Source organism: Streptomyces sp. NPDC104367 (genome assembly GCF_055583825.1).
This window is the reverse complement of sequence record NZ_JBVJND010000002.1, coordinates 219,284-275,736: the sequence shown is the minus strand read 5'-3', so window position 1 is coordinate 275,736 and position 56,453 is coordinate 219,284. Positions and strand designations below refer to the sequence as shown.

At 72.1% G+C, this 56,453-nt stretch carries 53 protein-coding genes and 1 pseudogene (1 of these 54 cut by a window edge); 31 read left to right on the top strand and 23 right to left on the bottom strand.

Features of this window, described 5'->3' with window-relative positions:
• Positions 1-150 precede the first annotated feature (150 nt).
• The 3 genes from ACZ619_RS04080 to pgfA all read left to right on the top strand — a co-directional run bounded on the left by ACZ619_RS04080 (position 151) and on the right by pgfA (position 3,247).
• Positions 151-1,944, top strand: a complete 1,794-nt coding sequence (locus ACZ619_RS04080; protein WP_469593799.1) for a lytic transglycosylase domain-containing protein — start codon at positions 151-153, stop codon at positions 1,942-1,944.
• 154 nt (positions 1,945-2,098) lie between these two features.
• Positions 2,099-2,233: an SPW_0924 family protein gene (locus ACZ619_RS04075; protein ID WP_469593797.1), complete on the top strand. Its 135-nt coding sequence runs from the start codon at positions 2,099-2,101 to the stop codon at positions 2,231-2,233.
• 21 nt (positions 2,234-2,254) lie between these two features.
• Complete coding sequence (gene pgfA, locus ACZ619_RS04070; RefSeq protein WP_469593795.1) at positions 2,255-3,247, top strand: cell envelope lipid trafficking protein PgfA; 993 nt, start codon at positions 2,255-2,257, stop codon at positions 3,245-3,247.
• Here pgfA and hrpB read toward each other — a convergent pair.
• Both hrpB and ACZ619_RS04060 read right to left on the bottom strand, forming a co-directional pair.
• Positions 3,237-5,840, bottom strand: coding sequence for an ATP-dependent helicase HrpB (gene hrpB, locus ACZ619_RS04065; RefSeq protein WP_469593792.1), 2,604 nt, complete (start codon positions 5,838-5,840; stop codon positions 3,237-3,239). The genes pgfA and hrpB overlap by 11 nt on opposite strands.
• 132 nt (positions 5,841-5,972) lie before the next feature.
• Positions 5,973-6,821, bottom strand: coding sequence for a class I SAM-dependent methyltransferase (locus ACZ619_RS04060; RefSeq protein ID WP_469594490.1), 849 nt, complete (start codon positions 6,819-6,821; stop codon positions 5,973-5,975).
• 366 nt (positions 6,822-7,187) lie between these two features.
• On the opposite strand from ACZ619_RS04060, the gene rpsA reads away from it, so the two are divergent.
• The 4 genes from rpsA to ACZ619_RS04040 all read left to right on the top strand — a co-directional run bounded on the left by rpsA (position 7,188) and on the right by ACZ619_RS04040 (position 11,259).
• Complete coding sequence (gene rpsA / locus ACZ619_RS04055; RefSeq protein WP_055514157.1) at positions 7,188-8,684, top strand: 30S ribosomal protein S1; 1,497 nt, start codon at positions 7,188-7,190, stop codon at positions 8,682-8,684.
• A 190-nt stretch (positions 8,685-8,874) separates the two neighbouring features.
• Positions 8,875-9,813 carry a PAC2 family protein gene (locus ACZ619_RS04050; protein ID WP_469593789.1) on the top strand — a complete coding sequence of 313 codons (939 nt, stop codon included), beginning with the start codon at positions 8,875-8,877 and terminating at the stop codon, positions 9,811-9,813.
• 375 nt (positions 9,814-10,188) lie between these two features.
• Positions 10,189-10,800 carry a dephospho-CoA kinase gene (gene coaE / locus ACZ619_RS04045; protein WP_469593787.1) on the top strand — a complete coding sequence of 204 codons (612 nt, stop codon included), beginning with the start codon at positions 10,189-10,191 and terminating at the stop codon, positions 10,798-10,800.
• 72 nt (positions 10,801-10,872) lie between these two features.
• Entirely contained in the window at positions 10,873-11,259 is a 387-nt protein-coding gene (locus ACZ619_RS04040) for a tetratricopeptide repeat protein (protein ID WP_469593786.1), read from the top strand.
• A 12-nt stretch (positions 11,260-11,271) separates the two neighbouring features.
• Here the strand turns inward: ACZ619_RS04040 and ACZ619_RS04035 are convergent, their stop codons facing one another.
• Entirely contained in the window at positions 11,272-11,568 is a 297-nt protein-coding gene (locus tag ACZ619_RS04035; protein WP_469593784.1) for a DUF6343 family protein, read from the bottom strand.
• A gap of 104 nt (positions 11,569-11,672) precedes the next feature.
• Between ACZ619_RS04035 and ACZ619_RS04030 the strand changes: the two genes are divergently transcribed.
• Together ACZ619_RS04030 and ACZ619_RS04025 are read left to right on the top strand one after the other, a co-directional pair.
• The gene (locus tag ACZ619_RS04030) at positions 11,673-12,701 is read left to right on the top strand and encodes an acyltransferase domain-containing protein (RefSeq protein ID WP_469593781.1); all 1,029 of its coding nucleotides are present in this window, start codon (positions 11,673-11,675) and stop codon (positions 12,699-12,701) included.
• Between the two features lie 126 nt (positions 12,702-12,827).
• On the top strand, positions 12,828-13,520 hold the full coding sequence (locus ACZ619_RS04025; RefSeq protein WP_469593779.1) for a class I SAM-dependent methyltransferase: 693 nt from the start codon (positions 12,828-12,830) through the stop codon (positions 13,518-13,520).
• Positions 13,521-13,633: 113 nt separating this feature from the next.
• On the opposite strand, the gene ACZ619_RS04020 is transcribed toward ACZ619_RS04025, so the two are convergent.
• Positions 13,634-14,266 carry an RNA-binding S4 domain-containing protein gene (locus ACZ619_RS04020; RefSeq protein ID WP_469593776.1) on the bottom strand — a complete coding sequence of 211 codons (633 nt, stop codon included), beginning with the start codon at positions 14,264-14,266 and terminating at the stop codon, positions 13,634-13,636.
• Positions 14,267-14,537: 271 nt separating this feature from the next.
• Here ACZ619_RS04020 and ACZ619_RS04015 point away from each other — a divergent pair, with 271 nt between their 5' ends.
• On the top strand, positions 14,538-15,233 hold the full coding sequence (locus ACZ619_RS04015) for a uracil-DNA glycosylase (protein WP_469593774.1): 696 nt from the start codon (positions 14,538-14,540) through the stop codon (positions 15,231-15,233).
• A gap of 149 nt (positions 15,234-15,382) precedes the next feature.
• Here the strand turns inward: ACZ619_RS04015 and ACZ619_RS04010 are convergent, their stop codons facing one another.
• Positions 15,383-16,051, bottom strand: coding sequence for a GntR family transcriptional regulator (locus tag ACZ619_RS04010; RefSeq protein WP_469593772.1), 669 nt, complete (start codon positions 16,049-16,051; stop codon positions 15,383-15,385).
• A gap of 170 nt (positions 16,052-16,221) precedes the next feature.
• On the opposite strand from ACZ619_RS04010, the gene ACZ619_RS04005 reads away from it, so the two are divergent.
• The 4 genes from ACZ619_RS04005 (at position 16,222) to acs (ending at position 21,329) form a co-directional block, all read left to right on the top strand.
• Positions 16,222-17,679 carry an NCS1 family nucleobase:cation symporter-1 gene (locus tag ACZ619_RS04005; protein ID WP_469593770.1) on the top strand — a complete coding sequence of 486 codons (1,458 nt, stop codon included), beginning with the start codon at positions 16,222-16,224 and terminating at the stop codon, positions 17,677-17,679.
• Positions 17,680-17,684: 5 nt separating this feature from the next.
• On the top strand, positions 17,685-18,437 hold the full coding sequence (locus tag ACZ619_RS04000; protein ID WP_469593768.1) for an aspartate/glutamate racemase family protein: 753 nt from the start codon (positions 17,685-17,687) through the stop codon (positions 18,435-18,437).
• A 113-nt stretch (positions 18,438-18,550) separates the two neighbouring features.
• Positions 18,551-19,213 (top strand): acetate uptake transporter, encoded by a 663-nt coding sequence (locus ACZ619_RS03995; RefSeq protein WP_469593765.1) that lies wholly within the window; start codon positions 18,551-18,553, stop codon positions 19,211-19,213.
• Between the two features lie 19 nt (positions 19,214-19,232).
• Positions 19,233-21,329 (top strand): acetate--CoA ligase, encoded by a 2,097-nt coding sequence (gene acs / locus ACZ619_RS03990; protein ID WP_469593763.1) that lies wholly within the window; start codon positions 19,233-19,235, stop codon positions 21,327-21,329.
• A gap of 9 nt (positions 21,330-21,338) precedes the next feature.
• On the opposite strand, the gene ACZ619_RS03985 is transcribed toward acs, so the two are convergent.
• Complete coding sequence (locus ACZ619_RS03985; protein WP_469594487.1) at positions 21,339-21,815, bottom strand: GNAT family N-acetyltransferase; 477 nt, start codon at positions 21,813-21,815, stop codon at positions 21,339-21,341.
• A 39-nt stretch (positions 21,816-21,854) separates the two neighbouring features.
• A pseudogene (locus tag ACZ619_RS03980) lies at positions 21,855-22,253 on the bottom strand (RidA family protein); the annotation flags it as partial.
• Positions 22,254-22,575: 322 nt separating this feature from the next.
• On the opposite strand from ACZ619_RS03980, the gene ACZ619_RS03975 reads away from it, so the two are divergent.
• The 4 genes from ACZ619_RS03975 (at position 22,576) to ACZ619_RS03960 (ending at position 26,844) form a co-directional block, all read left to right on the top strand.
• On the top strand, positions 22,576-23,307 hold the full coding sequence (locus ACZ619_RS03975; protein ID WP_469593761.1) for a DUF7873 family protein: 732 nt from the start codon (positions 22,576-22,578) through the stop codon (positions 23,305-23,307).
• A gap of 544 nt (positions 23,308-23,851) precedes the next feature.
• A complete protein-coding gene (locus ACZ619_RS03970) occupies positions 23,852-25,708 on the top strand; it encodes an FUSC family protein (RefSeq protein ID WP_469593759.1) in 1,857 nt (618 codons plus the stop codon).
• Between the two features lie 160 nt (positions 25,709-25,868).
• Positions 25,869-26,513: a DUF899 domain-containing protein gene (locus ACZ619_RS03965; protein WP_469593756.1), complete on the top strand. Its 645-nt coding sequence runs from the start codon at positions 25,869-25,871 to the stop codon at positions 26,511-26,513.
• 154 nt (positions 26,514-26,667) lie between these two features.
• Positions 26,668-26,844, top strand: a complete 177-nt coding sequence (locus ACZ619_RS03960) for a hypothetical protein (RefSeq protein ID WP_469593754.1) — start codon at positions 26,668-26,670, stop codon at positions 26,842-26,844.
• Between the two features lie 65 nt (positions 26,845-26,909).
• On the opposite strand, the gene ACZ619_RS03955 is transcribed toward ACZ619_RS03960, so the two are convergent.
• The 3 genes from ACZ619_RS03955 to ACZ619_RS03945 form a co-directional block, all read right to left on the bottom strand.
• Positions 26,910-28,865 (bottom strand): ABC transporter ATP-binding protein, encoded by a 1,956-nt coding sequence (locus tag ACZ619_RS03955; RefSeq protein WP_469593752.1) that lies wholly within the window; start codon positions 28,863-28,865, stop codon positions 26,910-26,912.
• 378 nt (positions 28,866-29,243) lie between these two features.
• On the bottom strand, positions 29,244-29,678 hold the full coding sequence (locus ACZ619_RS03950; RefSeq protein ID WP_469593750.1) for a hypothetical protein: 435 nt from the start codon (positions 29,676-29,678) through the stop codon (positions 29,244-29,246).
• Positions 29,675-30,337, bottom strand: a complete 663-nt coding sequence (locus tag ACZ619_RS03945) for an ATP-binding protein (RefSeq protein ID WP_469593747.1) — start codon at positions 30,335-30,337, stop codon at positions 29,675-29,677. The genes ACZ619_RS03950 and ACZ619_RS03945 overlap by 4 nt, the downstream gene beginning before the upstream one ends.
• Before the next feature lie 429 nt (positions 30,338-30,766).
• Between ACZ619_RS03945 and ACZ619_RS03940 the strand changes: the two genes are divergently transcribed.
• Together ACZ619_RS03940 and ACZ619_RS03935 are read left to right on the top strand one after the other, a co-directional pair.
• Entirely contained in the window at positions 30,767-31,627 is an 861-nt protein-coding gene (locus tag ACZ619_RS03940; protein WP_469593744.1) for a helix-turn-helix domain-containing protein, read from the top strand.
• Positions 31,628-31,903: a DUF397 domain-containing protein gene (locus ACZ619_RS03935; RefSeq protein ID WP_123978005.1), complete on the top strand. Its 276-nt coding sequence runs from the start codon at positions 31,628-31,630 to the stop codon at positions 31,901-31,903. It begins immediately after the preceding gene.
• Positions 31,904-32,291: 388 nt separating this feature from the next.
• Here the strand turns inward: ACZ619_RS03935 and ACZ619_RS03930 are convergent, their stop codons facing one another.
• The 3 genes from ACZ619_RS03930 to ACZ619_RS03920 form a co-directional block, all read right to left on the bottom strand.
• Positions 32,292-33,779, bottom strand: a complete 1,488-nt coding sequence (locus ACZ619_RS03930; RefSeq protein ID WP_469593742.1) for a glutamate synthase subunit beta — start codon at positions 33,777-33,779, stop codon at positions 32,292-32,294.
• A 189-nt stretch (positions 33,780-33,968) separates the two neighbouring features.
• Positions 33,969-34,448 carry an anthrone oxygenase family protein gene (locus ACZ619_RS03925; RefSeq protein ID WP_469593740.1) on the bottom strand — a complete coding sequence of 160 codons (480 nt, stop codon included), beginning with the start codon at positions 34,446-34,448 and terminating at the stop codon, positions 33,969-33,971.
• Between the two features lie 168 nt (positions 34,449-34,616).
• On the bottom strand, positions 34,617-35,321 hold the full coding sequence (locus ACZ619_RS03920; protein ID WP_469593739.1) for a DUF2293 domain-containing protein: 705 nt from the start codon (positions 35,319-35,321) through the stop codon (positions 34,617-34,619).
• A gap of 124 nt (positions 35,322-35,445) precedes the next feature.
• Between ACZ619_RS03920 and ACZ619_RS03915 the strand changes: the two genes are divergently transcribed.
• Positions 35,446-36,078, top strand: coding sequence for a nucleoside/nucleotide kinase family protein (locus ACZ619_RS03915; protein WP_469593737.1), 633 nt, complete (start codon positions 35,446-35,448; stop codon positions 36,076-36,078).
• A 33-nt stretch (positions 36,079-36,111) separates the two neighbouring features.
• Here the strand turns inward: ACZ619_RS03915 and ACZ619_RS03910 are convergent, their stop codons facing one another.
• A complete protein-coding gene (locus ACZ619_RS03910; protein WP_469593735.1) occupies positions 36,112-37,239 on the bottom strand; it encodes a magnesium and cobalt transport protein CorA in 1,128 nt (375 codons plus the stop codon).
• Positions 37,240-37,489: 250 nt separating this feature from the next.
• Here ACZ619_RS03910 and ACZ619_RS03905 point away from each other — a divergent pair, with 250 nt between their 5' ends.
• A complete protein-coding gene (locus ACZ619_RS03905; protein ID WP_469593733.1) occupies positions 37,490-38,284 on the top strand; it encodes a methyltransferase domain-containing protein in 795 nt (264 codons plus the stop codon).
• Positions 38,285-38,407: 123 nt separating this feature from the next.
• On the opposite strand, the gene ACZ619_RS03900 is transcribed toward ACZ619_RS03905, so the two are convergent.
• Positions 38,408-39,319 (bottom strand): carbohydrate kinase family protein, encoded by a 912-nt coding sequence (locus ACZ619_RS03900; RefSeq protein WP_469594484.1) that lies wholly within the window; start codon positions 39,317-39,319, stop codon positions 38,408-38,410.
• Between the two features lie 74 nt (positions 39,320-39,393).
• Positions 39,394-40,302 (bottom strand): pseudouridine-5'-phosphate glycosidase, encoded by a 909-nt coding sequence (locus ACZ619_RS03895; RefSeq protein ID WP_469593731.1) that lies wholly within the window; start codon positions 40,300-40,302, stop codon positions 39,394-39,396.
• A 98-nt stretch (positions 40,303-40,400) separates the two neighbouring features.
• Between ACZ619_RS03895 and ACZ619_RS03890 the strand changes: the two genes are divergently transcribed.
• Positions 40,401-40,820, top strand: a complete 420-nt coding sequence (locus ACZ619_RS03890) for a VOC family protein (RefSeq protein ID WP_469593729.1) — start codon at positions 40,401-40,403, stop codon at positions 40,818-40,820.
• A gap of 19 nt (positions 40,821-40,839) precedes the next feature.
• Here the strand turns inward: ACZ619_RS03890 and ACZ619_RS03885 are convergent, their stop codons facing one another.
• Positions 40,840-41,394 (bottom strand): methylated-DNA--[protein]-cysteine S-methyltransferase, encoded by a 555-nt coding sequence (locus ACZ619_RS03885; RefSeq protein WP_469593727.1) that lies wholly within the window; start codon positions 41,392-41,394, stop codon positions 40,840-40,842.
• Between the two features lie 48 nt (positions 41,395-41,442).
• Positions 41,443-42,312 (bottom strand): glycerophosphodiester phosphodiesterase, encoded by an 870-nt coding sequence (locus ACZ619_RS03880; protein ID WP_469593725.1) that lies wholly within the window; start codon positions 42,310-42,312, stop codon positions 41,443-41,445.
• Positions 42,313-42,589: 277 nt separating this feature from the next.
• Here ACZ619_RS03880 and ACZ619_RS03875 point away from each other — a divergent pair, with 277 nt between their 5' ends.
• The 7 genes from ACZ619_RS03875 to ACZ619_RS03845 all read left to right on the top strand — a co-directional run bounded on the left by ACZ619_RS03875 (position 42,590) and on the right by ACZ619_RS03845 (position 51,321).
• Entirely contained in the window at positions 42,590-43,456 is an 867-nt protein-coding gene (locus ACZ619_RS03875; protein WP_469593724.1) for an MHYT domain-containing protein, read from the top strand.
• A 40-nt stretch (positions 43,457-43,496) separates the two neighbouring features.
• Entirely contained in the window at positions 43,497-45,644 is a 2,148-nt protein-coding gene (gene uvrB, locus ACZ619_RS03870; protein ID WP_469593722.1) for an excinuclease ABC subunit UvrB, read from the top strand.
• 158 nt (positions 45,645-45,802) lie between these two features.
• The gene (locus ACZ619_RS03865) at positions 45,803-46,381 is read left to right on the top strand and encodes a TerD family protein (protein ID WP_469593720.1); all 579 of its coding nucleotides are present in this window, start codon (positions 45,803-45,805) and stop codon (positions 46,379-46,381) included.
• Between the two features lie 49 nt (positions 46,382-46,430).
• Positions 46,431-48,455, top strand: a complete 2,025-nt coding sequence (locus tag ACZ619_RS03860) for a TerD family protein (protein ID WP_469593718.1) — start codon at positions 46,431-46,433, stop codon at positions 48,453-48,455.
• 222 nt (positions 48,456-48,677) lie between these two features.
• Positions 48,678-49,679 carry a TerC family protein gene (locus ACZ619_RS03855; protein ID WP_469593716.1) on the top strand — a complete coding sequence of 334 codons (1,002 nt, stop codon included), beginning with the start codon at positions 48,678-48,680 and terminating at the stop codon, positions 49,677-49,679.
• Positions 49,680-49,807: 128 nt separating this feature from the next.
• A complete protein-coding gene (locus tag ACZ619_RS03850) occupies positions 49,808-50,110 on the top strand; it encodes a hypothetical protein (RefSeq protein ID WP_469593714.1) in 303 nt (100 codons plus the stop codon).
• A 110-nt stretch (positions 50,111-50,220) separates the two neighbouring features.
• Positions 50,221-51,321: a calcium:cation antiporter gene (locus ACZ619_RS03845; RefSeq protein ID WP_469593712.1), complete on the top strand. Its 1,101-nt coding sequence runs from the start codon at positions 50,221-50,223 to the stop codon at positions 51,319-51,321.
• 15 nt (positions 51,322-51,336) lie between these two features.
• Here ACZ619_RS03845 and ACZ619_RS03840 read toward each other — a convergent pair whose 3' ends face one another.
• Positions 51,337-52,608 carry an MFS transporter gene (locus ACZ619_RS03840; protein WP_469594481.1) on the bottom strand — a complete coding sequence of 424 codons (1,272 nt, stop codon included), beginning with the start codon at positions 52,606-52,608 and terminating at the stop codon, positions 51,337-51,339.
• Positions 52,609-52,780: 172 nt separating this feature from the next.
• Here ACZ619_RS03840 and aroQ point away from each other — a divergent pair, with 172 nt between their 5' ends.
• The gene (gene aroQ, locus ACZ619_RS03835; protein ID WP_469593710.1) at positions 52,781-53,254 is read left to right on the top strand and encodes a type II 3-dehydroquinate dehydratase; all 474 of its coding nucleotides are present in this window, start codon (positions 52,781-52,783) and stop codon (positions 53,252-53,254) included.
• A 24-nt stretch (positions 53,255-53,278) separates the two neighbouring features.
• Here the strand turns inward: aroQ and ACZ619_RS03830 are convergent, their stop codons facing one another.
• The 4 genes from ACZ619_RS03830 to ACZ619_RS03815 all read right to left on the bottom strand — a co-directional run.
• On the bottom strand, positions 53,279-54,031 hold the full coding sequence (locus ACZ619_RS03830; protein WP_469593708.1) for an amino acid ABC transporter ATP-binding protein: 753 nt from the start codon (positions 54,029-54,031) through the stop codon (positions 53,279-53,281).
• On the bottom strand, positions 54,028-54,957 hold the full coding sequence (locus ACZ619_RS03825; protein WP_469593707.1) for an amino acid ABC transporter permease: 930 nt from the start codon (positions 54,955-54,957) through the stop codon (positions 54,028-54,030). Before ACZ619_RS03825 ends, ACZ619_RS03830 begins: the two co-directional genes overlap by 4 nt.
• Positions 54,954-55,838, bottom strand: a complete 885-nt coding sequence (locus ACZ619_RS03820) for an ABC transporter substrate-binding protein (protein ID WP_469593705.1) — start codon at positions 55,836-55,838, stop codon at positions 54,954-54,956. Before ACZ619_RS03820 ends, ACZ619_RS03825 begins: the two co-directional genes overlap by 4 nt.
• Positions 55,839-56,256: 418 nt before the next feature.
• Positions 56,257-56,453, bottom strand: partial view of an MBL fold metallo-hydrolase gene (locus ACZ619_RS03815; protein WP_469593703.1) — the end only. 460 nt of this gene lie beyond the right edge of the window; 197 of the gene's 657 nt are visible here — the last part of the coding sequence; its start codon lies off the right edge, out of view; its stop codon occupies positions 56,257-56,259.

Genomic DNA, 56,453 nt, shown 5'->3' with positions numbered 1-56,453 from the left:
CGCCGCCCCGGCGCGTTCGGCCGGGTGCGCGACCTCACCACTCGAAAGAGGCAACGGGGGCAACCACAGCACCGGGTCGACCGTCACACAAGGGCGAGCGGACAGACGGAGACGGACGCCCAGAAGGCGTTCATGGGGAGGGGTTCACCTATGGCGGCGCAATTCGGCAGGCGGCTGCGCAAGGGAGCGGCGACCACCGCCGCGGCCGCGTTGGCGGTGGCGGCTCTCTCCGCCTCCCAGGCACCGGGCGTCACCGCCGACACGGGCAGGCAGGCCAACGCCGGCGCCAGCGCCTCCGCGCCCGACGAGGCCGGCGCCACCGGCAACTCGCCGTACTACACGGACCTGCCGCCGCTCGACAGCCCGAACCCCAGCAGCAGCCCCACTGCCTCCTCGTCGAGCATCGGCACCGCGGTCTCCCGGGGCGCGGCCGAGTCGGGCATACCGGCCACCGTTCTCGACGCCTACCAGAAGGCCGAGGCGGAGCTGAGCGCCTCCAAGCCGGGCTGCAACCTGCCCTGGCAACTGCTCGCCGCCATCGGCAAGGTGGAGTCCGGCCAGGCCCGCGGAGGTGACGTCGACGCCGAGGGCACCACCCTCCACCGGATCCTCGGCCCCGAGCTCGACGGCAACGGCTTCGCGCTCATCAAGGACACCGACGGCGGCCAGTACGACGGCAACAGCCGCTACGACCAGGCCGTCGGCCCCATGCAGTTCATCCCCTCGACGTGGGCGTGGGCGGGCCGCGACGGCAACGGCGACGGCGTCAAGGACCCCAACAACATCTACGACGCGGCGCTCGCCGCCGGCCACTACCTGTGCCGCTACGGCTGGGACCTGTCCGTCCAGGCCGACATGAACAAGGCGATCCTCAGCTACAACAACTCGCAGGACTACCTCGACCTGGTGCTGTCCTGGTACGAGTTCTACCGCAAGGGCACCCACTCGGTCCCGGACGGCACCGGCACCGTGCCCCAGCACCGCAGCGACGGCTCGACCGGCTCCGGCTCCGGTGGTTCCGGCAGCTCCGGTTCCGACGGCTCCCCGGGCACGCCCGCCACGAGCACGCCCAAGCCCGACGAGCCCTCGCCGGACACCCCGAGCGAGTCCCCGAGCCTGCCGCCCACGGCCACCGACACGGTGGACCACCTGGAGGACGCGGGCACCGCCAAGCTCACGGCGATGGCCGGCGACGCGTTCACCAAGAAGATCAGCACACGCGCGCAGACCAAGGCCGGCCGGATCGTCGCCAAGGTCCGCGTCCGCTTCACCATCGTCGGTGACACGGACACGACCTTCACCGGCGGCGAGAGCGTCGCCACCGTCACCACCGACAGCAAGGGTGTCGCCGTCGCGCCGACCCTCCAGGCGGGCGAGGACACCGGTGACTTCACGGTCCGGGCCACCGTGGTCGGCCGTACGGTCACCCCGGTGGACTACTCCGCGACCGTCACCGCCCGCGCCGCCGACACCCTCGCCCTCGTCAACACCACCGCGCTGACCTCCGCCCCGGGCGGCGAGTTCGCCGACCAGGTCCAGACGAAGGCCACCTACCAGGGAGCCGTCGCCGACAAGGTCGCCGCCACCGCCACGCTGATCAAGTCGGCGGACGACACCGGCGAGAACGACTCGGGCCCGTACTTCAAGGACGCGGACGGCAACGCCGTACGCACCCTCACGGACCTCAGTACGGACGCGGACGGCCTGCTCACACTGCCCAAGCTGTACGCGGACGACACCACCGGCACGTTCCTGCTGCGCATCACCACCACCGGCGGCGCGGTGCTCACCGTCGAGCTGACGGTCGCCGCGGCGGACAGCTCGGAGAGCCCGTCTCCGACCGCCTCGGCGAGTGCGTCGGCGTCGGCGTCTGCTTCGGCGTCCGCGTCCGCTTCGGCGTCCGCCTCGGCGAGCGAGAGCGCCTCGGCCTCCGCCGGCTCCTGACACCTCCCGGTCCACGGCCTTACGGCCACCAGGGCGCCCTCCCGCAGCCGCGGGAGGGCGCCCTGGTGTGTGAGACCTGTTCTCATCTCGCCCTCCCGTTGCTACCGTGCCCGGACCTGACGATCCATCAGGAACCGACCGCAGGGAGGCCCGCATGCGTGCCCTGATCGCCGCCGCGACCGGTCTCGCCCTCGCGCTCGCCCTGGTCGTGACCATCAGCGCCCTGGGGTCGCCGACCGGAAAGACGTCCCCCAAGCCGCTGCTCACGACGGTGCCGTCACACCCGTAACCGCCGCCCCGGGAGGCCGAGATGCGCCGCAAGGCCAGTCTGGTCCTGCTCGCCTTCGCCGTGTTCTTCGCGGCGCTGTCCCCGCTGCTGCGCTGGTACGCCTTCCCACGGCTCGCCAAGATCCCCGCGAACCAGTACCAGGACATGGTCCTGGAGGCGAAGGACGCCACCCTCCTCGACTACGGCACCATGCAGGCGAAGACGGTCCCCGAGGTCACCATCGTGCAGACCCTCAAGGGCAACGTGGAGGCCGCCCGGAAGATCGAGAAGACGGCGGGGCGGGACGTCGTCGTCTGGGACGGGCTGTCCTACGTCCAGGGCCCCGACGGCAAGATGGTCTCCGAGATCCCCGAGCGCTACATCTTCGACGCCCACAGCCAGGAACCCGTTCACGCCACCGGCGAGTCGGTCGACGGCGACCCCGTGAAACGGGACGGCATCGAGTTCAAGTGGCCCTTCCTCACCGAGAAACGGGACTACGAGTACTTCGACGCGCAGACCCGCACCACCAACCCCATCCACTACAAGGGGACGCGGACCTTCCGGGGCGTCGAGGTCTACTACTTCGAGCAGACCATCCCGTGGACCAAGGTCCCCATGCCCAAGAAGATGCCGGTCCAGGGCATCACCGCCGCATCGGTCGCCAAGACCGGCACCACCCGCTGGTACACCACCGTCCGCAGGTTCTGGGTCGAACCCGTCACCGGGGCGCCCGTGTACGGCGAGGAACTCCACAAGGAGGAACTGCGCGGCGGCACCCTCCTCGGCGACCGCGCCAAGGTCACGGCGTTCTCCGGCGACGTGAAGATGCGCGAGGACTACATCGAGCACACGGTCGCCCTGGTGAAGCACAACCGCACCCTCGTCCTGATGCTGACCTCCTACCTCCCCTGGGGCTTCCTCTCCGCCGGTCTCGTCCTGCTCGCGCTCTCCCTCTGGCTGGAGGCCCGCGGCCGCCGCCCGGCCGACCCGGCCCCGGCCGACTCCGCGGTCCCCGAACCGGTCAGCGCCTGAGCCGCGCGTTGGTGTGCCGGGTCGGCTCGGCGCCGGCCGGGTCCTCGGGCCACGGATGCTTCGGATACCGCCCGCGCAGCTCGGCCCGCACGCCCTTGTAGCCGTCCTTCCAGAAGGACGCCAGGTCGGCGGTGACGGCGGCGGGCCGCCCGGCCGGCGACAGCAGATGCACCAGCACCGGCACCCCGGCCACCGACGGCGACTCCTGCAGCCCGAACATCTCCTGCAACTTCACCGCGAGCACGGGCTGTTCGGGGTTCCCGTAGTCGACCCGGATCCGCGACCCGCTCGGTACGGCGATCCGCTCCGGGGCCAGGTCGTCCAGCCGCCCCGCCTCCCCGCTCGCCCACGGCAGCAGCCGCCGCAGCGCCTCACCGGCGTCCACGCGCGCGAGATCGGCCCGCCGCCGGGCCCGGCTCAGCTCCGGCTCCAGCCATTCGTCCACGCGCGCGTGCAGCGCGTCGTCACCCACGTCCGGCCAGGGCTCCCCGAGGCGCAGCCGCAGGAACGCGAGCCGCTGGCGCAGCACGACGGCGTCGGGCGTCCACCGCAGCAGGCCGAGCCCTTCCTGCCGCAGCCCTTCGAGCAGCGCCCCGCGTACGAGGACGGGATCGGCGTCCCGCAGCGGCCGCACCGCCAGCTCGACCGCCCCGAGCCGCTCCACGCGCCGCGCGACGACGTCCCCGTCGGCCCAGCGCACCTCGTCCCGCTCGTCGAGCAGCGCCCCGGCCGCCGCCCGCGCGGTCTCCTCGTCCACCACCGCCGCGAGCTGCACACGCGCGTGCCCCTTCCCGAGCGGCCGGTCGGCCACGGCGACGGCGAGCCAGGGCGCGGACCGCAACGGCGACCCCTCACGCAGCTCGGCACGGGTCCCGGAAACCATGAGATGAGACCCCCCGTCCCCCCGCGCGACCCGCTCCGGAAAAGCCAGAGCGACGACAACCCCGACCCCCGCCCCGACACCGACGCCCCCAACCCCGACCCCGGCTCCAGCCACCGCCCGGGCCACCGCTCGGGCCCCGGCCCCGGCCCCGGCTTCGGTCTCGGTCTCGGTCTCCGGTGGAGCCCCGTGGGCAGGCGCGCGGGAGGCGTCCGTGAGGACGGACCGCAGGCGGCGGACCTCCGCGCGCCATCTCGTGGCGTAGGCGTCGCCCGCGCGGCGTGCGTCTCGGAGGGCGGCTCCCAGGTCGTCCCCGTAATCCCGGGGGACCTCCTCGCTCAACAACGCGACCACCTCGGCGGCCCGCTCCGGTCCCACCGCCGCGGCCCCGTCCAGCAGGGCCCGCCCCAGCCGGGGGTGCAACCCCAGCCGGGCCAGCCGCAGCCCCCTCTCCGTGGCCCGGCCGGCGGAGTCGACCGCCCCGATCGCCGCCAGCAGATCCCGCGCCGCCGCCATCGCCCCGCCCGGCGGCGGATCCAGCAGCGCCAGCCCGGCTGCCTCCGGATCGCCCCAGCAGGCCGCCTGGAGAGCGAACGCGGTCAGATCCGCCACCCTGATCTCCGGCGCCGGAAAAGCCGTCAGGCGCCCGTCCTCGGCCTCCGACCAACAGCGGTACACCGCCCCCGGCGCCTCCCGCCCGGCCCGCCCCGCCCGCTGCCGCCCGGCCGCGCGCGACGCCCGTACCGTGGTCAGCGCGCTCAGCCCGCGCGCGTGGTCGACACGCGGCTCCCGCGCCAGCCCCGAGTCGACGACCACCCGGACCCCGGGAACGGTGAGCGACGACTCCGCGACCGCCGTGGCCAGCACCACCCGGCGCCGCGCCCCCGGCGCCAGCACCGCGTCCTGGACGGCCGCCGGTGCCCGCCCGTGCACCTGGAGCACCTCGACGTCCCCCAGGCCCCCCAGCTGACCGGCCACGCGCGCGATCTCCCCGACGCCCGGCAGGAAGCACAGCACGTCCCCGTCCCGCTCGGCCAGCGCCCGCCGCACCAGCGACGCCACGTGCGACAGCAGCGCCGGGTCGACACGCATCCCGTGCGGCGGCCGTACCGGACGGGCCGGCGGCGCCCACACCACCTCCACCGGGTACGCGACGCCGTCCGCCGCCACCACCGGCGCCCCGCCCAGCAGCCGCGCCCAGCCCTGAGCGTCCGTCGTCGCCGACGCGGCCACCAGCCGCAGCTCCGGCCGCAGCGTCTCCCGCACGTCCCAGAGGAAGGCCGCCGCCGTGTCGGCGTCCAGATGCCGTTCGTGGCACTCGTCGAGAACGACCACGTCCACGCCGGACAGCTCCTGGTCGCGCTGGAGACGCTGGAGCAGCACACCCGTGGTGACGACCTCCACGCGCGCGCGTGGACCGACGACACGCTCGCCGCGCACCGTGTAGCCGACGCTCCGCCCGACCTGCTCGCCGAGCAGCCAGGCCATCCGGCGGGCCGCCGCGCGGGCGGCGATCCGGCGCGGCTCGGCCACCACCACCCGCCGCGCGGGCCCCTCGCCCAGCAGCCCGGCCAGCGCCAGCGGCACCAGCGTCGTCTTGCCGGTGCCGGGCGGCGCCACCAGGACGGCGGTGCCGTGCCCGGCCAGGGCGTCGGTCAGACCGGGCAGGGCCTGTCGTACGGGCAGCGCGTCCAGGGCGTCGTAACGGATCACGCCCCCAGTGTCGTACGGCTCAGGAAACCGCCCTCACGGGCGCGTGGGCGTGAGTGTGCCCGGAGTCGTTCTCGGCGCCGATCAGGCACCGCCCCCACGCGCGCGTGGGCGTGAGGAAGGGGGAGAGGGGTTTCAGTCCCGGTCGCACACGAAGATCGCCGTGCCGGGGATGAGGTTGCCCCGCAGCGGGGACCAGCCGCCCCATTCGGAGGTGTTCCAGGCCGGCCACTCCGGCTCGACCAGGTCCACCAGCCGGAAACCGGAGCGCGCGATGTCACGGACCCGGTCACCGAGCGTGCGGTGGTGCTCGACGTACACCGCACGGCCCTCCTCGTCCTGCTCGACGTACGGCGTGCGGTCGAAGTAGGAGGCCGACACCGACAGGCCCTCGGGGCCCGGCTCGTCCGGGAACGCCCAGCGGATCGGATGCGTCACCGAGAAGACGAAACGGCCGCCGGGGCGCAGGACGCGGCGCACCTCGCGCAGCACCAGGCCCGGGTCGGCGACGAAGGGGAGCGCGCCGTACGCCGAGCACACCAGGTCGAAGGAGGCGTCCGCGAAGGGCAGCGCGCCGGCGTCCGCACAGACAAGGGGAAACGATCCGCCGATACGCAGCGAATGCTGGAGCTGGCGGTGCGAGAGGTCCAGGGCGACCGGCCGGGCCCCCTGCGCGGCCAGCCAGCGCGAGCACTGGGCCGCGCCGGCGCCGATCTCCAGGACGTCCCTGCCCTTGAGCTCCTCCGGCGGGCCGAGCAGCTCCGCCTCCACCTCGTCCAGGCCCTCGGGACCCCACACGAAGCGGTCGTCGCCCAGGAAGGTGCCGTGCTCGACCTGGTACTCGTCGGCGTTGCGGTCCCACCAGCCCCGGTTGGCCCGGCTGCTCTCGGCGGTCCCGGCGTCCCGGCGGGTGGCTTCCGGCTCGGCCTCTGCTCCGGTGTCTGTCCCGGCCTCGGCGAGGTCGAACGAATCGGGCTCTTGGATGATCGGCTCCCTCGTCGTACTCTTCCGTCCAACCCGTTCGCGGGGGTGTCACGGAGGAGGTCTGTCAGGCCTGCGTGGCCTCGTGGGACGGTTCTTGTGCCGGGAATGCGGCGATCCGCCCCGGGTGTGCGCCTTCGCGCATTGACCCTGCCTGGCTGCCCCCGTATGCTACAAGTTGCGCTGCGGGCCTGCGCACCTCAGACGTAGCAGGCTGCGCTCGCATCTGTTGTATGTCCCCTCGGTTGTCGAGGCGTCACCAGTCTTTCGGTGGCGCTTCCTAGGCTGTCCGGCTTCTTCAGAGCGAAACAGGCTCCCGGCGTGAGCAGTACCTACGACTTCAATGTCCGTACCGGAGCCCTTTCTCACATGACGAGCAGCACCGAGACCACCGCCACCACCCCGCAGGTAGCGGTCAACGACATCGGTAACGAGGAAGCCTTCCTCGCCGCGATCGACGAGACGATCAAGTACTTCAACGACGGCGACATCGTCGACGGCGTCATCGTGAAGGTCGACCGGGACGAGGTCCTGCTCGACATCGGTTACAAGACCGAAGGTGTCATCCCGAGCCGCGAGCTCTCGATCAAGCACGATGTCGACCCCAACGAGGTCGTCGCCGTCGGTGACGAGATCGAAGCCCTTGTTCTCCAGAAGGAGGACAAGGAAGGCCGCCTGATCCTCTCGAAGAAGCGCGCCCAGTACGAGCGTGCCTGGGGCACCATCGAGAAGATCAAGGAAGAGGACGGCATCGTCACCGGTACCGTCATCGAGGTCGTCAAGGGTGGTCTCATCCTCGACATCGGCCTCCGCGGCTTCCTCCCGGCCTCCCTGGTCGAGATGCGCCGTGTCCGCGACCTCCAGCCCTACGTGGGCAAGGAGCTCGAGGCGAAGATCATCGAGCTGGACAAGAACCGCAACAACGTGGTCCTGTCCCGCCGCGCCTGGCTGGAGCAGACCCAGTCCGAGGTCCGCCAGACGTTCCTCACGACCCTCCAGAAGGGTCAGGTCCGCTCCGGTGTGGTCTCCTCGATCGTCAACTTCGGTGCCTTCGTGGACCTGGGTGGCGTCGACGGTCTGGTCCACGTCTCCGAGCTGTCCTGGAAGCACATCGACCACCCGTCCGAGGTTGTCGAGGTCGGCCAGGAAGTCACCGTCGAGGTCCTCGACGTCGACATGGACCGCGAGCGCGTCTCCCTGTCGCTGAAGGCGACCCAGGAAGACCCGTGGCAGCAGTTCGCCCGTACGCACCAGATCGGTCAGGTCGTCCCGGGTAAGGTCACCAAGCTCGTTCCGTTCGGTGCGTTCGTCCGCGTGGACGAGGGCATCGAGGGTCTGGTCCACATCTCCGAGCTGGCCGAGCGCCACGTGGAGATCCCGGAGCAGGTCGTCCAGGTCAACGACGAGATCTTCGTCAAGGTCATCGACATCGACCTCGAGCGCCGCCGCATCAGCCTCTCGCTGAAGCAGGCCAACGAGGCCTTCGGTGCCGACCCGGCCACGGTCGAGTTCGACCCGACCCTGTACGGCATGGCCGCGTCCTACGACGACCAGGGCAACTACATCTACCCCGAGGGCTTCGACCCCGAGACCAACGACTGGCTCGAGGGCTACGAGACCCAGCGCGAGGCGTGGGAGCACCAGTACGCCGAGGCGCAGACCCGCTTCGAGCAGCACCAGCAGCAGGTCATCAAGAGCCGCGAGGCCGACGCCGCTGCCGCTGCCGAGGGTGGCGACGCCGCCGGTGCGGCTCCGGCCGCGGGTGGCGGTTCGTACTCCTCCGAGGGCGCCGACACCTCCGGTGCGCTGGCCTCGGACGAGGCGCTGGCCGCGCTCCGCGAGAAGCTCGCGGGCGGCCAGAGCTGAACGCTCACTGAGCACTAGCTCCTGACCGAGGGGCCGCACCTTCCGAGGTGCGGTCCCTCGGTTCTTTTGTGCCGTGCCCCTCGGGACACTCGTGAAAAGGCGGTGAGAGCCCGGCTGATCAAGACGCCCGTGGGAATGCCCATGTCCTGTGGCACGTTGTCACGTACGAACACGAGGAGGAGCGGTCACAGTGCTTGATCCGCAGGGTTTGTACGCATGGGAGCCGAAGGGCCTGAGCGTCGTCGACATGGCGCTCGCCCAGGAGTCGGCCGGTCTTGTCATGCTCTACCACTTCGACGGATACATCGACGCGGGAGAGACCGGCGACCAGATCGTCGACCGGCTCCTCGACTCGCTGCCCCACCAGGTCGTCGCCCGCTTCGACCACGACCGGCTCGTGGACTACCGGGCCCGCCGCCCGCTGCTCACCTTCAAGCGGGACCGCTGGACCGAGTACGAGGAGCCCAGCATCGAGGTCCGCCTGGTCCAGGACGCCACCGGCGCCCCCTTCCTGCTGCTGTCGGGACCCGAGCCGGACGTCGAGTGGGAGCGCTTCGCCGCGGCCGTCCGACAGATCGTGGAGCGCCTGGGCGTACGCCTGTCCGTGAACTTCCACGGCATCCCCATGGGCGTCCCGCACACCCGCCCCGTCGGCCTCACCCCGCACGGCAACCGCACCGACCTGGTCCCCGGCCACCGCAGCCCCTTCGACGAGGCCCAGGTGCCCGGCAGCGCCGAGTCACTGCTCGAATACCGCCTCATGGAGGCCGGCCACGACGTCCTGGGCGTCGCCGCGCACGTCCCGCACTACATCGCCCGCTCGCCCTATCCGGACGCCGCCCTGACCGTCCTGGAGGCCATCACGGGCGCCACCGGCCTCGTCCTCCCGGGCATCGCGCACGCCCTGCGCACGGACGCGCACCGCACCCAGACCGAGATCGACCGCCAGGTCCAGGAGGGCGACGAGGAACTCACCGCCCTCGTCCAGGGCCTGGAGCACCAGTACGACGCGGCCGCCGGCGCCGAGACCCGGGGCAACATGCTCGCCGAGCCGGTGGAGATCCCCTCCGCGGACGAGATCGGCCTCGAATTCGAACGCTTCCTCGCAGAGCGCGAGGGCGACAACTGACCTCGACGCCCGACCGGGGCGTGGGCCCTGGGCCGAGCATGGGCCCCGACCTGATATCGGCTCCTGGGCGGGCATCGGCTCTCGGGCGGGCATCGGCCCCGGCTGTGCGTCGGCCTGCCACGACCGTTCCTGCGTCGGCGGTCGTGCCTGTGCCTGCGACCGTGCGTCGGCCCGCAGCCGGGGAAGCGTCCGCAGCCGGGCGACTGGCTTGGACCGGGCGACTGGCTTGGACCGGGCGACTGGCCTGGACCGGGCGACTGCCTTGGTCGGCCGCCGGACCACCAGCACGACGTCGTCCCAGCGGCCTCGTCCCGGAGTCTCGGTGTTCGAGCCTCGTACGGGTCGGTGTCGGTCACAGGCCCTAAGCTTCGGGGCATGCTGAAAGTTGGCCTCACCGGTGGCATCGGCGCCGGCAAGAGCGAGGTGTCGCGGCTGCTCGTCGGGCACGGCGCCGTGCTGATCGACGCGGACCGCATCGCACGTGAGGTGGTCGCACCCGGAACTCCCGGGCTCACGGCCGTCGTCGACGCCTTCGGCCCGGATGTACTGACCGCCGACGGCAGCCTGGACCGGCCGAAGCTCGGCTCGATCGTCTTCGCCGACCCCGAGAGACTCGCCGTACTCAACGCGATCGTGCACCCCCTCGTCGGCGCCCGCTCCCGCGAACTGGAGAGCGCCGCCGCCGACGACACCGTGGTGATCCACGACGTCCCGCTCCTCGCGGAGAACAGCCTCGCGCCGCTCTACGACGTCGTGGTCGTCGTGGACGCCGCCCCCGGGACCCAGCTCGACCGGCTGACCCGGCTGCGCGGAATGACCGAGGAGGACGCCCGGGCGCGCATGGCCGCACAGGCGACGCGCGAGGAACGCCTGGAGATCGCCGACATCGTCATCGACAACGACGTACCTCTCGACGCGCTCCGACAGCGCGTCGAGGAGGTGTGGACCGACCTCGTGCGGCGGGCGCGGGAGTCGGGCTCGAACTAGCGGGAAGGCATCTTCGAAATAGCGGGCACCCGTCCGGGCGTTGAACCGCTTCAGCGAGGGAAGGACTCTGCCGTGCCCGAGACCAGCGGTTCGACCGGACGTACTCCGGAGACGCATGTCATCGACTTCCGTGCCGCCGAGCAACTGCTCAACGCACGGGATCCGCGAGGCGCGGTGAAACTGCTCGACGGAGTGATCGCCGCGCACCCCGAGAACACCGCCGCCCGGCTGCTGCGCGCGCGTGCCTTCTTCGCCGCCGCACAACTGCGTCCGGCCGAGCTGGAGTTCACCATCGTCCTGGAGCGCGAGCCGGACAACGCCTTCGCCCACTTCGCGCTCGCCCGCACCTACGAACGGCAGAGCCGCGCCGACCTCGCGATACGCCACTTCCGTCTCGCGGCCGCGCTGGACCCGAACCCCGAGTACCTGAAGGCGGCCCGCTTCGACAGCGGCGCGTGACCGGCCGTCCCCTCACGGGTGACGGTGCTGCGGCGGACGCCGGTACGGCGGCGGGCTGTCCACGGGCCGGTACGGCGGCACATCTCGGCCCGGCTGGTAGTGCGGGCCCTGCCTGATGTGCCTGATGATCACGGTCATGTCGACGGTGGCCACCAGCCACAGCACACCACAGGCGGCCGCCCAGCCGGGGCGCCCCACGAGGGCGAACACCGCCGTGCCGAAGATCGCCCAGGCGACTCCCCACAGACTCAGCCACAACCGCGCCCGCAGCGCACTGCGCGCGGTCACCGGCTCACTTCCCGTACGCATCCCGGATCACTACTCCTCCTTGCAACGTACTCTTCGTCCAGGACGTTCACCAAGGGCGCCGTTCACCGAGCGGTGACGGTCGCCGAGGCAAGGGGGACCGCACCGTGCTGCCGGACGCCGACGACCTGCCCGCCCTGCTCCTCGACCTCGCCGTGCCGCACGAGGACATCAACGCGGTGGCCGCCCTGAGCCGGACCGTGACCGCCGACCCCGGGGTACGGCGGCTGCTGGAGGAGTGCGTCGGGGACGTGACCGGCGCCGTCCGCGAGGTCGACGACGCGGCCGGTCTCGGTGACCGGGCCGCGCAGGCGCCGGCCGCACTGCGCGATTACTTCCTCGTCCTCGTCTTCCTCGCGGCCGTGCCGTACGTCCGCGACGCGCACCGGGCACGCGGCATCCCCGAGGACGTCACCCGGTACACCCTCACCGACCTCGGCCGTGGCATGACAGTGCACCGCAGGCGCCACAACCGGGGAGGCCTGTCCGCGCACCAGGCCCACTGGCTCACCCGCCACTTCCGCGGACGGCTCTACCAGCTCGGACGGCTCCAGTACGAGCGATCGGAACTCGGCGAACGCACGGCACGAGCGATCACGACCACCGGAACCGAGGCCTCCACCGGAACCGACACATCTACCGGCACCGATGCCTCAACCGATGCCTCCACCGAATCCGGAACCGAATCCGGAACGGGAACCGGCACCGACAGCCCCGCCGGAGTCTCCGTGGCCGTCGGTGAACCCATCCTGGACCTGCACATCCCCGACTTCCTCGGACCGCTCACCCCGGCCGCCTACGACCGTTCCCTCGCCCGCGCCCGGGAGTTCTTCGCCCGGTACTTCCCCGAGGAGTCCCACACCGTCGCGACCTGCCACTCCTGGCTGCTCGATCCCCAGCTGCGGCGACACCTCCCGCCCGGCTCCAACATCGTCCGCTTCCAGGAGCGGTTCCGGCCGGGATGGCAGGACCCGGAACCGGCCGACACCACACCGGTCGCCTTCGTCTTCGGCAACCCCGACCTGCCCGTCCGCGACCTTCCCCGACGGACCTCGTTGGAACGGGCGGTCGGCGACCACCTGCGAGCGGGCGGCCACTGGTACACCGGGCACGGCTGGATCCCGTGGAATCAATGACGGGTGATCAACTCCACCAGTGCAGACAGAAGTTCCCGCCTCCCCTCCCCAACGCCTCGAACTACTCGAACGAGTGAACTGTCGTCGCACGGGAACGGCCGGGCGACGGCCGGCCGTTCTTCGGGCATGACGGTTGAAATGCGTGAGGGGTACGAGGGGACAGGGCCCGGTGCGATCACCCCGGACGGCTGCGCGGTCGAGCTCTACTCGCGGCTGGCCGTGGCGGGCGAGCCGGACATCATCGAGGCAGCGGTGCCGGCCGGCGCCCACATCCTGGAACTGGGCTGCGGCGTGGGGCGGATGACCCACCCGCTGCTGGAGCGAGGCTTCACGGTCACGGCCGTGGACGAGTCGGCCGAGATGCTGGAGCGGGTGCGCGGGGCACGCACGATACGCGGCTCCATCGAGGAGCTGGACCTGGGCGAGCGGTTCGACGTGGTGATGCTCGCGTCGTTCCTGGTGCACGCCGGAGACGCGGAGGTACGGCGGGCCATGCTCCGCACCTGCGTGGCGCACGTGGCGGACGGCGGCTGTGTACTCATCCAGCGGGAGGGCGCGGACTACCACACCAACGTGCCGAGAGAGCGGGTCGACCCCAGCGGCTACACCGTACGGATAGTGGCGGTGGAGCCGGTCGGCGACGGGGTGAACTCGGTCCGTGCGGAGTACGACTTCCCCGACGCGTCCTGGACCCAGACCTTCCGCGCCCGGCCGCTCACCAGGGAGCAGTTCGAGGAGGCACTGACAGAAGCGGGCCTGGAGGTGGCCGCGTACCTGACCGACGACGGGACATGGGTGAAGGCCGTACCGACCGCGTAAGGAGAAGCACCACCTGGAGAAGCCGAACGGCTGCCGATGAGCTCCCGAGGAACGGCGGCTCCACCTCACGGCAGCGACAGCGACAGCGACAGCGCCAGTGCCAGCTCCCTGGATCACCGGCCGCCGGAGCGCCCACCACCACGCCGCCCCGGTCCGCTCCCGCCCGCGCCGGTGGCTCCGTCCGGGCCGTCCAGCCCGCCTGGGCCGCCCAGTCCGCCGAGCCCACGGAGGCGTTCCAGTTCGCGGCGGTCGCGCTTGGTGGGACGGCCGGTGCCGCGGTCGCGCAGGCCGATCGGGGCGACGGCCTCGCGGGGCGGGGGCGGCGGGGAGTTGTCGATGTAGCACTGGGCGGCGACGGGCGCGCCGACGCGCTTGCGGATGAGGCGCTTCACGATGACGACCCGTTCGCGTCCCTCGTGGCGCAGCCGTACCTCGTCGCCGACACGCAGGGAGTGGGCGGGCTTGACGCGATCGCCGTTCACCTGGACGTGGCCGCCCCGGCAGGCGGTGGCGCCCATGGAGCGGGTCTTGATGAGGCGTACGGCCCAGATCCAGCTGTCGATCCGCACGTTCTCGCCCGGGGCAGGCCCCGCGGCCTCGGCGGCGGCGATGGCAGCGGCGACGGCGGCGGGATCGGGGGCCTCTGCGGCAGGGGTCCCGGTGCCCTCGGTGGGCTCGGCCGGGGCGGGGGCGCCGTCCCCACCGTTCGCCCGCTCCCTGCTCTCGTCCGCGTCCTCAGAAGCCATGCCCCGACCTTAGCCCGCCGAGCCGAAGGACACGGACCCGATTTCCGCGGCACCCGCACCACCTCCCGCCACGCACAGGACCACCCGAAACGACGCGACCGACGCCCCCGGAGACCCGCCCCCACCGCCCAGGCGCAGCCACGAACCGCGCCCCGCTCACCCACCCCTACCGCCCCACTGACCCACCTCCTACCACCCCCACCCACTCACCTCACTCATCCCGCGCACCTCACACCCCACGCACCCCCGTCTCCCGCCCTACCGTGGAGCCATGACCAGCAGTGCGTCGCTAGCCCGTCTCGATCAGCGTGTCGGTGGCTGCCGGACCTGTCCTCGGCTGGTCGCCTGGCGGGAGGACGTGGCGCGCACCAAGCGGGCCGCGTTCGCCGACTGGACGTACTGGGGCCGCCCGGTGCCGGGCTTCGGACCCGCCGACGCCCGCCTGTTGATCATCGGCCTCGCCCCGGCCGCGCACGGTGGCAACCGCACGGGCCGGATATTCACCGGTGACCGTTCCGGGGACGTGCTGTACCAGGCGCTGTACGACGTCGGGCTCGCCTCGCAGCCGACGTCGGTGAGCGCCGACGACGGCCTGGAGCTGCACGGCGTGCGGATCACCGCGCCGGTGCACTGCGCCCCGCCCGGCAACAAGCCGACCCCCGGGGAGCGTGACGCCTGCCGGCACTGGCTGGTCGAGGAGCTGGGGCTGCTGCGGCCGACGCTGCGGGCCGTCGTCGTGCTCGGCGCGTTCGGCTGGCAGGCCGCGCTGCCGGCGTTCGCGGAGGCGGGCTGGAGCGTGCCCAGGCCCCGCCCCGCCTTCGCCCACGGTGCCCGGGTCGCCCTCGACGGCGTGGAACTCTTCGGCTGCTTCCACGTCAGCCAGCGCAACACCTTCACCGGCCGCCTCACCCCCGTGATGCTCCGCGAGGTGCTGCGAACGGCGGCGGAGGCGGCCGGGCTGCCGTGAGGGGGGGGGCGGAGGGCGCCCGGACCATCCCGGCCTGTCCCCGCCCGACGGACGGTCCCGGTCGGACGGTCCGGGTCGGACGGTCCCGGTCGGACAGTGCGCTGCGACCGGTGCCCTGCGATCCGTGCGCTGCAACTCGTTCCCGGCGGTCAGTGCGGGGCGTCCTCGCCGAACAGGTGCCGCACCGTGGAGCGGTAGTTGGCCTGGACGTGGCCGAGGGCGCGGGCGCGGGCGCGGTCCGGGTCGCCGGAGGCGATCGCGTCGTACAGCTCGCGGTGTTCGGTGAGGAGCTGGGGCCATTCCTCGTTGCGCCGGGTGAGCCAGCGCAGACGGCCGTCGACGGGTTCCATGACCGAGATCAGCAGGCTGTTGCCGGCCAGGGCCAGGATCCGGTCGTGGAAGCGGGTGTTGATGTCGGTGATGGTCTCGGCGTCGTCCGTCCCGGTCGCCGTGGCCGCCTGGTCGAGGAGCCCGCGCAGTTCGGCCAGTGCCTCGGGGGTCGCGCGTGCCGCCGCGAGCCCGGCCGCGTACACCTCCAAGGCCTCGCGCAGCTCGAAGAGTTCCTTGACGTCGGTCGGGGTGAGCCGGCGGACGACGGTGCGCCGGGCCGACTCGAAGAGGACGAAGCCCTCGGCGACCAGGGCCCGGATCGCCTCCCGGACCGGTACCCGGGACACCCCGAACCGCTCGGCCAGTTCGCGTTCGACGAGCCGGTCGCCCGGGCCGAGGCGTCCCTCGATGATGTCCTGCCGCAGCGTCGCCAGGACGCGCTCGCGTACCGCGCCCAGGGGTTCGATCTTCGTCGTGGGGGAGCCCATGAGGTCATTTTCGCCGACCCGAGGGGGCTTTTACGGAGCCGTAACGGGACGGACATCGGTCGGAACGCTTGACGGGAGGACCATGACGGCAGTTTGGTATACCAAACGCGCGCAGCAGTCCGCACACAGCCGTCCTCCTTCCCCGCCGTCCCGTAGTCCCTGGAGGCCTCGTGTCCCTGGCCGACCGCGCCGAAGCCACCGGCGCTCCCGCGTTCGTCCCCGACCCCCGGCTCACCAACGAAGACCTCGCGCCCGCCGAGAAGCGGAACTGGAAGGTCTTCGACCTCTTCGCCATGTGGATGTCCGACGTCCACAACCTCGGCAACTACACCTTCGCCGCGGGCCTGCTGGTCCTCGGCATGAACGTCTGGCAGGTCTTCACCTCCCTCCTCGTCGGCTTCGTGCTGATCTACGTCGGCATGAACTGGATGGGGCGCATCGGCCAGCGCCACGGCGTGCCGTTCCCGGTGGTCAGCCGGATCAGCTTCGGCGTCTGGGGTGCCAACATCCCGGCGCTGATCAGGGCCGTGATCGCCATCATGTGGTACGGCATCCAGACCTATCTGGCGTCCGTCGCCGTCAACGTGATGCTGCTGGCGGCCTGGCCGGACCTGAAGTCGCTCACCGAGAGCTCCTTCCTGGGCCTGGACGCGCTGGGCTGGATCTCCTTCGTCTCGCTCTGGCTGATCCAGGCGGCGATCATCAGCCGGGGCATGGAGTCGGTCCGCAAGTTCCAGGACTTCTGCGGCCCGGCGATCTGGCTGGTCATGATCGCGCTGGCGGTCTGGATCCTCGCCAGGGCCCACTGGACGATCTCGCTCACCTCCACCCCGCATCCGGTCTCCTTCGGCGAGCAGTGGCGGCAGTGGTTCGGCGCGATCGGCCTGATCCTCGCCACCTACGGCACCCTGATGCTCAACTTCTGCGACTTCTCCCGCTTCGCGCCGGACTACCGGACCGTGCGCCGCGGCAACTTCTGGGGCCTGCCGATCAACTCGACCGCGTTCGTGGTCGTCTCGGTGATCGTCACGGCGGGCTCGCTGGAGGTGTTCGGCGAGGCCATCACCGACCCGGCCGAACTGGTCGCCAAGGTCGGCAACACCTGGGTCCTGGTCGTGGCCGCGCTGACCTTCGCGGTCGCCACCATGGGCGTCAACATCGTCGCCAACTTCGTCTCACCGGCGTACGACCTGGCCAACGTCTGGCCGCAGAAGATCAGTTTCAGGGTGGGCGGCATGATCAGCACGGTCGCGGCGCTGGTCGTCACCCCGTGGAACCTCTTCTCCAACCCCACCGTCGTCAACTACTTCCTGGGCGGCCTCGGCGCCTTCCTGGGGCCGCTGTTCGGCGTGATCATGGTCGACTACTACGCGATCAAGCGCGGCAGGGTGGACGTGGACCGGCTGTTCGACGCGTCGCCCGGATCGCCGTACCACTACCGCAAGGGTGTCAACCCCAAGGCGCTGTGGGCGTTCCTGCCCTCGGCGGGGGTGGCGGCCGTGCTCGCACTGGTGAAGACGTTCAGCGACGTGGCGCCGTACTCCTGGTTCATCGGCACGGCGCTGGGGGCCGGCCTCTACCTGGCGCTGTGCCGCCGCGACCGCGCTCCCGTGGCCGAGGAGGTCTGACGGACGTGCGGATCGTCGTCACCAACTGCAACACCACGCAGGAGATGACCGAGGAGATCGTACGAGGTGCCCGGGCCGCGGCAGGCCCGGGCACCACCGTGACCGGGCTGACCCCGGCCTGGGGACCCGAGTCGGCCGAGGGCTGGCTCGACAGCTACCTGTCCGCGGCGGCCGTCCTCGACGCGCTGCGGACGTACGGCGGACCGCCCTACGACGCCGTCGTGATGGCCGGGTTCGGGGAGCACGGGCGGGAGGGGGCGAGGGAGTTGGTGGACGTGCCCGTCGTCGACATCACCGAGGCCGCCGCCCACCTGGCCTGCCTGCTGGGCCGCCGCTACGGCGTCGTCACCACCCTGGACCGGTCGCGCGGGCAGATCGAGGACAGCCTGGAGACGGCGGGCGTGGCCCGCAACTGCGCCGCGGTGGTGGGCACGGGGCTGGGGGTGCTCGACCTCGCGGACGACCCGGAGCGCACGGAGGCCGCGTTCCTGGCGGCGGCCGAGCGGGCCCGGGACGCGGGCGCCGAGGTCCTGGTGCTCGGGTGCGCGGGGATGACGGGGCTGCAGCGCGCGGTGGGGGAGAAGCTGGGGGTTCCGGTGGTCGACGGGGTCGGCGCGGCGGTGAAGCTGGCGGAGTCACTGGTGGCGCTGGGGCTGACGACCAGCCGGGCGGGAAGCTACGCGCGGCCGCTGCCGAAGGGACGCTCCTGGGGGACCGGGACCGGGACCGGGACCGGCGCCAGGGCCGGGAGCGTGTAGCGAGGGCGGCGTGGGGAATCCGGGGCCCGTGGGACACGGGGCGCCACCGGGTCCTCGGTGGTGCCTACAATGGTCTCACGTTCTTGTGATGCAGATCACAGGAGGGGGCGTCGATGAGTACCCCGACCACCGAAACCGGAATCGGAACCGGAGCAGTCGCGGACCCCGGCCCGCTCGGTCTCGCCGCCTTCGCGGCGACGACCTTCGTCCTCAGCGTCTTCAACGCCGGACTCATCACCGACCCGACCCTGGCCGCCGTCGTACTGCCGCTCGCCCTCTTCTACGGCGGGGTGGTCCAAGTCCTCGCCGCCATGTGGGAGTTCCGCAAGGGCAACACCTTCGGAGCCACCGCCTTCGGCTCGTACGGCGCCTTCTGGCTGGCGTACGCCTGGTACGCGCGGTTCGTCGCGGGCGGCCTGCCCCCGGCCGGAGTGCACCAGGCGACCGGGCTGTTCCTGCTGGTGTGGGCGGTCTTCACGCTCTACATGACCGTCGCCGCGACCCGGACCACGGGCGCCCTGCTGGCCGTGTTCGTCACCCTGTCGGCCACCTTCGTCGTCCTGTGCGTCGGCGAGTTCGCGCAGTCCGCCGGCGCGGTCCGGGCGGGCGGCTGGCTCGGCCTGGTCACCGCCCTCTGTGCCTGGTACGCCTCGTTCGCGGGCGTCACCAACTCCACGTACCACCGCGCCGTCCTGCCGGTGTTCCCGAACATCGGGGACCATCTGCGACCGCACCACGGGCACCGCGGCGGCCCCGTCGCCGGAGTCCACGCATGACCACCGGCAGAGTCCACCCATGACCGGCGCCGACGGCGAGACGCTCTCCAGCCTCCTCCACGAGGAGCGGCGGTTCCCGCCGCCGCCCGGACTGGCCGCGGCCGCCAACGCCACCGCCGCGGAGTACACGCGTGCCGACGCCGACCGGCTCGCCTTCTGGGCCGCGGCGGCCGCCCGGCTCGACTGGGCCCGCCCGTGGGACGAGGTGCTGGACTGGAGCCGCGCCCCGTTCGCCCGCTGGTTCACCGGCGGCCGGCTCAACGCGGCGTACAACTGCCTCGACCGGCATGTCGCCGCCGGGCTCGGCGACCGGGTCGCCTTCCACTGGGAGGGCGAGCCGGGCGACACCCGCACCCTCACCTACGCCCGGCTGACGGCCGACGTCTGCCGGGCCGCCAACGCCCTGGAGTCGCTCGGCGTCGCCGCCGGCGACCGGGTGGCGATCTACATGCCGATGATCCCGGAGACGGTGGTGGCGATGCTGGCCTGCGCCCGCGTCGGCGCCCCGCACACCGTGGTCTTCGGCGGCTTCTCCGCCGAGGCGCTGCGCGGCCGCATCCTCGACTGCGACGCCCACGTCGTGATCACCGCGGACGGCGGCTACCGCAAGGGCCGCCCCGCCGCCCTGAAACCCGCCGTCGACGAGGCGGTCCGCGAGTGCCCCGGCGTACGCGCCGTGCTCGTGGTCCGGCGCACCGGACAGGAGGTGGCCTGGACCCCGGGCCGGGACCTGTGGTGGCACGACCTGGTCGACGCCCAGCCGGCCGAGCACACCGCGCAGGCGTTCGACAGCGAACACCCGCTCTACATCATGTACACCTCCGGTACGACCGCCCGCCCGAAGGGCATCCTGCACACCACCGGCGGCTATCTCACGCAGGTCGCCTGGTCGCACTGGGCGGTGTTCGACGTCAAGCCCGAGCGCGACGTCTTCTGGACGGCCGCGGACATCGGCTGGGTCACCGGCCACTCGTACATCGTCTACGGCCCGCTCGCCAACGGCGTCACCTCGCTCCTCTACGAGGGCACGCCCGACACCCCGCACCAGGGCCGCTGGTGGGAACTGGTCGAGAAGTACCGGGTGTCGATCCTCTACTGCGCCCCGACCGCCATCCGCACCTTCATGAAGTGGGGCGCCGGCATCCCGGACGAGTTCGACCTGACGTCCCTGCGCCTGCTCGGCTCGGTCGGCGAGCCGATCAACCCGGAGGCGTGGATCTGGTACCGCAGGAACATCGGCTCCGACAACTGCCCGGTCGTGGACACCTGGTGGCAGACGGAGACCGGAGCCCAGATGATCAGCCCGCTGCCCGGGGTGAGCGTCTGCAAGCCGGGCTCGGCGCTGCGCCCGCTGCCCGGCATCGCGGCCGACGTCGTCGACGACTCCGGCGAACCCGTACCCGACGGCTCCGGCGGCTACCTGGTCCTCACCGAACCGTGGCCGGCGATGCTGCGCACCGTCTGGGGCGACGAGCAGCGGTACGTCGACACGTACTGGTCGCGCTTCCCCGGCCGCTACTTCGCCGGGGACGGCGCCAAGAAGGACGAGGACGGCGACATCTGGCTGCTCGGCCGGGTCGACGACGTCATGAACGTCTCCGGGCACCGCATCTCCACCACGGAGGTCGAGTCGGCGCTGGTCTCGCACCCGAGGGTCGCGGAGGCCGCGGTGGTCGGCGCGGCCGACCCGACGACCGGCCAGGGAGTGGTGGCCTTCGTCATCCTGCGCACCGACACGGAAACGGCGACGGACACGGCGACGGAAACGGCGACGGACACGGCGACGGAAACGGCGACGGACACGGCGACGGAAACGGCGACGGGAACGGAAGCGGTGACGGACACGGCGACGGACTGGGCGGATCCGGAAGAGACCGCGGCGGAGCTGCGCGCCCACGTCGCCCGGGAGATCGGCCCGATCGCCCGCCCCCGTCAGATCCTGGTCGTCGCCGAACTCCCCAAGACCCGCTCCGGCAAGATCATGCGCCGCCTGCTCCGGGACGTCGCGGAGAACCGCGCGCTCGGCGACGTGACGACGCTGACGGACTCGTCGGTCATGGACGAGATCCGGGACCGGCTGCCCACGGGCGGTCCGGCCGGCGGCGAGGAGAGCTGAGCGGCCCGCTCACGGCCGCCACACGTACCGCACGTCGGGCTCCCGCTCCTCGTTCCCGCTTCCGTCCGTGCGCTCGACGGCGACGAAGCCGTGCCGCTCGTAGAACCGGTGCGCGGGCCTGTTGACCTGGAACGTCCAGAGCCCGAGCCCGAGCGGCGAACGCTCCTTGGCCAGCGCGACGAACCGGTCGCCGACACCCCGGCCGCGCCACCCGGGGTCCAGGTACAGCTGGGACACCTCGTCCCCCGCCAGCACCATCATCCCCACGACGCGCCCGCCCGCCTCCGCCACCCAGGTCTCCCGCTCCGGCACCACCACGTCCCGGAAGTAGGCCCGCACCTCGTCGTCGGAGCGCGGCCGGACGACCGTCGGCAGCGCCGCGCCGTACGACCGCAGCCAGACGTCGGCGACCGCGGCGGCGTCCGCGTCGCCCGCGGCCCGCCGCAGCGCGACCTCCGCCTCCGGTACGACGGCCGTGGCCGTGATCTCCACCAACTGCCCGGTGTACCCGAGGCAGGCGACCCCGAGCAGCGTCGACGAGTGCGGGCCGGCACTGAGCCCCGACGCCTCGACCACCTCCCACACCGCGGACAGCACGGCCGGATCAGCGCTCACGACGTACACGTCCGTGGCCACGACATGCCCCCAGTCGCTCCCCACCGACCGCAACTGCTCCCCGAGATTGGCCACGACCCGCTCGGCCTGCCGCACCGGGTCCCCGACCCCCACCACCTCCCCCGCCTCGTCGAGCGGCACGGCCCCCGCCAGGAACGCGAGCCTCGTGCCGGCCTCGACGACGGACACGTGCGAGTACGTGGGCGGTGGGAAGAGACCGGGTGCGGTGACACGTCGGATCACGGGACGGCTCCTTGGAAGGGCACGGGCCAACCCACCGATGATCCGGCCCGCCGACCCGCGACGCATCCGGTTTTCGGCCGACGCCCGGCAACCACGCACCGAGCTGCGCGGGCAGCGACCGCGCCCGGCACCGTGCCAGACACCGCGCCCGGCACCGTGCCCGGGAGCCAGGCCAGGCACCGCGCCCGGTGGCCACCGCCACGCCCGGCATCCGCGTCCGCCGTCCCGGTCCGCTTTCCCCGCCGCCTTTCCCGCTCGCTTTCGCGCCTGATTCCCGGCCCGTATCCCGGCCCGTATCCCAGCCTGTTTCCCGGCTCGTTTCCCCGCCCTTTCTCCCGCTCGGAAAATGCCTGGGAACAAGGAGGTTGCCGCTGCTACGGTCCTTCTCGTGGCGAAACTCAATCAGATCATCGCAGTCGAGAAGGGCATCAAGTCCAAGGCGCACCAGGACCTGACCGCGGCTCACCACGGGCTGCAGAAGCCCGCGTTGCTGGCCGGAATCTCGCGGACGTACCAGCCGAAGGACGAGGAGGGCGAGCAGTTGCCGCCCGAGTCCACGCGGGTCCAGGTCAAGGCCGAGGACGTGCTCCGGGACACCTCGGACACGCTGACCCGGCTCTTCGACGTGACCGCCACCAAGGACTGGGCGAACTGCGAGGCGAGGGCCGACGTCAAGGTCGACGGGCGGGTGCTGCTCGCCGGCGCGCCCGTGGCCTATCTGCTGTTCCTGGAGAAGCAGCTCGTCGACCTCAACACGTTCGTACGGAAGCTGCCCGTCCTGGACGCCTCCGAGTCGTGGGTGCAGGACCCCTCCACCGACGCGTGGAAGACCGAGCCGGTACGGACGCTGCGGACCAGGAAGGTGCCGCGCAACCACGTGAAGGCCGAGGCCACCGAGAAGCATCCGGCGCAGGTCGAGGTGTACTACGAGGACGTTCCGGTGGGGTACTGGACCACCGTGAAGTTCTCCGGCGCCCTGCCCGCCCGCCGCATCAACGAACTGCTCGACCGCGTCGAGAAGTTGCAGCAGGCCGTCAAGTTCGCCCGCGAGGAGGCGAACGGCGCCGAGGTCGTCGACCAGCGGGTCGGTGACGCCGTGTTCGGTTACCTCTTCGGGTAACCACCCATACCCCCCGGCCCGTCGGGGCCGGGGTGCGCGAGGAGCGCAAGCTGAAGCTGAGGCTTGTCGTGACGAGCGGCCGTACCCCACGGAACACGGGGCGGACCGCGTTGAATCTCAGACTCTCGCTCCAGACTCAGCATTCGCCGCCGATCGCCGGATCGACCGGGCCCGGGCCCCAGCACGTCGAAATGCAGGTTCAAGTCCTGCCCGCGCAGCTCGATGCGTGGTGGTCCAAAGGAAGGACGCGGCGACCTCATGACTGACCCGGGTTCTCAAGCGTGCCGGCGTGTGAAGATGGGCGGCATTCCGGGGCCCGGGGGCAGGCTACGCCCCCGGGCCCGCTCCTGTTCCCGTTCCCGTTCCGGTATCGGGCGCGCGTAGAATTGCGTTCACGAAGAACACCGCTTTCCGCGGCACTTGTCACACCCGCGCAATACGAACGAACCTTTTCGTACGGGAACACGATCTACCGTGGGTACCGAACCCGCAGCCCGGCCACCGTCGCCCGAAGGCACCACCGCCCTCGTCCGTCAGGAGCCCCGTGACCCGTCGCCCCGCCCCGCCGCCCTGGCTCGCCCACGCCCTGCGCGCCCAGCGCGGGCCCGTGCCCTGGAACGCGGTGACGCGAGGCGCGCTGGCCGCCGGGCCGCTGCTGCTCGCCGCCCTCGTGCTGCACCGCACCTCGCTCGGTGTCGTCGCCGCCATCGCCGCCATGCTCGCCGGGATCAACGACCGGCCGGGCAGCCGCCGCGCCGCCGTACGCCGGCTCGGAGCGCCCGCCGCGGCCGGCTCGATCGGGCTGCTCGCCGGGACCTACGGCGGGGAACACCTCACCGCACTGCCGCTGACCCTGCTGCTCACCGGGCTCGGACTGGCCGCCGGCGGCATGAGCGCCGTCGGGCCCGTCGCCTCCGGGGCCGGGACCCAGCTGCTGGTCGCCTCCGCCATCGGCGCCGGCATGCCGGTCCCCGAGGCCGGCTGGCAGCGGGCCCTCGCCTTCCTCGCCGGCGCCGGCTGGCTGCTGGCGCTGCGCCTCGCCCTGCCCACCCCCGGCGCGCTCGCCGGCGACTACCGGTTCGACGGCGAGCGGGCCGCCGTCGCCGCCGTCTACGACGCCATCGCCGACCTGCTCGACGCCGTCGGCGGCACGGCCGCCCCGGCCCGGCGCACGGCACTGAGCACCGCCCTCGACCACGCCCAGGACGCGCTCACCGGCCCCCGGCTGCGGCGGTACGCCAGTTCCGCCGCCGAACGCCGGCTGCACGCGCAGTACGCCGCCGCGCTGCCCCTCGCCGAGGCGGCCACCGCCCTCGCCTGGGCGGGGGAGCCGCTGTCCGGGCGGGCCGCCGAAGGACCCCGGCGGCTCGCCGTCGCCGTCCGCGGCAACGGCGGCACCGGGCCGCTGCCCGCCCCCGCACGCTCCGCGCCCGCGCTGCGCGCCCTCGACGACGCCCTGCTGCGCGCCGCCGAGGCCTTCGACCGGACCGAGGGCGCCGGACCGCGCCCGCCCGCCCGGCGCCGCGGCCCCGGGGACGTGCTGCGGGCCGTGCTGGGCAGCGGCGGACGCGAGTACGGACTGCGGGTCGCCCTCTGCTTCGGGGCCAGCGCCGCCATCGCCCAGGCCCTGCACCACGCCCGCTGGTACGGCGAGCACCAGCACTGGTACTGGCTGCCCGCCACCGCCGTCTTCCTCGTCAAGCCCGACCTCGGGCCGCTCGCCTCCCGGGTGCTGTGCCGGGCCGCCGGCACGGTCCTCGGCGCCCTTCTCTTCGCGGGCCTCGCCGCCGTACTGCCCCGGCCCGAGGGGCTCGTCGCGCTGGTCGCCGTCTGCGGCGCGCTCATCCCCGTCGCCACCCGGCACTTCGCCGCGCAGACCGCCGTCGCCACCGTCCTCGTGCTCGCCCTGGTCATGGTCGGCGGCGAACCGCAGGCCTCCGTCAGCCGGATCGGCGAGACCCTGCTGGCCTGCGCGCTCGTGCTGATCGTCGGCCACCTGCCGATGCCGGGCAGGCGCGGCGGCGGGGTCCGGGCCCGGCTCGCCGCGGCCGGGCGGGCCGCGCACGCCTACCTCGACCACGTGCTGAGCGAGTCCGGCGACCGCGGCGACCGCTGGGCACTGCGCCGCGAGGCCTACCGGACCCTCGCCGAGGCCCGCACCGCCATCGCCCTCGCCGCCGCCGAACTCCCCGCCCTCGCCCGGCACACCGAGGGCGCCGACGCGGTGGCCGCCGTACTCGAACGGCTCGTGGACACCACCACGGCGTGCGCCGTGCACCTCGACGAGACCGGGCGGCTCACCGCCCGCCACACCCGGCAACTCCGAGCCCTGGCCGAGGAACTGGAGCACGGCGGGCGGCGGCTCGGGGTTGTGGTGCCGCGGATGCCGGTCGCGGCCTGAAGGAGGAACCCGGCGGAGGAACCCGGCGGAAGAACCCTGCGGGAGAACCCGGCGGAAATGAACCGGCGGAAGAACCCGGCAGAAAAATCCCGGCGCCACCGATGAGTTCTCCCCGCGCCGGCGGTCACCACCCGGAACCGACCGTCGGACAGGAGGGCCCATGTCGCTTCCGGACATCGTCTCGCGTGAGCGGTGGCGTGCCGCGCGTGAGGAGTTTCTGCTCAAGGAGGAGGCGCTCACCCGCGCGCGCGACGTGCTCAACGCCGAACGGCGCCGGCTGCCCATGGTGGAGGTCGACCCCGAGTACGTCTTCGAGGGCGGCGACGGCAAGGCGAGCCTGCTCGACCTCTTCGAGGGGCGGACCCAGCTGATCGTCCACCACTTCATGTTCGCGCCGGAGTGGCGGGCGGGCTGCCCCAACTGCTCCGCGTTCCTGGACCAGGTCGGCCATCTGGCCCATCTGCGGGCGCGCGGCACCTCGTTCGCGGCCGTGTCCCGGGCGCCGTTCACCAGAATCCTGCCGTTCAAGGCGCGGATGGGCTGGACGCTGCCCTGGTACTCCTCGTACCACAGCGACTTCAACCGCGACTTCGGGGCGACCCTCGTGGTGGACGACGAACTCGTCGAGCGGCCCGGGGTCAGCTGCTTCCTGCGGGAGCACGACCGGGTCTTCCACACCTACTCCGTCCACGACCGCGGACTCGACGGTCTGGGCTCCACCACCTCCCTGCTCGACCTCACGGCCCTGGGACGGGTACCCGACGGCAGCGACCGGGTGCGCTATCACGACGAGTACGAGGACTGACACCGAAGGTCACGGACCTGGCCGAAAGTCAACGGACCCTCACACTCCGCGCCGGTGGCGTGTCGGCTATGTCTCAGTACCGTCACCGGGCGAGCCATTCCTGTTCTCCGGAGCGTTGACTCCTACAAGTACGACGCTCATCAGGAGGTGCAGGATGGTGAACGGGCGAACGGTGCTCGAACGCTTTCCCGCAGGCGGACCGCGAGGATCATGGCCTGCGGAGGAGTTCGCACGGGCCCGGCGGCTGGAAGGGCTGCCCGCGGAGGTCGTCATGGACCTGGCCACGGACACGTTCCTGGTCATCGTGCGCGGGGACGCGGCGGAGGTCTGACGCGCGGGTCCCGCCCTTCGCACGAGGTGCGGACCCGCTCACGCCGCACGTCCCGCTCAACTCGCTCAGCCCGCCTTCGGGGCCGGGATCCGGACCGTGAACTGGTCCGCCTGGAGCGCGTACAGCTCCGCGTAGACCCCGCCGGCCGCCAGTAGCTCGTCGGGGGTGCCCGACTCCACGACCCGGCCCTGGTCGAGGACGTGCACCAGGTCGGCGTGGCGCACCGACGCCAGCCGGTGCGTGATCAGTACGACCGTCTGCCCGCCGCCCGCCAGCGCGCGGATCTTCTCGAAGACCTCCAGCTCGGCCCGGGCGTCCAGGGCGGCCGTCGGCTCGTCCACGATCAGGATGCGGCCGCGCCGGTAGGCGGCCCGCGCGATGCCCAGCCGCTGCCACTGACCGCCGGACAGCTCGTGCCCGCCGCTGAAGTTGCGGGCCAGCAGCGTGTCCAGGCCGCGCGGCAGATCCTCGACCACGTCCCCGGCGCCCGCCTCCTCGACGGACCTCTCCAGCCGTTCCTCGGTGAGCGGCGCCGACGAGCGGCCGACGGCCACGTTCACCTTGGCGGTGAACGGCCACCGCTTGAAGTCCTGGGCGACCATCGCGATGCGCTCGGCGAGCCGGTGCCGGTCGGCCTTCGCCGCGTCGACGCCGTCCCACAGGACGCGGCCCCGGTCCGGCTGGTACAGCCCGGCCAGCAGCTTGACCAGGGTGGTCTTGCCCGAGCCGTTCTCGCCGACCAGGGCGACGATCCGGCCCAGGGGGAGGGAGAGCGTCACGTCGTCGAGCGCGGGACGGGGGGCACCCTCCGGATCGTCACTCGGATAGGTGAAGGTGACGTTCTCGAAGCGGATCTCCCGCGGGTCCTCGGGCAGCGGGTCGCCGCCGACCGGGATCGCCCGTTCGGCCGCCTCGACGTACAGCCGCTCCAGATCGCCGACGAACAGCGCCTCCTCGTGCAGCGTGTTGATCTCCAGCACGAGCGTGTCCAGGCTCGCCGAACCGGTACGGATCGCGATCACCGCCGTACCCGCCACCGACAGGGCCATCGCCCCGCTCAGCAGCAGCCCGCCCAGCGTGGCGTACGTGGCGACCGTCGCCAGGCCGGTCCAGGCGGCCGCGATCAGCCCCGTGCGGGCGGCGAGCCGGGCCAGCCGGGCCTGCTCCGCCTCCGCCGTCTCCGACATCGCCCGGAAGTGCCGCAGCAGGAACGGGCCGACCCCGTGCACCCGGATCTCCGGCGCCGCCTCCGGCTCGGTGAGCAGGGCGCTGATCAGATGGCCGGCCCGGGCGTGCTGGATCCAGGTGTGGAACGACTCGTAGCGGCGCCGGGCGTTGGTCAGCGCGCCCCAGGCGCTCGGGATGGTCATCGTGATCAGCAGCGGGAGCAGCGCCGGGTGCAGCACGGTCAACACACCGGCTGCCGCGATCAGCGAGATCATCGCGTTCACCACACGGGTGCCGTAGCTGATCATGCGGCGGGCCGAGGAGGCGCCGTACTGCGCGGTGTCCAGCAGCTTGTGGAAGGCGTGGTCCTCGATCGCGGCGAGCTCGACGGCCGCCGCCCGCTCCAGGTACATCTCGGTGGCGACCCGTTCGACCTTGGGTTCCAGGCGGCCGGTGGCGTACGTCGAGGCGGCGCGCAGCAGGGCGGCGAGCAGCAGCACCGACGCCATGATCACCAGGGCGGGGGCGGCGCCGCGCAGCCGCTGGTCGATGGTGCCGGTGCCGATCAGGCGGCCCAGCACGCTGTTCACGGTCAGCAGGCTCACGGCCTGGGCGATGCCGACGCCGACCTGCGCGGCCAGCACGATCCGGGCGGCCCGGGGGTCGGCCTGCCGGGCCAGCCGCAGACTGGACGTGAGCATGCCGGGCAGCCTGGTCACCATGGCGCGGAAGTCCAGTTCCAGGAACGCGTCCCGGTGCTGGTTCCAGCCCATGTCGTAGCGCAGGGGGCCGCCGAACAGCAGCCGTTCCGACTCCGACACCTCGGGCGCCGCCGCATCCCGCCTCTTCGCCACCGCGTTCCTCCCCGGAGCCGTCGACGTACGGCCACTGACGAACGGCCACTATCGCGGTCCCGGCGCCCGCCCGGCAGGGCGCGCACCGAGTCACCCGAGGCGCGACGGAGCGCGCCGGGAGCGGGGCCAGGGGCGGCGGGAGGAAAGGGGGCTCAGGCGTCCGGCGGGCGTCCGCCGACGGGGCTCGGGCCGGTGCGGTCGACCGACGGAGGGTCGGCCTCTCGCCGGTTGCCGTTGTCGCGCCCTGGCGCGGGCTGGCTCGACTCGGCCCGGCCCCCTACGGCCCGGTCGCACAGCGGCCATGCGGCCCTGCGGCCATGCGATCCGCGGTCACGCAGTCACCCGATCGCGAGGTCGCGAGACCGCTCGGTCACGCGGTCACGCGGTCAGCGGGCGGGACCACTCCGGGGTCGTGCCGGTGGCGCGGCACAGGGCGAGGTAGAGGGGGATCGGCGGGGTGTACGGCACCGTGCCCTCGGGGCGGTGGATGAGCCGGGCGGCGGCGGGAAGCGGGGCACCCGGGCTGTACTGCACCGGGGCCGGCCAGGTCAGGGCGTAGTCGGAGTCCGACGGAACGATCCACCACCAGCGCGTGCCATCGGCGTACACGCATCCCAGTCGTGGCAGCCGCGGTACGACCACCGGCCCGAGGCCCGCCGGTACGGCGACCGCGTCGCAGCCCAGGGGCGCCGTCATACCCTCGGGCACCGGCGACCTGAGGGCGCCGCCCGAGACCGGCGACCGCTGCCCCCGCCCCAGCCGGACCAGGGTGTCCAGACCCAGCGGCCGGCCCGAGCCGGGAGCACCGGTCATGCCTGCCTCCGCTGCGGCACCGGGCCCAGCGCCTTCGACTGCCCCTCCTCGCCGGAACCCGGAGAGGGGCGGTGTGCGGGACTGCGCGACGAGCCGCGCGACGGCCCCGGCTCGGGACGCGCGCCCCAGCCCAGGTCGTTGCGGGGTTCCGCCGTCTCGCGGGCGGTGTCGGCGGAGCCGTGTGGCAGCTCGGCCCACACCAGCAGGCCGGGCCCGTGCTCCTGAGCCCCCCAGGCCTGACAGAGCGCGTCGACGAGAAGCAATCCCCTCCCGTGCTCCTCGTCCGGACGCTGAGGGGACGGGTGGGGCTCGTCGGGCGCGCACCCCTCGTCGTGCACGGCTATGCGCACCGTGCCGTCGTGGTCGTGCAGCTCGCACACGACGCGACTGCTCGCGGTGTGCACGATCGCGTTGGTGACCAGCTCGGATATGACGAGGACGGCGGTGTCACAGGTGTCCGCGCAGACGGACCAACCGGTCAGCCGGGCACGCGTCAGGCGTCTCGCCTGGGCGACGGAACCCGGATGGGCGGCCAGCTCGAAGCGGAACCGGCGCTCGGCAGCGCCCCTGGCAGGGACGACTCCCGCAGCGGCGCCGAGACCGGAACGGTCTGCGACGGCGTCTGTTCCTAAAGGCGCGGACGGAATCACGCTTGCCACTATCTCCCCGCCGTGAACACTTGGCAAGTGTCACTCTGAAAAATGCAGAGTGCTGTGTGACGCGGTGAAAGGGCGTGGCACACTGCTGACAACAGCATGTCGAGCGGCGCCAGTTGGGATCAGTGGGGATCCGACGGACCGATCCGGCCCATACGACCGAAACGACCTATCCGGCCTACGCGACCGATGTGACTGACTGTGAACGAACCGGCCGAGCCGGTCGTTCCGGTCAATCCGGTCGCCCGGCCGTACTCGTCGCCCCGGCCGTCGCGGATCGATCCGACCGGTCTTCGAATGAGTCTTCGAATGGCGCCGCAGGGCTGTCGGCGCGCCGGGTGACACCTGTAGGTGACACCTGTACATGCGGACAGTTGCGACACCGGCCGGCCGAACGGACGGCCCGGTCAGAAAACTTCGTGGAGGTGGAGCGTGAGCGAGCCGCGGTCCGCGCCGACCGTGGGACAGGTGGTGCTCGGTCGGCGCCTCCTCGACCTGCGAGAACGCGCCGGGCTCAAGCGCGAGGAGGCCGCCCGCGTCCTCCGCGTGGCGCCCGCCACCGTCCGCCGTATGGAGATGGCGGAGGTCGCGCTCAAGATCCCGTACCTCCAGCTCCTGCTCAAGGCGTACGGGGTGACGGACGAGGAGGCCGACCTCTTCGTCCGTCTCGCCGAGGAGGCCAACAAGCCCGGCTGGTGGCAACGGTTCCACGACATCCTGCCGGGCTGGTTCTCCATGTACGTCAGCCTGGAGGGCGCGGCGAGCCTGATCCGCTCCTACGAGCCGCACTTCGTCCCCGGCCTGCTGCAGACCGAGGACTACGCGCGCGGGGTGCTGCGCTCCGGTGCCATCGGCCAGACCCGGCCGGAGGACATCGAGGGCCATGTCGCCCTGCGCATGCAACGCCAGGAACTGCTCACCCGTACCGACGCCCCCCGCTTCTGGGCGGTGATGGACGAGACCGCCCTGCGCCGCCCGGTGGGCGGCCCGGAGGTGATGCGCGCCCAGATCGACCGACTGCTCGACATCACGAAGCTGCCCAATGTGACGCTCCAGGTCGCCCCGTTCTCCAGCGGGCCGCACCCGGGGACCTACGGGCCCTTCGTGCTGTTCCGATTCGCCATGCCCGAACTGCCGGACATGGTCTACAGCGAGTACCTGACCGGCGCCGTCTACCTGGACGGCCGCACCGAGGTGGCCACCCACCTGGAGGTCATGGACCGCATGGCGGCGCAGGCCGCTACGGCACAACGCACGAAGGAGATCCTCCGGGATCTCCGCAAGGAGCTGTGAATGGATCGCATCAAGCCCCAGTCCGGGCCGCGGAACCGCACCGAGCGGATCTACAACGGCATGCCCGCCCGGGACCTGGGCAGCGAGGGCTGGCACAAGCCATGGAGCGGCGGCAACGGAGGCAACTGCCTGGAGGCCATGAAGCTGGCCGACGGCCGTATCGCCGTCCGGCAGTCGACCGACCCCGACGGACCGGCGCTGATCTACACCACGGACGAGATGACCGCCTTCATAGAGGGCGCCAAGGCCGGGGAGGCGGACTTCCTGCTCTCCTGAACCTCCTTTTCCGCCGTCTTTTCCTTCGGCTTTCCTTTTCCCTTGTTCCCCTTGTACGACTTCGTTGCGCTGGTACTAACTTGAACACTGACCACGTCAGACGCTTATGGAGTGCCCCATGACCGGGCAGGAACCCACGACCACCCTCGTCGACACCGGCAAGCCCCGTCCCGCGCGGATGCACGACCGGTATCCCGGCGGCAAGGACAACTGACCGGTCGACGAGGAGACGGGCAGGATCGCCCAGGGCGTCGTGCCCGGGTCCCGGGGCGTGTACTGCGGCACGGGGCGCACGAGCCGGCCGGCTGCTCTCCGAGCTGCCGGCCGGCAGCCACCTGATGATGACCCACGCCACCGCCCCCGCCACACGGCAGTCGGCCTCCGGCTGTTACACGACCATCGGCCGGTCGTACGGTGATATCGGCGACGGCAACTGCGAACTGCCCGTCAGATAACAGTCGACGGCCGCCGCCACCGCCCGCCCCTCCGCGATCGCCCACACGATCAGCGACTGCCCGCGCGCCGCGTCCCCGGCGGCGAACACCCCCGGCACATTGGTCGCGAAACCGCCGTCCCTGCGGAGCGTGCCGCGCTCCTCCGTCACCAGCCCCAACTGGTCGATCAGCCCGTCCTCCCGGTCGGATCCCGTGAAACCGAGCGCGAGCAGGACGAAGTCCGTGTGCAACGTCCGCTCCGTCCCCGGCACCGGCCGGCGCGCCGCGTCCACCTCCACCAGATGCAGCGCCCCCACATGCCCGGCCTCGTCACCGGTGAACCGGAGCGTCGACGCCGCGAAGAGCCGCGCGTCCGCGTCCGCCGCCGGCGCCGTCTCCAGGTCCCGCGCCTCCTCGTGCGCCGCCGACAGCCGGTAGATCTTCGGATACGTCGGCCACGGCTCGATGTCCTCGTCCCGCTCCGACCCCGGCTGCGCGTAGATGTCCAACTGGGTCACCGACGCGGCGCCCTCCCGCACCGCCGTCCCCAGACAGTCCGCCCCCGTGTCACCCCCACCCACGATCACCACGTGCTTGCCCGCCGCCGACATCGGCGACTCGGCCAGATCCCCCTCGCACACCCGGTTGGCCAGCGGCAGATACTCCATCGCCTGGTGTATCCCGTCCAACTCCCGGCCCGGCACCGAAAGTTCCCGCCACGCCGTCGCCCCGGTCGCGACCACCACCGCGTCGTACCGCGCCCGCAGCTCCGCCGCCCCGATGTCCCGCCCGACCGCCACCGACGTACGGAACTTCGTGCCCTCCGCCCGCATCTGCCCGAGCCGCCGCTCCAGATGCCGCTTCTCCATCTTGAACTCGGGAATGCCGTACCGCATCAGCCCGCCGAGCCGGTCGTCCTTCTCGTACACCGCGACCGTGTGCCCCGCCCGGGTCAGCTGCTGCGCCGCCGCGAGCCCGGTCGGCCCCGACCCGATCACCGCCACGGTCCGCCCGGACAGCCGTTCCGGCGGCCGCGGCGACGCGAACCCCTCCGCCCACGCCCGGTCGGCGATGGCGCACTCCACGTTCTTGATCGTCACGGCCGGCTGGTTGATCGCCAGCACGCACCCCGCCTCGCACGGCGCCGGGCACAGACGCCCCGTGAACTCCGGAAAGTTGTTCGTCGCGTGCAGCCGGTCACCGGCCGCCCGCCAGTCCTCCCGGGACACCAGGTCGTTCCACTCGGGGATCAGATTGCCCAGCGGACACGCGTCGTGACAGAACGGCACCCCGCAGTCCATGCAGCGGTCCGCCTGCTTGCTGATGATCGGCAGCAGCGCCCCCGGGACGTACACCTCGTCCCAGTCCCGGACCCGCTCCTCCACCGGCCGCCGCGGCCACTCCTCGCGCGGCGTGGTCATGAAACCCTTGGGATCGGCCATGGTCGTCTTCCTCGCGTGCGTCCACCACGGGCCGTGCGTCATCGGGCGGCGCTCTTTCGGCCACGATACGTCCGCCCGGCCGCGCCCGCAGAGTGGCCGGCCGCGCCTTCTGCGGGGGTTTCGCCCCCGGGCCCCGCCGCTCCTCCCAGCAGGAGGCCAGCCGGAAGCCAGTTCGCTCCTACGTTTCCCTCAGGACACGGCGAGTACATACGCGACCGCCGCCCCGGCCGACGCGAGCGTGCGCAGATGGTTCCACCGCGTCCACTCCCGCACGTACACCGGCCAGTACGAAGCGGCCTCCGCAGCCCCCGGCTCCAGCCTGGCCAGCGCCTCGTTGCGCGGCACGTTCGCCACCACCGTCAGCCCGAACGAACCGAACAGGTACAGCGCGCTGCCCAGCAGCAGCTCCGCCTTCCCCTCGTCCGGCCACAGCACGAAGGTCACCACCGCGATCATCGCGCACACCACCGCCGACCCGGCGAACACCAGCATGAACACCGGCGTCAGGGCGGCCCGGTTGATCGCGTTCATCGCGGCGACCCCCTGCGCCGGCGGCAACGCGGCCAGCCCGCGCATCACAAAGGTCGAGAACGCGCAGAACACCCCCGCCACCAGCCCGGTCCCCAGCACTCCCAGCACGACCAGTACGAAGTACGGCCCCTCGATCATGACCAACACACCCGCTCCCGCCCTCGACACCTCCGCCTCCCAGGTCCATGCCCACAGGCCACCCCTTCCCATGGCCATGAAGCACGTCCGCGTACACATCCGTCCGGAATCACCCCCTGTCCCGTCGCCCTTCCTCCTCCGGCCGCCGCCCCGCCCCTCCCGCCGGGCTCACCCGGTCAGGCGGATCCGCACCCCCGCCGCCCACCCCAGCAGCACCGCCTCCACCGTCCCCGCGATCCGCCGCCGCGCCTCGTACCTCGGCACCCCGCTCATCAGCAGCTGGTCGTACGGCGTGTCCACGTGCCGTACCCCCGCCACCACCACCGCCGCCACCACCGCCGTCTCCGACAGCGCCCGCCCGGCCGCGCTCCGCCCCACCCGCCCGCTGCCCCGCACCGACGCGTGCGCCGCGATCGCCCGGGCCCGCTCCGCCGGACAGCCCGGGAACAGCCGCAGGATCTCCGCCGCGAACGCCTCCGTGAACCGCACGTCCTCCCGCGCCCGCCACTTCGCGTCCCGCGCCCGGCGCCGCCGCCGCGCCTCGGCGTCCGCCAGACACCGCGCCTCGGCCCGGGCCAGCGCGGCCTCCTCGACCAGCACGCCCCGCCGCTCGTACCTGCTCCTGCGCCGGTCGAACCGCACCACCACCGCCGACAGCCCGCTCTCCTCCCGCGACCGCCGGGTCAGCGCCGTGTCCCCGCGGGGCAGGAACACCAGATGCCCGAGATCCGCGCACTCCAGGCACCGCGGCGCCCCGTCCTCCAGCACCAGCAACGCCAACGGCCCCCGCCGGCACGCCGCGCACCGCTTGTGCCGAACGGGCTGTACGACCAGAAGTCCACCGTGATGCGGGGGAGTTGCCAGACGCGTCATATGCGGTACTTCCCCCTTCCGCGGGCCGCTCTCACGCGCACGCGCCGGCGGCCACGGGCGCCTGCCCAGGCACCCCGGGACGCCCGGCGCTCTCTGCTCCCGCCCCACCCGGCATCATGACCCCGTGCGATTCGAAGCGATCACCTGGGACCGGCTCGCCGAACGCCTCGCCGAGCGGCTGGCCGAGCTGAAGCCTGCCGACGGGGGTGCCTGGCCGCGCGTCGCCTTCGACGGTGCCCCGGCCGCCCGGCCCGGGGACCTCGCGGAGCGCGTCGCGCAGGCGCTGCGCGTCCGGGGCCGGCCCTCGCTCGTCGTCGGCACCGAGGACTTCCTGCGCCCCGCCTCACTGCGCCTGGAGCACGGCCGCCGGGACGCCGAGTCGTACTACGGCGGCTGGTTCGACACCAACGCCCTGTGGCGGGAGGTCTTCGGCCCCCTCGACCCGGGCGGGACCGGCCGCGTCCTGCCCGACCTGTGGGACGAGGCCACCGACCGCGCCACCCGCAGCGACTACGTCCGACTACCGCCCGGAGGGCTCCTGCTGCTGCACGGACCGCTCCTGCTGCGGCACTGGTTCCCGTTCGACCTGACCGTCCACCTCCTCCTGTCTCCCGGCGCCCTGGGCCGCCGCACCCCCGAGGCCGACCACTGGACCCTTCCCGCCTTCGAGCGCTACACGGACGAGACCGACCCGGCCGGCACGGCCGACGTCCTGGTCCGCGCCAACGACCCGAGACACCCCGCGTGGAGCGGCTGAGCGGCCCAGTGGCTCAGCCGGGGACGGCCCCGGTCACAGCCAGCCGTTGCGCCGGAAGCCCCGGTACAGGGCCAGACACGCCACGGATATGACGGCGATGACGAGCGGGTAGCCGAACCGCCAGTGCAGCTCCGGCATGTGAACGAAGTTCATGCCGTACACCCCGCACACCATCGTCGGCACGGCGATCACCGCGGCCCAGGCCGTGATCTTGCGCATGTCCTCGTTCTGCGCGACCGTCACCTGCGCCAGATGCGCCTGGAGGATGGAGTTGAGGAGTTCGTCGAAGGAGGCGATCTGCTCCCTGGCCCGCATCAGATGGTCGAGCACGTCCCTGAAGTAGGTCTGTATCTCCGGGGGGACCACCCGTACCGGCCGGGAGGTCAGCTCCTCCATCGGCCGCCCGAGCGGCACCACCGCCCGCTTCAGTTCGAGGAGTTCGCGCTTCATCTGGTAGATCCGCCCCGGATCGGCCCGCGCGCCGTTCTCCGCGAAGACGTCCGCCTCGACCTGGTCGATGTCCGCCTGCACCGCGTCCGTGACGTTCAGGTAGTCGTCGACCACATGGTCCGCGATCGCGTGCAGCACCGCCGCCGGCCCCTTGGCGAGCTGGCCCGGCGAGGACTCCAACTCCTCCCGCAGCGGCCCCAGCGAGCCGTGCCGGCCGTGCCGCACCGTGATCACGAAGTCCTCGCCGACGAACACCATGATCTCGCCGGTGTTCACCACCTCGCTCGTCGCCGTCAGCTGCTCGTGCTCGACGTAGCAGACCGTCTTGAACACCGCGAACAGCGCCTCGCCGTACCGCTCCACCTTCGGGCGCTGGTGGGCCTCCACCGCGTCCTCCACGGCCAGCGGATGCAGGTCGAACAGCTCGGCGATGCCCGCGAACTCGCTGTCCGTCGGCTCGTGCAGCCCCAGCCACACGAACCCCTCGCCGTTCTTGCGGACCCGCTCCACGGCGGAGAAGAGGTCACTGCACTCCGGGACCCGTACCCCGTCCTCGTACGTCACGCAGTTGACCACCGAGGAGCCCAGCGGGGACCGCGCGTGATGGTTCAGGTCGACGCGGGGCAGCCGCCGCGCGAGCCGGGCCACCCTGCGCAGCCCGCCGGCCCGGCCCAGCCCCGTGACCTTCCGCAGATTCCCTGCCACCGTCATCCGGATCTCCTCGCGTGGATCCCCTCGCACAACGCTTCCGCGTCCTGCCGGGCAAGTCTGCCAGTCCGGTGTGAGACGCGGGTAAGCCTGTGGGAGCAGTGCGTTCCGGTTGGTTCCCGGCTGTGGACGACCAGGTCCCCGCGGCTCGTTCCCGCCCGTGGACAGAGGGTTCCCGCACCCGGCCGCCGCACTCCCGCGTGCCGGAGCGTCGACCGTCCCGGACAAGCCGGACAACTGGGAGGATCGCTTCATGACACGAGCCGACGGGTACCTCCTCGACAACCGCCAGAGCCAGGCCGCTCAGCGTTTCGACGCGTTCGCCGGCCTCTTCGACCCCGTCACCTTCCGGCACCTGGAGGCATTCGGTCTCGGCGCGGGCTGGCGCTGCTGGGAGGTCGGCGCGGGCGGCACCTCCGTGGTGTCCTGGCTGGCCAAGAAGGTGGGGCCGACCGGCAGGGTCGTCGCCACCGACATCGACACCTCGCTGCTCGCCCCGGCCGGCCGTCCGCCGGTCGAGATCCGTACCCACGACGTGGGCGCCGAGGAGCCGCCGGGGGAGGGCTTCGACCTGGTGCACGCCCGGCTCGTGCTGGTCCATGTGCCGGACCGGGAGCGGGCGTTGCGCTCCATGATCAAGGCCCTGCGCCCCGGCGGGCGGCTGCTGGTCGAGGACGCCGACGCCGCCCTCCAGCCGCTCACCTGCCCCTACGAGTACGGCCCCGAACAGCAGCTCGCCAACCGCCTGCGCCAGGGTTTCCGCAAGCTCCTCGCCGAACGCGGCGCCGACCTGTCCTACGGCCGCAAGCTCCCGCGGCTGCTCCGCGAGGCCGGGCTGCGCAACGTGGAGGCCGACGCGTACTTCCCCGTCGCCTCGCCCGCCTGCACCGCCCTGGAGTCCGCCACCGTCCGGCAGATCCGCGACCAGCTCGTCGGCGCGGGCCTGGCCACCGACGCGGACATCGACCAGCACCTGGCCCATGTGGAAGCGGGCGGCATGGACCTCGCCACGGCCCCGATGATCTCCGCCTGGGGCCGCAAGGCGTAGACCGGTTCCCCCGAGCCGGAGACCAGCAGTCCCGGGGCGTGGACCCGCCCGCCCTGCCGAAAGCTGGCGGTGCGGTGCGCACGCGATGCCGTGTCAGCGGGGCGGTGCGCACGCGATGCAATGTCAGCGGGGCGCGCTCGGTCCGGTGTCGTGCGTGGGCGGTCTGGCGCCCACGCGTTCCACCGCCCGCGCACCCGCCCGGCAGCCCTGCGCCGCCGCCTCCCGCGCGTCCGCGCCGGCGACCAGCGCGGCGAGGAACGCCCCGGTGAAGGCGTCACCGGCGCCCGTGGTGTCCCGGGGCGTCGCGGGCGCGGCCGGGACGCGGGCGAGGACGCTGCCCGACCGGGCCACCAGCGCGCCGTCCGCCCCCGACTTGGCCACCACCAGCGGTACCTGCCGGCTCAGCTTGGCCGCCGCGTCCGCCGGATCGGGCAGCCCCGTCAGCAGACAGGCCTCGTCCCGGCTCGGCAGCAGGACGTCCACGCCCTCCACCAGCGCCAGGAAACGGTCCACGCCCAGCGCCACCAGGAACCCGGCCGACGCCGGATCCAGACTCACCGGCACGCCACGCGCGCGTGCCGAGGCCAGGGCCACCGTCACCAGCTCCCGGCTCGGCTCGGAGAACAGCAGGTAGCCGGAGAGGTGCAGCCGGGCCACCCTGTCGAGCAGCGCGTCCGACCAGTCGGCGGGTTCCAGCCGCAGCGACGCCCCGCTGTCCGTGAGGAAGGTGCGCTCCGCCGAGGCACCGCTGTCGACCAGACAGACCACCGTCCCCGTCGCGGCCTCGGGGTCCACCACCAGCCGGGGCCGCACCCCGGCGGCCAGCAGCTCCCGCTCGTGCCACGCCGCCGCGTCCGTCCCGACCCGCCCCAGCAGCCGTACGTCCCCACAGCCCGTGTACGCGGCCCAGCAGGCCACGTTGGCGCCCGCGCCGCCGGGCAGGGTCCGGATCGCGGCGGCGGTGTCGGTGCCGGCCGCGAGCGGCCCCCGGTGCCGGGCCACGACGTCGGTGACCACGTCCCCGACGACCAGCAGCGCCCCGCTCCCGCCCGGCGCCGTCCCCCGGCCCGGCGTCCAGGTCGCGCCCCGTGGCGCCTCCCGGTCCGTCGTCACCCCCTGGCCCACGCCGAGGCGATGCGCGCGGCCAGCCGTACGTTGCCGCGCACGGCCGCCAGGTTGGCCTCCAGCGAGGCGCCGTCCGTGTGCCGGACCAGATAGCCGAGCAGGAACGGCGTGACCGCCTGACCGGTGATGCCCTCCGCGTCGCACGCGTGCAGCGCGTCGGCCAGCACGCGCGCGTGCAGCGCCGGGTCGAGCTGCTCCGCCTCCGGGACCGGGTTGGCGACGATCAGGGCCGTGTCCGCCGCGTCGAGCGTGTCCTGGGCCCGCATGACGTCCGCGATCTGCTCCGGGGTTTCCAGCGTCCATTCGACCGGATGTCCGGAGTCCGACAGGTAGAAGCCGGGGAAGCGGTCCGTGCCGTACCCCGCGACGGCCACGCCCAGCGTCTCCAGACGCTGGAGGGTCGCCGGCACGTCCAGGATCGACTTCACACCCGCGCACACCACCGTGATCCGGGTGCGGGCCAGCAGCCCCAGGTCGGCGGACTCGTCCTGGGTCACCGTCCACTCCCGGTGCACCCCGCCGAGGCCGCCCGTCGCGAACACCCGGAGACCGGCCAGCGCCGCCAGCTGCGCCGTCGCCGACACGGTGGTCGCCCCGCTCGCCCCCGACGCCACCGCGAGCGGCAGGTCGCGATGGCCCAGCTTGCGGATGCCGTCCTCGTTGGCGACGCGCTCCAACTGCTCCTTGTCCAGGCCGACATGGGGCCGCCCGTCCAGCACCGCGATGGTCGCGGGCACGGCGCCCTCCCGCCGTACCGCGTCCTCCAGTTCAAGCGCCACCTGGAGGTTGCGCGGGCGTGGCAGCCCGTGCGCGATGATCGTGGACTCCAGGGCCACCACCGCCCGGCCCGAGTCGCGTGCCTCACGGACCTCTTCCGACACCACCAGCACCACGCGCCTGCCTCCTGTCCGTCGGTCCTCCCTCATCTCTGGCGGGCGGCGCACCCCGCTAAACGCTTGCGGCCTGTGGGGGACGCCACCAGCCTGGCCGCATGACGCATCGCACGGTACGTCTGGACCATGTCGTCCTCTGGGTCGCCGACCCGGTGGCCGCCGCCGGTTTCCACGGGCGGGCGGTCGGCCTGGAGCCCCTGAGAGTCGCGGAGTTCACCTCGGGAGAGGCGCCCTTCCCCTCCGCACGGGTCAACGAGGAGACCGTCCTCGACCTCGCCCCGCACAGCCTCGCCGAGCACATGCCGGCGCTCCCCGGAACGGCGGGCGGCGCGGGTCACCCCGTCCACCACGTCTGCCTGGCCCTGCCGTCCGACGCCCTGCGGGCCCGCCTCGCCGAACGGGCCGTCCCCATGACCGGCGTCGGCCACGACTCCTTCGGCGCCCGCGGGAAGGCCCCGCGCAACTTCTGCTTCCGGGACCCGGACGCCAACGTCGTCGAGGCGCGGCACTACGGCTGAGCGAGCCCGCCGGGGCGGCTCAGAACAGGGGCTCGGGGAGCACGCCCTCCAGGGCGAGCAGCTTCCGCTTGGTCTCCAGACCGCCCCCGAACCCGCCGATCCCGCCGTCGCGCTCCACCACCCGGTGGCACGGCACCACGACCGGCAGCGGATTGGCGCCCATCGCCGCCCCCACGGCCTGCGCCCCGCCCGGCTGCCCGACCCGCCCGGCCAGGTCGCCGTACCCGACCACCGAGCCGTACGGGACGCCGGCGGCCAGTTCGCGCAGCACCTGCCGGTTGAAGCCGGATATCAGCGACCAGTCGAGCGGCAGGTCGAAGTCCTGCCGCTCGCCCGCGAAGTACGCCCGCAGCTGGCGTATCGCCTCGGCCAGCACCGGCGCCCCGGGATCCTCCACGGGCTCGGTGCCCAGCCGGGCCGCCAGCCGCTCGACCGTCCGCTCCCGCACCGCGTCGGTGGCGTGGAAGACCACGTTCACCAGGCCGTCGTGGGTCGCCGCCAGCAGCAGCGGACCGATGCCGGTGCCCACGACGGCCCACACCACCCGCTGCCCGTACTGCCCTTCGCTGTCCATGCGCCCACCGTACGACCCGGCACCGACAACGCCCGCCGCCCGGCCCGCTCACCCCCCGTTCAGCGCGGCCCGCACCACGTCCGGCTTGTTGGTGATGATCCCGTCGACGCCGTACCCGGCGGCCTTCCAGGCGGTGACCGCGTCGTTCACCGTCCAGGTGAAGACGCGCAGCCGCCGGCCGTGCGGTCCGTCGAGCGAGTGCGCGGAGGCCACCCACTCCTTGGAGATCGACGTCACCGAAGGGTTGACGAGGTCGGTGAACCGCGCGTACCGCGGCAGCGACGCCGCGGACGGTGTGCCGAGGTAGCCGGTCGTCACGGCGGGCTTCAGGGCGTGCACGACGCGCAGGCTGTCCTCGCTGAAGCTCTGCACGACGAGCCGGTCGAGGTGCCGCCGGTCCAGCCAGCCCTGGTCGCCCAGCGACTTCAGGATCTGGGCCTCGATGCCCGGGTACAGCTCCGGGTTCTTGATCTCCAGGAGCAGCTTCTCGTGGTTGTGCTCGATCCGGCGCATGTACTGGGCCAGCGTCGGCACGCGCGTGCCCGCGTACGCGGGGGAGAACCAACTGCCCGCGTCCAGCCGGGCGATCTCCGCGGCTGTGAAGTCCTTCACTTTCCAGGGCGCCCGGCCGGGGAAGACCCGGGCGACGTTCGTGGTGCGCCGCAGGCTGTCGTCGTGGATGACGACGAGCCGGCCGTCCCTGGTCCGCTGGACGTCGTTCTCGACCCAGGTGAAGCCCATCGCGGCCGCCCTGTCGATCGAGGCCAGCGTGTTCTCGGGGGCGTAGGCGGAGGCCCCCCGGTGGGCGAGCACCACGGGTTCACCGGTGCCGCCGGCCCGGGCGTCGGAGACGGGGCTCAGCAGAGCGGCCGTCCCCAGAAGCGCGGTGATGGTGGCGGCAACTACGCGCGCGTGCATGCCTACTCCCGACGTCGTGCGATCACGTACAGCACAAGACTGACAGCAGGGAGTCAACAGCGGTTGGGTGCGGGACGGCCACAGATTGAATGGTGTTGCCCAAGTCCGCTCACCAGTGCCGCACAACTGCGACAAGGCCGTGTTTCTTTGCCGGAAAATCGTTCGACCATTCCGGTGGGGGTCATACTCTCTGCGTCAACCCTGACCGCTCGGGCGGTCCTGGGACGGGGGCGCATACCAAATATTCCGGGACGCAAAGGGTGAAGGGCAGCCGCAGATGCAGGGCACGGTCGACGGATTCAGCTACGGGGTCGTCACCCCGCTGGTGGCCTACCTGATGGCCTGCCTCGGCGGTGCCCTCGGGCTGCGCTGCACGACCCGGGCGATGCTGGTGGCGCACTCGTGGCGGCCCGCCTGGCTCGCCCTGGGCTCGGCGGCCATCGGCTCCGGCATCTGGACCATGCACTTCATCGCCATGATCGGGTTCAGCGTCGAGGAGACGCCGATCCACTACGACCAGCCGATCACCTATGCGAGCCTCGGCCTCGCCATCGTCATGGTGGGCGTCGGGATCTTCATCGTCGGCTACCGGGGGGCCACCGGAACCGCGCTCTTCACCGGGGGCACCATCACCGGCCTGGGCATCGCGTCGATGCACTACCTCGGCATGGCGGGCCTCCGTCTCAACGGCAGCCTGGAGTACAACACCGTCACCGTGGCCGTGTCCGTGGTGATAGGCGTCGTGGCCGCCACCTCGGCCCTGTGGGCGGCCGGACAGGTCCGCGGCTTCCTGTGGAGCGTCGGCGCCAGCCTCGTCATGGGACTCGCCGTCAGCGGCATGCACTACACCGGCATGGCGGCGCTCAGCGTCCACCTCCACGGCACCGGCGGGGACGTCCCCGGCGACTCGCCCGCCTCCCTGCTCGCCCCCATGCTGATCGGCCCGCTGGCCTTCCTCTGCCTCGCCGCCGTCGTCGTGATGTTCGACCCGCTGATGGTCACGGGCAAGCCCGACCGGCTCCGCGTGGAGCACAAGCCCGGTGTCCCGGCCGACGAGGTCACCCACCACCCGAGCCGCCGCCCGTCCCTGCGCATCGGCCGCAAGCAGGGCCACCACAACTCACGGACTCCGCAGAACCGCTGATCAGAGCCGGTTGTCAGTGCGGGGTCGTACGGTGGATGCCATGCGGCCCGTTTCTCACATCGAACGCACGGTGGCGCCCTTCGAGGTCGTCAGCCCGTACCAGCCCAGCGGTGACCAGCCGGCGGCCATCGCCGAGCTGGCCAAGCGCATCGAAGGCGGCGAGAAGGACGTCGTCCTCCTCGGCGCGACCGGCACCGGCAAGTCCGCCACCACCGCGTGGATGATCGAGAAGCTCCAGCGGCCCACCCTGGTGATGGCGCCGAACAAGACGCTGGCCGCCCAGCTGGCGAACGAGTTCCGCGAGCTCCTCCCGAACAACGCGGTCGAGTACTTCGTCTCGTACTACGACTACTACCAGCCCGAGGCGTACGTCCCGCAGTCGGACACCTACATCGAGAAGGACTCCTCGATCAACGAGGAGGTCGAGCGGCTGCGCCACTCCGCCACCAACTCGCTGCTCACCCGCCGCGACGTCATCGTGGTCGCCTCGGTCTCCTGCATCTACGGCCTCGGTACACCGCAGGAGTACGTCGACCGGATGGTCCCGCTGCGGGTCGGCGACGAGATCGACCGCGACCAGCTGCTGCGCCGCTTCGTGGACATCCAGTACACGCGCAACGACATGGCGTTCACCCGCGGCACCTTCCGGGTGCGCGGCGACACCATCGAGATCTTCCCGGTCTACGAGGAGCTCGCCGTCCGCATCGAGATGTTCGGCGACGAGATCGAGGCGCTGTCCACGCTCCACCCGCTCACCGGCGAGATCATCAGCGACGACCAGCACCTGTACGTCTTCCCGGCCTCCCACTACGTCGCGGGCCCCGAGCGCATGGAGCGGGCCGTCAACGACATCGAGAAGGAGCTGGGGGAGCGCCTCGCCGAGCTGGAGAAGCAGGGCAAGCTCCTGGAGGCCCAGCGCCTGCGGATGCGCACCACGTACGACATCGAGATGCTCCGCCAGATCGGCACCTGCTCCGGCGTGGAGAACTACTCGATGCACTTCGACGGCCGCCTGCCCGGCTCCCCGCCCAACACCCTGCTGGACTACTTCCCGGACGACTTCCTCCTCGTCATCGACGAGTCGCACGTCACCGTCCCGCAGATCGGCGCTATGTACGAGGGCGACGCCTCCCGCAAGCGAACCCTCGTCGACCACGGCTTCCGGCTGCCTTCCGCGCTGGACAACCGCCCCCTGAAATGGGAGGAGTTCCAGGAGCGGATCGAGCAGACGGTCTACCTGTCGGCGACCCCGGGCGCCTACGAGCTGTCCCGCGGGGACGGCGTCGTCGAGCAGATCATCCGGCCCACCGGCCTGATCGACCCGGAGGTCGTCGTCAAGCCCACCGAGGGGCAGATCGACGACCTGGTGCACGAGATCCGCAAGCGCACCGAGAAGGACGAGCGCGTCCTGGTCACCACGCTCACCAAGAAGATGGCCGAGGACCTCACCGACTACTTCCTGGAACTCGGCATCCAGGTCCGCTACCTGCACAGCGACGTCGACACCCTGCGCCGCGTCGAGCTGCTGCGCGAGCTGCGCTCCGGCGAGTTCGACGTCCTGGTCGGCATCAACCTGCTGCGTGAGGGCCTCGACCTGCCCGAGGTGTCGCTGGTGGCGATCCTCGACGCCGACAAGGAGGGCTTCCTGCGCTCCGGCACCTCGCTGATCCAGACCATCGGCCGCGCGGCGCGCAACGTCTCCGGCCAGGTCCACATGTACGCCGACAAGATCACCCCGGCGATGGAGAAGGCCATCGACGAGACCAACCGGCGCCGGGAGAAGCAGGTCGCCTACAACAAGGCCAACGGCATCGACCCGCAGCCGCTGCGGAAGAAGATCAACGACATCGTCGCGCAGATCGCCCGCGAAGAGGTCGACACCGAACAACTGCTCGGCTCGGGCTACCGCAACCTGAAGGACGGCAAGGGAGCCAAGGCGCCCGTACCGTCCCTGGGCGGCAAGGCCGGCAAGGGGGCGAAGGCCGGCAAGGCGGCCAAGGGCAAGGCCGGGGAAGCGGTGCCCACCGACCGTCCGGCGGCCGAACTCTCCGAGCAGATCGAGGAGATGACGGAGCGCATGCGCGCCGCCGCGGCCGATCTCCAGTTCGAGATCGCGGCCCGGCTGCGTGACGAGGTGTCCGAGATGAAGAAGGAACTGCGTCAGATGAGGGAGGCGGGCCTGGCCTGAGGTCAGGGCCGCCGCCGGACCCCGGCAAGGGCGCGAAGTGTTGCAAGACCGACACAAAGCGCGGGCCGGGGTTCGGCACTGTCAGTGGCGCTGCATAGGGTTTTGGTCAACCGCGCACTTCGCGGCCAGCAGGGGACACCGGACGAGGGGAAGCAGCCGTGACCGTCAACATGACCAAGGGTCAGGCCATCAGCCTGGAGAAGAAGGACGGAGGCTCCCTGAGCGCCGTCCGTATGGGTCTTGGCTGGAAGGCGGCACCCCGGCGCGGACTGTTCGGCTCGCGCACCCGCGAGATCGACCTGGACGCCTCGGCGGTGCTCTTCGCCGACAAGCAGCCCGTCGACGTCGTGTTCTTCCGCCACCTGGTCAGCGACGACGGCTCCGTCCGCCACACGGGCGACAACCTCGTCGGCGGCGCCGGCCAGGGCGGCGACGACGAGGCCATCCTCGTCGACCTCGCACGCGTCCCGGTCCACGTCGACCAGATCGTCTTCACCGTCAACTCCTTCACCGGCCAGACCTTCCAGGAAGTGCAGAACGCCTTCTGCCGGCTGGTCGACGAGACCAACGGCCAGGAACTCGCCCGCTACACGCTCGACGGCGGCGGCGAGTACACCGCCCAGATCATGGCCAAGGTGCACCGGACGGGACAGGGCTGGACGATGACGGCCCTGGGCGTCCCGGCCAGGGGCCGCACCTTCCAGGACCTGGTGCCGTCGATCCTGCCGATCCTGTAGAAGGGGTCCGGCGGAGCACGACGACACGACGAACCGGGGGACGTGGGCAATGGCGGCCGAGCTGAAGCGCGGGCAGAACCATCCGCTCTCGCGGAACCGGATCGAGATCCGCGTCCTCGCCCACGTGCCGGTCGTGGCCGGGGCCACCCTCGGCGACGAGAACGGCCAGGTGCGCGGCGCCGACCAGGTGGCCCACCCCGGCGCGCCCAGCCTGCCCGGGATCGAGGTCTCCCGGCAGGCCGCCGCCGAACACCGCCTCGCCGTCGACCTCGACGCCCTGCCCGAGACCGTCCACCGCGTCAGTGTGCTGATCGCCCTGCCCGCCGTGCCGGGCGGCCCGGTCCGCTTCGGCGCCGTCGCCGCGCCCCGCGCCGCGGTCACCGGCCTCGACGGCACCGAGGTCGCCGCCTACACCCTCGCCGGCCTGGACGCCGAGTCGGCCGTCGTCGCCCTGGAGCTCTACCGCCGCCAGGGCGCCTGGAAGATCCGCGCGGTGGGCCAGGGGTACGCGGACGGCCTCGGCGCGCTCCTCGCGGACCAGGGCCTGCCCCGGGCCGACCGCCTCGCCGCCGAGATCGAGGAGGCCGTGGCGCAGGGGATGGCCCGGTCGGTGCCCGTGCATGCCACGGACGCCGACCGCTCCCTGCGCACCACGGCGTCCGTCACGGGCACCGACCCGTCCGGCGCCGCCTCCACCGCCGTGACGCCGCCCACGGGGTCTCCGTACGACGGCCAGACCCCCGGCGACGGCCGGGCCGCCCCCTCTCCCGCCAGCGGGATCGGTGAGACGAACCCTGCGACCGATGACGGCCGTTCCCCGGCCGCGGCCGAACCCGGCGCTGCCGAGGCCTCCTCGTCCGCCTCCGGCCCCATCGACTACACGCACCCCAAGCGCCGCCGGACGGCCGAGCCGCCGCCTGCCGCCGCCCCCGAGGAGGGGCCCGTGGCGCCCGTCGCCGGTGACGCGGTCGGCTGGTCCATGGACGAGCGGCTCTACAACCAGGTCTGGGGGATGTTCGAGGACCTGGCCCGCACCACCGCCGCCTACCGCAGCGCCGTCGACTTCGCCGAGTCGCGCCTGGAGAAGGAGCTCGACCAGGTCCTCTCCGACCCGCGCAGCCGGCTGGGCTCGGCGGGCGACGCCGCACGCGAGGCGGCCCGTGCCCGGCAGGCCCAGCTGGTCGACCAGGCCCGGGCGGCCATCGACCGCGACCTCGCCCAGCTCACCGCCGAGTCCGAGGTCGTCGAGCCCGCGCTGCCACCGGCCTACGCCCGCTGGGACAACCCCGCCTGGCACGCCTACCAGGTGCCGACGGAGCCGCCGATGGCCGTGCGCCTGGGCGACCTCCACCTCCCGGAGAGCGATCCGCTGCGCATTCCGATGCTGGTCCGGCTGCCCTTGGAACGGGGCCTGTGGATCGACAGCGGTCTCGCGCCGACCGCCGACGGAGCCTTGTCCGACCCCGCGGAGGTGCGGCATCTCGCCCTGCGGACGGCCGTGGCGCTCGCGGCCCGGCTGCTGGCCGTCCACCCCGCGGGTGAGTTCGGGGTCCAGGTCGTCGACGCCGCCGGTTCCGGTGCCTCCGCACTCGCGCCGCTGACCGGCGCCGGTGTGCTGGCCATGCCGCCCGCGGCCCGTGCCGCCGGTGTGACGGACGTACTGAGCCGGCTGACCGAGCGGGTCGACCTGGTGCAGATGGCGCTCCGCGGCGGTGCGGCCGACGCCCTGCCGCCCGGTCTGGACACCTCACGGCAGCTGCTGATCGTCAACGACTTCCCGCACGGCTTCGACGACCGGGCCGTCACCCGGCTGCGCTATCTCGCGGACGAGGGCCCGGACGCCGGCGTCCACCTCCTGCTGGTCGCCGACCGTGAGGACGCCGCCGCGTACGGGCCGTTGCTCGACCCGCTCTGGCGTTCGCTGATGCGACTCACGCCGGTGCCGGACGACCACCTCGCCGACCCGTGGGTGGGGCACGCCTGGACGTACGAACCCTGCCTCGCGCCGGCCGGCAGCCAGGTGCTCCAGCAGGTGCTCACCCAGATCGCCATCGCCCGCACCAAGCGCATGTAAAGTCCCCTGGCCAGCTGACTTGGTCTTTCTTTTACCAAGCTCTTTACCTTTCCTTGGTGATTGGGGTACTGTTTTCCACACGGAGGGGAGTACTCCCTGTCTGCTGCGGCGTACCCGTCAATACGGATCCAGTCGGATCCCGGGGCGTCGGCCCGTCTCGGGTGGAAGAGACCTCCGGCAGCGACAGCGCTGACCTTTTGCCGTTCACGAACCGGAGGCGCAGTGGATGTATCCGTGACCCTGTGGGTCCTCACCATCCTGGGGCTGGCCGCCCTCATCGCGGTCGACTTCCTCATCGGCCGCAAGCCGCACGACGTATCCATCAAGGAAGCCGGAATCTGGACCGTCGTCTGGATCGCCCTGGCCGGACTCTTCGGCCTCGGCCTGCTCGTCTTCTCCGGCGGCGGGCCCGCCGGGGAGTTCTTCGCGGGCTTCATCACCGAGAAGTCGCTGAGCGTCGACAACCTCTTCGTCTTCGTCCTGATCATGGCGAAGTTCGCCGTGCCCTCGCAGTACCAGCAGCGGGTGCTGCTCGTCGGCGTCCTCATAGCCCTGGTCCTGCGGGCCGTCTTCATCGCGGCCGGCGCCGCGATCATCGCCAACTTCTCGTGGGTGTTCTACCTCTTCGGCGCCTTCCTGATCTGGACCGCCTGGAAGCTCATCCAGGAGGCCCGGGCCGACGGGGAGGAAGAGGAGTTCGAGGAGAACAAGCTGCTCAAGGCCGCGGAGCGCAGGTTCGGCGTGGCCGACCGCTACCACGGCACCAGGCTGTGGATCGAGCAGAACGGCAAGCGGGTCATGACCCCGATGCTGGTCGTGATGCTCGCGATCGGTACGACCGACGTCCTGTTCGCGCTGGACTCCATCCCCGCGATCTTCGGCCTGACGCAGGACCCCTACATCGTCTTCACCGCCAACGCCTTCGCGCTGATGGGCCTGCGGCAGCTGTACTTCCTCATCGGCGGACTGCTGAAGAAGCTGGTCCACCTCTCGTACGGCCTGTCGGTCATCCTCGGCTTCATCGGCGTCAAGCTGGTGCTGCACGCCCTGCACGAGTCCGGCGTCCACGTCCCGGAGATCAGCATCCCGGTCTCGCTCGGCGTCATCTGCGCGGTCCTGATCGTCACCACGATCACCAGCCTCAGAGCCTCGGGGAAGCAGGCGGCGGACGGGGCGGCGCGGACGTCGAGCGAAGGCGCTCCGAAGGACAGCATCGACGTCTGACCACGTCGTACGTAGGAACAACCACCCGCGCAGCGGCGCGAAGCGCATGGCCCGCGCACCGCTCCCGGTGCTTCGTTGGGTGGCGGAAAGTCCCCGGTCGGGGAGACCGCCACCCGATGGAGGCAACCGTGACATTCGTCCAGATCATCGACTTCGAGACCGACCGCATGGACGAGATGAGGGTCCTCGCGGACGAGATGGGCAACCAGCTCGCCGACCACGAAGGCGGCCCCACGCGCCGCCTGATCCTCCGGGACCGGAGCCGGCCCGGCCACTACCTCGGACTGATCGAGTTCGACTCCTACGAGGAGGCCATGCGCAACAGCGACGACCCGGAGACAGCCAAGTTCGCCGAGCGGCTGGCCGCCCTGTGCACCCGGCCGCCGTCCTTCACCGACTGCGACGTCGTGGACCTGACCGACTTCGCGTGACCGCCCGACCGCGCCCGTAAGACCCGGGGGCCGCGCCGCACCGGCGGCAGGCCCCCGGAGACCGAAAGGACCGGAATGCGAATCCTGTACACCTCTGCCACCATCGCTGCATGATCACTCGGCTCAGGTCGCTCACCCCGCAGTGGACGCTCCTCGTGCCGGTGCTCGCGGTCGTCCTGCTCCTGTTCACCTGGGGACGAAATCTGCCCGGCGCGGTCGTCGCACTCGTGACCGTGGTCCTCGCGGCATCCGTCCTCGCCGCCGTCCACCACGCCGAGGTCGTGGCCCACCGGGTCGGCGAGCCCTTCGGCTCCCTGGTCCTCGCCATCGCCGTCACGATCATCGAGGTGGCCCTGATCGTCACCCTCATGGTCGACGGCGGTGACAAGAGCGCCACCCTGGCCAGGGACACCGTCTTCGCCGCCGTGATGATCACCTGCAACGGCATCGTCGGCCTCTGCCTCCTCGTCGCCTCCCTGCGTCACGGCACCGCGGTCTTCAACCCCGAGGGCACCGGAGCCGCCCTCGCGACCGTGGCCACCCTGGCCACGCTCAGCCTGGTGCTGCCCACCTTCACCACCAGCAAGCCGGGCCCCGAGTTCTCCGGCGTACAACTGACCTTCGCGGCCCTGTCCTCACTGATCCTCTACGGCCTGTTCGTGGCGACCCAGACCGTGCGGCACCGCGACTACTTCCTGCCCATCACCCGGCAGGGCGAAGTGATCAGCGTCGACGACCACGCCCAGGCCCCGTCCGCGCGCACTGCCTGGATCAGCCTCGGCCTGCTGGGCCTCGCGCTGATCGGTGTCGTCGGACTGGCCAAGGGGGTCTCGCCGACGATCGAGTCCGGCGTGCAGGCGGCCGGCCTGCACCAGGCCGTCGTCGGTGTGGTCATCGCCCTGCTGGTGCTGCTCCCCGAGACCATCGCCGCCCTGCGCTCGGCCCGCCGCGACCGCGTGCAGACCAGCCTCAACCTGGCGCTCGGCTCGGCCATGGCCAGCATCGGCCTGACGATACCGGCCGTCGCCCTGGCCTCCATCTGGCTCTCCGGCCCGCTGGTCCTCGGCCTCGGCCCGACCCACATGCTGCTGCTCGCGCTCACCGTGGTGGTGAGTTCCCTGACCGTGGTCCCGGGCCGGGCGACACCGCTCCAGGGCGGCGTCCACCTGGTCCTGTTCGCCGCCTACCTGGAGCTGGCGATCAACCCCTAGCCGCCCCGGGAGCGCTCATCCCGTGACGGGCTCGGCCGCCGCCACCGGCACCGGACGCGTCTCCGGCAGCAGCGCGAAGCAGCCGAGGCTCAGCAGCGCGATCCCGGTCAGATAGGCCCCGACACCCCACGGCACCCGGCCGCTGTGCTCCGCCAGCGCCGTCGCCACGATCGGCGTGAGCGCGCCGCCGAGGACCCCGCCGAGGTTGTAGCCGACGGCGGCGCCGGTGCAGCGCACCCGGGGCTCGTACAGCTCCGGCAGATAGGCAGCGATCACCGCGAACATGGTGATGAAGGCGATCAGCGCACCGGTGAACCCGAGGAACATCAGCAGCGGCTCGCCGGTCGACAGCAGCGCGACCATCGGGAACATCCACAGCACCGAGGCCGTGCACCCCGCCAGGCACAGCGGCTTCCGCCCGTAGCGGTCGCCGAGCAGGGCCATCAGCGGGGTGAGCGAGCCCTTGACCACCACGGCGGCCATGACGCAGGTCAGCATGACGATCCGGCTCACCCCGAGCCGCTCCGTCCCGTACGCCAGCGACCAGGTCGTCACGGCGTAGAACACCGCGTACCCGACCGCGAGCGCCCCGGCCGTCAGCAGCACCAGCCGCCAGTGGTGCCGTACGACCTCGGCGAGCGGCACGCGCGCGTGGTCGTCGATCTCCAGGAACCGAGGGCTCTCCGCGAGCGACGAACGCAGCCACAGCCCGCCCAGCGCCAGCGCCCCCGCGGCCCAGAACGGCACCCGCCACCCCCACCGCCCGAACTCCGCGTCGGACAGGGACGCCGACAGGGCCAGCATCACGCCGTTGGCGAGCAGGAAGCCGACAGCGGGACCGATCTGCGCAAAGCTCGACCACAGGGCGCGCCGCCCGGCCGGCGCGTGCTCCGAGGTCAGCAGCACCGCCCCGCCCCACTCGCCGCCGAGTCCCAGCCCCTGCAGGAAGCGCAGCAGGAGAAGCAGCAGGGGAGCGGCGACGCCGATCCTGTCGTACGACGGCACGAACCCGACCGCGACCGTCGACGCGCCCGTCAGCAGCAGGGACCCGACCAGCACCGGCCGCCGGCCCCGCCGGTCCCCGATGTGCCCGAACAGCACCGAGCCCAGCGGCCGGGCCACGAACCCCACCCCGAACGTCCCGAACGCCGCCAGCGTCCCCGCGACCGGCGAGAACGTCGGGAAGAACAGCGGGCCCAGGACGAGGGCGGCGGCCGTCCCGTAGACGAAGAAGTCGTAGAACTCGATCGCGGTACCGGCGAGCGAGGCGGCCGCCAGCCGCAGCATCGAGGGCGTCCTTACGGTGCGTACATCGCGCATGCCGCGTCAACCACCCACGGTGATCGCGGGTTACGGGGGCGCACGGCGCCCTTCACGGGCGCCACGGCGCACCGTGATAAACCGGTCTGAGCCACGGTCCCTCCAGGACCGTTCATCGTCCAAACGGACCGGAGGAATCGTGCCCCGCACCCTGGCCAACGCCCCGATCATGATCCTCAACGGGCCCAATCTGAACCTGCTCGGCCAGCGTCAGCCCGAGATCTACGGCTCCGACACGCTCGCCGACATCGAGGCCCTGTGCGCCAAGGCGGCGGCCGCCCACGGCGGCACGGTGGACTTCCGGCAGTCCAACCACGAGGGCGAGCTGATCGACTGGATCCACGAGGCCCGCCTCACCCACTGCGGGATCGTCATCAACCCGGGCGCCTACTCGCACACCTCGGTCGCGATCCTGGACGCCCTCAACACCTGCGACGGGATGCCGGTGCTGGAGGTGCACATCTCCAACATCCACAAGCGCGAGTCGTTCCGGCACCACTCGTACGTCTCGCTGCGCGCCGACGGCGTGATCGCGGGATGCGGTGTGCAGGGCTATGTGTTCGGCGTGGAGCGGGTGGCGGCGCTGGTCGGCGCCACGACCGCCGACGCGTAGCCCGTCGGGGCCGGCCAGGGCCCTTCAGAGCCGGCCGGCCTCCACGATCCGCCGCAGGAAGCGCCGGGTGCGCTCCTGCTGCGGGTCGCCGAACACCTGCTCGGCCGTGCCGCGTTCCAGCACGACTCCGCCGTCCAGGAAGCAGACCTGGTCCGCGACGTCCCGGGCGAAGCCCATCTCGTGCGTCGCCAGGACCATGGTCATCCCCTCGCCCTTCAGGCCGCGCACCACGGTGAGCACCTCGCCCACCAGCTCAGGGTCGAGGGCGGCGGTGATCTCGTCGAGCAGCAGCAGCCGGGGCCGTACCGCCAGGGCGCGCACGATCGCCACACGCTGCTGCTGGCCGCCGCTCAGCTGGTCGGGGTAGCCATCAGCCTTGCCGCCCAGTCCGAGGCGCTCCAGCAGCTCCCTGGCCCGCTCCTCGGCCTCCGCGCGGGAGACGCCGTGCACCCGGCGCGGCGCCAGGGTGATGTTGTTCAGCACGGTCATGTGCGGGAAGAGGTTGTACGCCTGGAAGACCACGCCGATCCGACGGCGGATCGCGTCCTGGTCCGCGCGCGGGTCGGTGATCTCCTCGCCGTCGAGCCAGATCGCGCCGTCGTCGATCTCCTCCAGGAGGTTGGCGCAGCGCAGCAGGGTCGACTTGCCGGAACCGGAGGCGCCGATCAGCGCGGTCACCGTGTGCGGGGCGACGGCCAGGTCGACGTCCCGCAGGACGACCGTGTCGCCGAAGGTCTTGCGCACGGACTCCATCCGCAGAACGGGCGCGTCGCTCATATGGTTCCTCCCTGGGCCCGCTGCCGGTCCATCCGGGCCGTCACCCAGTCCGTGAAGCGGGTCATCGGGATGGTCAGTGCCACGAAGACCAGCCCGGCGACGATGTACGGCGTGTAGTTCAGGCTCCGCTGGGCGATGATGTCGGACGCCCGTACGGCGTCGATCGCGCCGCCGATCGACACGAGCCCGGTGTCCTTCTGCAGCGACACCAGGTCGTTCAGCAGGGGCGGCACCTGCCGGCGCACGGCCTGGGGGAGCACCACGTGGCGCAGCGCCTGCCGGTTGGTCAGGCCCAGCGAACGGGCCGCGGCGCGCTGCGAGGGGTGCACGGACTCGATGCCCGCGCGGAACACCTCGGCGACGTACGCGGAGTACGTCAGCGTCAGCGCCGTACCGCCCAGCAGCACGGGATCGACGGTCACACCCTGGAGCCGCAGCGCGGGCACGCCGAAGACCACGATCATCAGGTTGATGATCAGCGGCAGCCCGCGGAAGAAGTCCGTGTACGCCGCCGCGAGCGCCCGCAGCGGGAAGAAGACGGGGCCCGGCAGCGTGCGGGCGACGGCGATCAGCATGCCCAGGGCGAGCACCACGACGCCGCAGATCAGCAGCAGCCGGACGTTGAGCCACAGCCCTTCGAGGACCTTCGGGAACGCCTCGCGCGCGTACTGCCCGTCGAAGAAGGTCTCCTTGGTGCGCTCCCAGCCCGGCGCGCTGACCACGACCAGGTACAGCACGACGGCCGTCACCAGGGTCGACAGCGCGGCGATCGCGGTCGCGCGCCGCGCGCGGGCACGCTTGTAGCGCTCCCGCTCCAGTCGTCGTCCGGAGGGCGAGTAGCCGTCGGCGCCCGTCGGGGAGCCGGCCGGCATGTCGCCCTTGTCGTCCGCGCCCTCCCGGTCGGACTCGTCCTTCGTGACCGTCACTTGAGCACCGGAGCGTCGACGGCGTCGGAGAGCCACTGCTTCTCCAGCTTCGCCAGCGTGCCGTCCTCGCGCAGGGCGTCCACGGCGGAGGTCACGCACGACGTGAGGTCGCTGCCCTTGTCCAGGACGAGCCCGAACTGCTCGGGAGTGCTGCCCTGGTTCTCGAACTGGCCGACGATCTCGGCGTTCGTCACCTGGGCCGAGGTGATGTAGAAGGCGGTCGGCAGGTCGACGACGATCGCGTCCACCTGGCCGTTCTTGAGGGCCGAGACGGCCTGGTCGTTCTTGGAGTACGCGGCGGCCTCCTGGGACGGCTTCACCACGTCGCTGATGTAGTTCAGGCTCGTCGTGCCGACCTGGGCGCCCAGCTTGAGACTCTTCAGACCGGCGATGCCCGTCGCCTTCGCGGCCTTGCCGCCCTTGAGCGCGATGACGGCCTGGCGCACGTCGTAGTAGCCGGACGAGAAGTCCACGGCCTTCTTGCGCTCGGTGCTGATGGACACCTGGTTGATGTCGAAGTCGAAGGTCTTCACCCCGGGCGCGAACGCCTTGTTGAACGGCACCCGCTGCCAGACGACCGCGCTCTTGCCGTACCCCAGCTGCTTCGCCACGGCGTACGCGACCGCCGACTCGAAGCCCTTCCCGTTGTCCGGCTTGTCGTCCTCGAACCACGGCTCGTACGCCGGCTCGTCCGTCGCGATCGTCAGCTTGCCTGAGGTCTGCGTGGCCAACTTGCCCTTGGCGCAGGTGGTACCGGCCGACGAGGAGGACGTGCCGGACGCCTTCTCCTCCGGCTGCGGAGCACAGCCGACAGCGGTGGCGAGCAGGGCTATGACGGCGGCGGCAGCAGCGCGACGCGGCGCGCTCGGGGCAGGATGCATGGCGGGAGAGTGGCAGCGAACGCCGCGTTTGTCGAGGTCAAGAGGGTATTTGTCCGCATACTGGGAACGGGTGTTGCGGTCGTGTGAACGCCGTGTCCCGGTGGCCTGACGCGCCGGGGCCGCCGGTCGAGGGCGGGGAAAGAAGACCGGCGGCCCGTACCGCGCAGGAGCCGTCATCCTGAGCGGGGCTGGCACCAGTTCACCGCGCGACGACACGCGAGGGGAGCGTGCGCCGGGGGTCGGCGCGTGCGAACCGTTCACACGGGGTGCGCGGGGAGACGGGCGCGGGGCGCACAGGGCTTTCGCGCGGGGCGCGAGTGAAGAGGTGTGCGCCGAGCGCGTGTTGAGGTCCGCGCGCGGGGCGTGCGTGTGTGTGACGCGCGCCCCGCTCACGTCCGCGGCGCCGGCGCCCCCGGACTCACCACCCGCGCGCGTGCCACTCCGGCAGGTGCGGGCGCTCCGTGCCCAGCGTGGTGTCGTTGCCGTGGCCCGGGTACACCCAGGTCTCGTCCGGCAGGGCGGCGAAGATCTTGGTCTCGACGTCGTGGATGAGGCTCGCGAAGGCCTTCGGGTCCTTGCGGGTGTTGCCGACACCGCCGGGGAAGAGGCAGTCCC

Excerpts from the sequence above, each read along its gene's own strand:
- ACZ619_RS04080 (WP_469593799.1), top strand. The coding sequence starts at position 151 with ATGGCGGCGCAATTCGGCAGGCGGCTGCGCAAGGGAGCGGCGACCACC.
- ACZ619_RS04075 (WP_469593797.1), top strand. The coding sequence starts at position 2,099 with ATGCGTGCCCTGATCGCCGCCGCGACCGGTCTCGCCCTCGCGCTCGCC.
- pgfA (WP_469593795.1), top strand. The coding sequence starts at position 2,255 with ATGCGCCGCAAGGCCAGTCTGGTCCTGCTCGCCTTCGCCGTGTTCTTC.
- rpsA (WP_055514157.1), top strand. The coding sequence starts at position 7,188 with ATGACGAGCAGCACCGAGACCACCGCCACCACCCCGCAGGTAGCGGTC.
- coaE (WP_469593787.1), top strand. The coding sequence starts at position 10,189 with ATGCTGAAAGTTGGCCTCACCGGTGGCATCGGCGCCGGCAAGAGCGAG.
- ACZ619_RS04035 (WP_469593784.1), bottom strand. The coding sequence starts at position 11,568 with ATGCGTACGGGAAGTGAGCCGGTGACCGCGCGCAGTGCGCTGCGGGCG.
- ACZ619_RS04025 (WP_469593779.1), top strand. The coding sequence starts at position 12,828 with ATGACGGTTGAAATGCGTGAGGGGTACGAGGGGACAGGGCCCGGTGCG.
- ACZ619_RS04020 (WP_469593776.1), bottom strand. The coding sequence starts at position 14,266 with ATGGCTTCTGAGGACGCGGACGAGAGCAGGGAGCGGGCGAACGGTGGG.
- ACZ619_RS04015 (WP_469593774.1), top strand. The coding sequence starts at position 14,538 with ATGACCAGCAGTGCGTCGCTAGCCCGTCTCGATCAGCGTGTCGGTGGC.
- ACZ619_RS04010 (WP_469593772.1), bottom strand. The coding sequence starts at position 16,051 with ATGGGCTCCCCCACGACGAAGATCGAACCCCTGGGCGCGGTACGCGAG.
- ACZ619_RS03995 (WP_469593765.1), top strand. The coding sequence starts at position 18,551 with ATGAGTACCCCGACCACCGAAACCGGAATCGGAACCGGAGCAGTCGCG.
- acs (WP_469593763.1), top strand. The coding sequence starts at position 19,233 with ATGACCGGCGCCGACGGCGAGACGCTCTCCAGCCTCCTCCACGAGGAG.
- ACZ619_RS03965 (WP_469593756.1), top strand. The coding sequence starts at position 25,869 with ATGTCGCTTCCGGACATCGTCTCGCGTGAGCGGTGGCGTGCCGCGCGT.
- ACZ619_RS03960 (WP_469593754.1), top strand. The coding sequence starts at position 26,668 with ATGGTGAACGGGCGAACGGTGCTCGAACGCTTTCCCGCAGGCGGACCG.
- ACZ619_RS03950 (WP_469593750.1), bottom strand. The coding sequence starts at position 29,678 with ATGACCGGTGCTCCCGGCTCGGGCCGGCCGCTGGGTCTGGACACCCTG.
- ACZ619_RS03935 (WP_123978005.1), top strand. The coding sequence starts at position 31,628 with ATGGATCGCATCAAGCCCCAGTCCGGGCCGCGGAACCGCACCGAGCGG.
- ACZ619_RS03930 (WP_469593742.1), bottom strand. The coding sequence starts at position 33,779 with ATGGCCGATCCCAAGGGTTTCATGACCACGCCGCGCGAGGAGTGGCCG.
- ACZ619_RS03925 (WP_469593740.1), bottom strand. The coding sequence starts at position 34,448 with ATGATCGAGGGGCCGTACTTCGTACTGGTCGTGCTGGGAGTGCTGGGG.
- ACZ619_RS03920 (WP_469593739.1), bottom strand. The coding sequence starts at position 35,321 with ATGACGCGTCTGGCAACTCCCCCGCATCACGGTGGACTTCTGGTCGTA.
- ACZ619_RS03910 (WP_469593735.1), bottom strand. The coding sequence starts at position 37,239 with ATGACGGTGGCAGGGAATCTGCGGAAGGTCACGGGGCTGGGCCGGGCC.
- ACZ619_RS03905 (WP_469593733.1), top strand. The coding sequence starts at position 37,490 with ATGACACGAGCCGACGGGTACCTCCTCGACAACCGCCAGAGCCAGGCC.
- ACZ619_RS03890 (WP_469593729.1), top strand. The coding sequence starts at position 40,401 with ATGACGCATCGCACGGTACGTCTGGACCATGTCGTCCTCTGGGTCGCC.
- ACZ619_RS03885 (WP_469593727.1), bottom strand. The coding sequence starts at position 41,394 with ATGGACAGCGAAGGGCAGTACGGGCAGCGGGTGGTGTGGGCCGTCGTG.
- ACZ619_RS03880 (WP_469593725.1), bottom strand. The coding sequence starts at position 42,312 with ATGCACGCGCGCGTAGTTGCCGCCACCATCACCGCGCTTCTGGGGACG.
- ACZ619_RS03875 (WP_469593724.1), top strand. The coding sequence starts at position 42,590 with ATGCAGGGCACGGTCGACGGATTCAGCTACGGGGTCGTCACCCCGCTG.
- uvrB (WP_469593722.1), top strand. The coding sequence starts at position 43,497 with ATGCGGCCCGTTTCTCACATCGAACGCACGGTGGCGCCCTTCGAGGTC.
- ACZ619_RS03860 (WP_469593718.1), top strand. The coding sequence starts at position 46,431 with ATGGCGGCCGAGCTGAAGCGCGGGCAGAACCATCCGCTCTCGCGGAAC.
- ACZ619_RS03845 (WP_469593712.1), top strand. The coding sequence starts at position 50,221 with ATGATCACTCGGCTCAGGTCGCTCACCCCGCAGTGGACGCTCCTCGTG.
- ACZ619_RS03840 (WP_469594481.1), bottom strand. The coding sequence starts at position 52,608 with ATGCTGCGGCTGGCGGCCGCCTCGCTCGCCGGTACCGCGATCGAGTTC.
- ACZ619_RS03830 (WP_469593708.1), bottom strand. The coding sequence starts at position 54,031 with ATGAGCGACGCGCCCGTTCTGCGGATGGAGTCCGTGCGCAAGACCTTC.
- ACZ619_RS03820 (WP_469593705.1), bottom strand. The coding sequence starts at position 55,838 with ATGCATCCTGCCCCGAGCGCGCCGCGTCGCGCTGCTGCCGCCGCCGTC.